40 protein-coding genes and 3 tRNA genes are annotated in these 45,602 nt (G+C 38.9%); 16 read left to right on the forward strand and 27 right to left on the reverse strand.

Annotated elements, in window-relative coordinates; all coding sequences use genetic code 11:
* Positions 1 to 2: 2 nt before the first annotated feature.
* Both WNY98_RS19050 and WNY98_RS19055 read right to left on the reverse strand, forming a co-directional pair.
* Positions 3 to 75: transfer RNA gene (locus tag WNY98_RS19050), tRNA-Thr, on the reverse strand.
* A gap of 71 nt (positions 76 to 146) precedes the next feature.
* A tRNA-Phe gene (locus WNY98_RS19055) sits at positions 147 to 222 on the reverse strand.
* A 341-nt stretch (positions 223 to 563) separates the two neighbouring features.
* On the opposite strand from WNY98_RS19055, the gene WNY98_RS19060 reads away from it, so the two are divergent.
* On the forward strand, positions 564 to 3,341 hold the full coding sequence (locus tag WNY98_RS19060; protein ID WP_342878667.1) for an ATP-binding protein: 2,778 nt from the start codon (positions 564 to 566) through the stop codon (positions 3,339 to 3,341).
* A gap of 53 nt (positions 3,342 to 3,394) precedes the next feature.
* Here WNY98_RS19060 and WNY98_RS19065 read toward each other — a convergent pair whose 3' ends face one another.
* Positions 3,395 to 3,667 carry an oxidative damage protection protein gene (locus WNY98_RS19065; RefSeq protein WP_024600750.1) on the reverse strand — a complete coding sequence of 91 codons (273 nt, stop codon included), beginning with the start codon at positions 3,665 to 3,667 and terminating at the stop codon, positions 3,395 to 3,397.
* Between the two features lie 35 nt (positions 3,668 to 3,702).
* Entirely contained in the window at positions 3,703 to 4,764 is a 1,062-nt protein-coding gene (gene mutY / locus WNY98_RS19070; protein WP_121954077.1) for an A/G-specific adenine glycosylase, read from the reverse strand.
* A gap of 161 nt (positions 4,765 to 4,925) precedes the next feature.
* Between mutY and trmB the strand changes: the two genes are divergently transcribed.
* The 4 genes from trmB (at position 4,926) to arcA (ending at position 9,706) form a co-directional block, all read left to right on the forward strand.
* On the forward strand, positions 4,926 to 5,651 hold the full coding sequence (trmB, locus tag WNY98_RS19075) for a tRNA (guanosine(46)-N7)-methyltransferase TrmB (RefSeq protein ID WP_024600752.1): 726 nt from the start codon (positions 4,926 to 4,928) through the stop codon (positions 5,649 to 5,651).
* A 66-nt stretch (positions 5,652 to 5,717) separates the two neighbouring features.
* A complete protein-coding gene (locus tag WNY98_RS19080) occupies positions 5,718 to 6,743 on the forward strand; it encodes a methyltransferase (RefSeq protein ID WP_170072955.1) in 1,026 nt (341 codons plus the stop codon).
* A 151-nt stretch (positions 6,744 to 6,894) separates the two neighbouring features.
* Positions 6,895 to 8,499 (forward strand): ATP-binding protein, encoded by a 1,605-nt coding sequence (locus tag WNY98_RS19085; protein ID WP_024600754.1) that lies wholly within the window; start codon positions 6,895 to 6,897, stop codon positions 8,497 to 8,499.
* A 490-nt stretch (positions 8,500 to 8,989) separates the two neighbouring features.
* On the forward strand, positions 8,990 to 9,706 hold the full coding sequence (arcA, locus tag WNY98_RS19090; RefSeq protein ID WP_002962549.1) for a two-component system response regulator ArcA: 717 nt from the start codon (positions 8,990 to 8,992) through the stop codon (positions 9,704 to 9,706).
* 16 nt (positions 9,707 to 9,722) lie between these two features.
* Here arcA and arcB read toward each other — a convergent pair whose 3' ends face one another.
* The gene (gene arcB, locus WNY98_RS19095; RefSeq protein ID WP_342878668.1) at positions 9,723 to 12,041 is read right to left on the reverse strand and encodes an aerobic respiration two-component sensor histidine kinase ArcB; all 2,319 of its coding nucleotides are present in this window, start codon (positions 12,039 to 12,041) and stop codon (positions 9,723 to 9,725) included.
* 231 nt (positions 12,042 to 12,272) lie between these two features.
* On the opposite strand from arcB, the gene folE2 reads away from it, so the two are divergent.
* The 4 genes from folE2 to ampE all read left to right on the forward strand — a co-directional run bounded on the left by folE2 (position 12,273) and on the right by ampE (position 15,680).
* Positions 12,273 to 13,193: a GTP cyclohydrolase FolE2 gene (gene folE2, locus WNY98_RS19100; protein ID WP_076925249.1), complete on the forward strand. Its 921-nt coding sequence runs from the start codon at positions 12,273 to 12,275 to the stop codon at positions 13,191 to 13,193.
* 115 nt (positions 13,194 to 13,308) lie between these two features.
* Entirely contained in the window at positions 13,309 to 13,905 is a 597-nt protein-coding gene (locus tag WNY98_RS19105; protein WP_342878669.1) for a DUF2726 domain-containing protein, read from the forward strand.
* A 122-nt stretch (positions 13,906 to 14,027) separates the two neighbouring features.
* Entirely contained in the window at positions 14,028 to 14,735 is a 708-nt protein-coding gene (gene mtnN, locus WNY98_RS19110) for a 5'-methylthioadenosine/S-adenosylhomocysteine nucleosidase (protein ID WP_342878670.1), read from the forward strand.
* A complete protein-coding gene (gene ampE / locus WNY98_RS19115; protein WP_342878671.1) occupies positions 14,736 to 15,680 on the forward strand; it encodes a regulatory signaling modulator protein AmpE in 945 nt (314 codons plus the stop codon).
* A 94-nt stretch (positions 15,681 to 15,774) separates the two neighbouring features.
* Here the strand turns inward: ampE and tyrS are convergent, their stop codons facing one another.
* Positions 15,775 to 16,974, reverse strand: coding sequence for a tyrosine--tRNA ligase (gene tyrS / locus WNY98_RS19120; protein WP_076925247.1), 1,200 nt, complete (start codon positions 16,972 to 16,974; stop codon positions 15,775 to 15,777).
* A gap of 310 nt (positions 16,975 to 17,284) precedes the next feature.
* Here tyrS and WNY98_RS19125 point away from each other — a divergent pair, with 310 nt between their 5' ends.
* Positions 17,285 to 18,598 (forward strand): peptidoglycan DD-metalloendopeptidase family protein, encoded by a 1,314-nt coding sequence (locus tag WNY98_RS19125; RefSeq protein ID WP_024600761.1) that lies wholly within the window; start codon positions 17,285 to 17,287, stop codon positions 18,596 to 18,598.
* Between the two features lie 74 nt (positions 18,599 to 18,672).
* Here the strand turns inward: WNY98_RS19125 and WNY98_RS19130 are convergent, their stop codons facing one another.
* From WNY98_RS19130 to WNY98_RS19150, 5 genes are all read right to left on the reverse strand, one after another.
* Positions 18,673 to 18,849, reverse strand: a complete 177-nt coding sequence (locus tag WNY98_RS19130) for a hypothetical protein (RefSeq protein ID WP_197186276.1) — start codon at positions 18,847 to 18,849, stop codon at positions 18,673 to 18,675.
* A 13-nt stretch (positions 18,850 to 18,862) separates the two neighbouring features.
* On the reverse strand, positions 18,863 to 19,834 hold the full coding sequence (locus WNY98_RS19135) for an aldo/keto reductase (RefSeq protein WP_170072949.1): 972 nt from the start codon (positions 19,832 to 19,834) through the stop codon (positions 18,863 to 18,865).
* A 135-nt stretch (positions 19,835 to 19,969) separates the two neighbouring features.
* Positions 19,970 to 21,100 (reverse strand): sodium ion-translocating decarboxylase subunit beta, encoded by a 1,131-nt coding sequence (locus tag WNY98_RS19140; RefSeq protein ID WP_002961942.1) that lies wholly within the window; start codon positions 21,098 to 21,100, stop codon positions 19,970 to 19,972.
* A gap of 13 nt (positions 21,101 to 21,113) precedes the next feature.
* Positions 21,114 to 22,895, reverse strand: a complete 1,782-nt coding sequence (gene oadA, locus WNY98_RS19145) for a sodium-extruding oxaloacetate decarboxylase subunit alpha (RefSeq protein ID WP_342878672.1) — start codon at positions 22,893 to 22,895, stop codon at positions 21,114 to 21,116.
* An 11-nt stretch (positions 22,896 to 22,906) separates the two neighbouring features.
* A complete protein-coding gene (locus WNY98_RS19150; RefSeq protein WP_024600764.1) occupies positions 22,907 to 23,149 on the reverse strand; it encodes an OadG family transporter subunit in 243 nt (80 codons plus the stop codon).
* A 519-nt stretch (positions 23,150 to 23,668) separates the two neighbouring features.
* Here WNY98_RS19150 and WNY98_RS19155 point away from each other — a divergent pair.
* The 3 genes from WNY98_RS19155 to WNY98_RS19165 all read left to right on the forward strand — a co-directional run bounded on the left by WNY98_RS19155 (position 23,669) and on the right by WNY98_RS19165 (position 24,690).
* Complete coding sequence (locus WNY98_RS19155; protein ID WP_002961939.1) at positions 23,669 to 23,842, forward strand: DUF1328 family protein; 174 nt, start codon at positions 23,669 to 23,671, stop codon at positions 23,840 to 23,842.
* A gap of 56 nt (positions 23,843 to 23,898) precedes the next feature.
* Positions 23,899 to 24,090 (forward strand): hypothetical protein, encoded by a 192-nt coding sequence (locus WNY98_RS19160; RefSeq protein ID WP_007378921.1) that lies wholly within the window; start codon positions 23,899 to 23,901, stop codon positions 24,088 to 24,090.
* Between the two features lie 132 nt (positions 24,091 to 24,222).
* Complete coding sequence (locus WNY98_RS19165; RefSeq protein ID WP_342878673.1) at positions 24,223 to 24,690, forward strand: YcxB family protein; 468 nt, start codon at positions 24,223 to 24,225, stop codon at positions 24,688 to 24,690.
* Between the two features lie 49 nt (positions 24,691 to 24,739).
* Here WNY98_RS19165 and csrA read toward each other — a convergent pair whose 3' ends face one another.
* From csrA to WNY98_RS19205, 8 genes are all read right to left on the reverse strand, one after another.
* Complete coding sequence (gene csrA, locus WNY98_RS19170) at positions 24,740 to 24,931, reverse strand: carbon storage regulator CsrA (RefSeq protein WP_004587515.1); 192 nt, start codon at positions 24,929 to 24,931, stop codon at positions 24,740 to 24,742.
* Positions 24,932 to 25,022: 91 nt separating this feature from the next.
* Positions 25,023 to 26,240, reverse strand: coding sequence for an aspartate kinase (locus WNY98_RS19175; protein ID WP_342878674.1), 1,218 nt, complete (start codon positions 26,238 to 26,240; stop codon positions 25,023 to 25,025).
* Between the two features lie 6 nt (positions 26,241 to 26,246).
* Positions 26,247 to 28,847, reverse strand: coding sequence for an alanine--tRNA ligase (gene alaS / locus WNY98_RS19180; RefSeq protein ID WP_342878675.1), 2,601 nt, complete (start codon positions 28,845 to 28,847; stop codon positions 26,247 to 26,249).
* 19 nt (positions 28,848 to 28,866) lie between these two features.
* Complete coding sequence (locus WNY98_RS19185; protein ID WP_342878676.1) at positions 28,867 to 29,319, reverse strand: regulatory protein RecX; 453 nt, start codon at positions 29,317 to 29,319, stop codon at positions 28,867 to 28,869.
* Entirely contained in the window at positions 29,319 to 30,107 is a 789-nt protein-coding gene (locus WNY98_RS19190; protein WP_024612196.1) for a BPSS1780 family membrane protein, read from the reverse strand. Before WNY98_RS19190 ends, WNY98_RS19185 begins: the two co-directional genes overlap by 1 nt.
* A gap of 77 nt (positions 30,108 to 30,184) precedes the next feature.
* Positions 30,185 to 30,808: a GTP cyclohydrolase II gene (ribA, locus tag WNY98_RS19195; protein WP_342878677.1), complete on the reverse strand. Its 624-nt coding sequence runs from the start codon at positions 30,806 to 30,808 to the stop codon at positions 30,185 to 30,187.
* A gap of 552 nt (positions 30,809 to 31,360) precedes the next feature.
* On the reverse strand, positions 31,361 to 31,810 hold the full coding sequence (locus tag WNY98_RS19200; protein ID WP_342878678.1) for a low molecular weight protein-tyrosine-phosphatase: 450 nt from the start codon (positions 31,808 to 31,810) through the stop codon (positions 31,361 to 31,363).
* A gap of 34 nt (positions 31,811 to 31,844) precedes the next feature.
* Positions 31,845 to 32,351, reverse strand: coding sequence for a DUF3087 domain-containing protein (locus WNY98_RS19205; RefSeq protein WP_294119877.1), 507 nt, complete (start codon positions 32,349 to 32,351; stop codon positions 31,845 to 31,847).
* Positions 32,352 to 32,506: 155 nt separating this feature from the next.
* Here WNY98_RS19205 and WNY98_RS19210 point away from each other — a divergent pair, with 155 nt between their 5' ends.
* The 3 genes from WNY98_RS19210 to WNY98_RS19220 are packed head-to-tail and all read left to right on the forward strand — an operon-like array spanning position 32,507 to position 34,345.
* Positions 32,507 to 33,142 carry an energy transducer TonB gene (locus tag WNY98_RS19210; RefSeq protein WP_024592799.1) on the forward strand — a complete coding sequence of 212 codons (636 nt, stop codon included), beginning with the start codon at positions 32,507 to 32,509 and terminating at the stop codon, positions 33,140 to 33,142.
* 14 nt (positions 33,143 to 33,156) lie between these two features.
* The gene (locus WNY98_RS19215) at positions 33,157 to 33,735 is read left to right on the forward strand and encodes a sigma-70 family RNA polymerase sigma factor (RefSeq protein ID WP_342875778.1); all 579 of its coding nucleotides are present in this window, start codon (positions 33,157 to 33,159) and stop codon (positions 33,733 to 33,735) included.
* Complete coding sequence (locus WNY98_RS19220; RefSeq protein WP_342878679.1) at positions 33,722 to 34,345, forward strand: hypothetical protein; 624 nt, start codon at positions 33,722 to 33,724, stop codon at positions 34,343 to 34,345. The genes WNY98_RS19215 and WNY98_RS19220 overlap by 14 nt, the downstream gene beginning before the upstream one ends.
* Positions 34,346 to 34,400: 55 nt before the next feature.
* On the opposite strand, the gene drt4 is transcribed toward WNY98_RS19220, so the two are convergent.
* From drt4 to WNY98_RS19260, 8 genes are all read right to left on the reverse strand, one after another.
* Entirely contained in the window at positions 34,401 to 36,047 is a 1,647-nt protein-coding gene (gene drt4 / locus WNY98_RS19225) for an antiviral reverse transcriptase Drt4 (protein WP_342878680.1), read from the reverse strand.
* A 367-nt stretch (positions 36,048 to 36,414) separates the two neighbouring features.
* Positions 36,415 to 38,157, reverse strand: a complete 1,743-nt coding sequence (locus tag WNY98_RS19230; RefSeq protein WP_342878681.1) for a potassium/proton antiporter — start codon at positions 38,155 to 38,157, stop codon at positions 36,415 to 36,417.
* Positions 38,158 to 38,460: 303 nt separating this feature from the next.
* On the reverse strand, positions 38,461 to 39,168 hold the full coding sequence (locus tag WNY98_RS19235) for a hypothetical protein (RefSeq protein WP_342878682.1): 708 nt from the start codon (positions 39,166 to 39,168) through the stop codon (positions 38,461 to 38,463).
* A 203-nt stretch (positions 39,169 to 39,371) separates the two neighbouring features.
* Positions 39,372 to 40,238, reverse strand: coding sequence for a hypothetical protein (locus tag WNY98_RS19240; RefSeq protein ID WP_342878683.1), 867 nt, complete (start codon positions 40,236 to 40,238; stop codon positions 39,372 to 39,374).
* 103 nt (positions 40,239 to 40,341) lie between these two features.
* Positions 40,342 to 41,718, reverse strand: coding sequence for a Na+/H+ antiporter NhaC family protein (locus WNY98_RS19245; RefSeq protein ID WP_076925111.1), 1,377 nt, complete (start codon positions 41,716 to 41,718; stop codon positions 40,342 to 40,344).
* A gap of 191 nt (positions 41,719 to 41,909) precedes the next feature.
* A complete protein-coding gene (gene pbp4b / locus WNY98_RS19250; RefSeq protein WP_342878684.1) occupies positions 41,910 to 43,568 on the reverse strand; it encodes a penicillin binding protein PBP4B in 1,659 nt (552 codons plus the stop codon).
* A gap of 9 nt (positions 43,569 to 43,577) precedes the next feature.
* Positions 43,578 to 44,753, reverse strand: coding sequence for a DUF1343 domain-containing protein (locus WNY98_RS19255; protein WP_342878685.1), 1,176 nt, complete (start codon positions 44,751 to 44,753; stop codon positions 43,578 to 43,580).
* Positions 44,754 to 45,525: 772 nt separating this feature from the next.
* Positions 45,526 to 45,602 (reverse strand) — tRNA-Arg (locus WNY98_RS19260).

Consider the following 45,602-nt stretch of genomic DNA (forward strand, 5'->3'; position numbering starts at 1 on the left):
GGTGCCGACTAACCGAGTCGAACGGTTGACCTACTGATTACAAGTCAGTTGCTCTACCAGCTGAGCTAAGTCGGCACGCAAAACTGTGTGCTAAGGCACGCGTAATAATGTTTAAATTTTTGATTAAACACCACTACTTTAATAAATGGTGCCTCGACGCGGAATCGAACCACGGACACGAGGATTTTCAATCCTCTGCTCTACCGACTGAGCTATCGAGGCACTTAAACAGTGCTAATTAAAAATCTTAAAGGATTTTTAATGCAATTCCCACTCATCTCTACCGACTGAGCTATCTGGGCGTGCGGCGTATTAAACGAGTTTTGCCCTTACAAGTCAACTTTTTTTTTATTCTTTATAACTGTTTGAACGGTTTTCAGACAACTCAGTACATTTTTTATTAATAACGTTCATTTTTACCACAAATCGGACTATAACTATAAATATATATAATTAAATCAGACTAAAACCGTAGTGAATTATTTTTTGTAAATGTTACGATTAGCTTAGATACGTACGATAGGGACTTATCGTAGTAAAAACACATCAATTGGAAAAAATCAATGCAGAGTAAATTCTCATCGCCAGTAAAAGGCTTACTGCCACTTTTTTTAATCATTAATATTGCTGTAACAGCGCTCGCTATTGTTGCCCACTCATTTTATACACAAACTGAAGTTAAGACAGCCCAACCAGCATCATCTGTTAATATTGTAACGCTTGCCGATAGATTAGACTTACCAATGGTTGATGCATTAACTATGTATGGTCAAGGTAAAGTAAAACAGTTACTTGATTTAACCTCCTTATTGGACGGTGACTTTGAATATACTCTATATCGCTTCAATCCAGCATCTGCCACTCAGTTGGTATATAGCAGCAGTAAACCAGCCATCGCTTCTGTTAAAACTGAAAAGCACTTAAAAGAAGAAGGTATCCTGCATCACCTACTATTGTTAAACGATCAGCCCATTGGCGAGCTTATTATTAAGAAAAACATACCAGCCACGCCTTTAAGCGCTCAAGATTCTCAAGTTATCGCTTATATTATTGCGATAGCGAGTGTTGCTGCATTATTTATACTTACTTTAATGTTTAATATGTACATTAATACGCGCTTACGTAAAAGTACTGACACTCTTACTCAAGAGTTACAGGCAATCACTGAAGATGCTAATTACAATAGTAATGTTGACGAGCAACTTGATATTGGTTTAGGTGTAGTAGCAAAAAACATCAACTTATTGCTACAAAAAGTACAAACTGCAATGAGCGAGAATGACGCAGCCCAAAAAGAGCTTTATAAATTACAAAATGGTCTAGAGGCCGAAGTACAAAATCGTACTTTAGCGCTTGAGCAAGCGACACTAAAAGCAGAGCGAGCAAGCGAGACTAAAACAACGTTTTTAGCAACCATGAGTCATGAGATTAGAACGCCAATGAATGGTGTTATAGGTACTATTGATTTACTTCGCCAAACCGAACTTGATGGCGCTCAGCATCGCTTAAGTACGATTATTCGTGAATCAGCGTTCTCATTATTGAGTATTTTGGATGATATTTTAGATTTTTCTAAAATTGAGGCTGGAAAGCTAAATATTGACCCGATCCCCTTTTCAGTAACCGATACTATTGAAGAAGTTGCTCGTGTGCTTTCATCTGTTGCTAAAAAACGTGAGCTTGATTTAGAGCTAGCAATAGCGCCAGATATTCCTATAAATCTTACCGGCGATAGCGTACGTGTACGTCAGGTTCTTTATAACCTATGTAGCAACGCAATTAAATTTACGAGCACTGATGAAAAAACCCAAGGGCATGTAAAAATATCAGTAGAGGTGGTACATAATACGACTGATCACTTTACCTTACGCTTTTGCGTAACTGATAACGGTAAAGGCATGTCGCAGGCACAACTACGCGAAATATTTAATCCGTTTATTCAAGCCGAAAATTCGATTACCCGAGAATATGGAGGGACAGGTTTAGGTCTTTCTATTTGTAAAAGCTTAACTGAGCTTATGCTAGGTACTATTCATGTAACTAGCCATACAGGAATTGGCAGTGAGTTTACTGTTGAACTGCCGTTTAGCACATCGGGTAGAATTAAGTACGCACACAAAGGTGCATTAAATGGCAAGCAAATTGTTGTAGTTAGTAATCACCTAGAACGTGAAAAAACAATGTACCGTTATTTATCGTTTATGGGCGCTAAAATAGTTTATGCACACACAGAAGAAGAAATTGAAGAGCATCAACATTCGCAAGATATTATTTGGGTGGCTGATGGCATAGACAATATGGATAAAACAAACGCGCTGCTAAGACGCTTATTTTATTCATTAGAGGATTATAACCAACAAGTTGTTGTACTAAGCAAGCTTGATGAAGCGGCTATAAATCATAATAATATTTTTTATATTAATGCCTCTCCTCTATGTAAGTCTAACTTTATGCTGTCTATTTTAGTAGCTGCAGGTTTGCATACACCTAAACAAATTAAAAAAACCAAAACACTTAATAATTATTTAAATGTTGAGCAGGCTCGTCAATCAAACAAATTGGTTTTACTTGTTGAAGATAACCTTCTAAACCAACAAGTGCTAACCGATCAATTACACATACTAGGTTTTGGCGTTGAGATAGCAAACAACGGTGAAGAAGGCTTAGATATGTGGAGAAAAGGTGATTACTCACTTATTTTAACCGACTTACACATGCCTAAAATGTCGGGTTACGATATGGTCGAAAAAATCCGTAACGAAGCAGAGTTATTAGAATCAATTGATGCGCAGCCTTACATTATTGCTGTAACAGCAAACGCACTTAAAGGCGAAAAAGAGCGTTGTTTAGCCGTAGGTATAAACGACTTCATTACCAAACCTATAGAGCTAAACGCGTTAGAGGACACTTTAAAACGCTGGAGCGATAAGCAAAGCCAAAACCCAAATGTAGTTATCCATCAAACCATGGCGCTACCTATTGATATGGAAGCAGTTGCTAAATATGTAAATGGTGACGAAGCTAAACAGTTACGCTTTTTCAAAATGTATTTAGAACAAAGCCAAGGGCTAATTAAGGGGATTAATTCAGGCGTTATGGTTAACGATTTAGATGAGATTATTGAAGGGTGTCATCAATTAAAATCGATATCCAAAACAATTGGTGCCCAAACGGTGGCAGAACTTTCAAGTGCATTTGAAGATAAATGTAAAAAAGGTGAACTCACTACCGATGAATTAATAGACTTAAGAGATAAGTTAGAAATTGAATACTCTAAGGCAGCTCAATTTTTAAAAGAACAAATTAAAATTTCTGAGCAAGAAGATGAGTTAAGTGATTAAATAATTGTACACAAAAAAAGGGCTATTTAGCCCTTTTTTTTATGTTTAAAATATTATTTTTCAGGCGGTCGATAACCTTCAATTTCCACATCTTTATTTTCAAACAAAAAGCCAACCATTTGCTCTTCTAAAAATGTGCGGTGCTCTGGGTCCATCATATTTAAATGCTTTTCGTTAATAAGCATTGTTTGCTTATGCTGCCACTGACCCCACGCTTCTTTAGAGATGTTATTAAAAATCTTTTCACCAATTTCACCAGGGTATAACTGAAAGCCAAGCCCTTCGGCTTCTTTTTGTAACTTTTGACAAAATACTGTACGTGCCATGATTGATTCTCTCTAACGCTAAATATGGGACTATTCTATACTATTGCTGTAATTTGTTTAACCAACTTTTTAGTTGGCGCTGCTAGGCCAACCTCTATTGATTGATCAAGCGGATACCACACTAATTGTTTGTCATTTACTACATCAGGAATTTTCTTAACATTGAGTACATGCGGATTAATCTTCAGCTCAAAATGTGAAAACACATGAATAAATGCTTCAAGCTCTACTAAGTCGGCTTCTAATCCTTGCTGAGCTAAAAACGTTTGAAGCTCCTCGTACTCATTAAATTCAAAAAAGCCAAACAGTCCTCCCCAAATACCGCTGTTAGGGCGTTTTTCCATAAGCACTTTATCGCCGCACTGAACAATTAACTGATGACAACTCTTCTTTGGCACTGCTTTTTTAGGTTTAGAATGTGGAAACTCTTTTACTTTACCTGCATTAAAGGCACCACAACCTGAATTTAATGGGCAAGCCTCGCAATCAAAGCGACTGCGTGAGCAAACACTCGCTCCTAAATCCATCATAGCTTGATTAAATTCGGTGACATTATTTTTAGGTGTTAATTGCTCTGATAAATGCCAAAGCTGGTTTTCGACTTTTTTAACACCGTACCAACCTTCTATCATAAAGTAGCGCGCTAAGACTCGCTTAACATTCCCATCTAAAATTGGATGATGCTGCCCAAGCGACAATGATAAAACAGCCCCGGCAGTAGAGCGCCCTATTCCCGGTAAATCCATTACTTCATCAAGCGTTTGCGGAAATTCGCCTTGGTACTTGTCACGTACTATTTTAGCTGTTTTATGTAAGTTACGCGCACGAGCGTAATACCCTAAGCCGGTCCAGTGATGCAGTACTAAATCTTCATCAGCATCAGCTAAAGCAATAATATCTGGAAAGCTTTGCATAAATTTTTCAAAATATGGGATAACAGTAATAACTTGAGTTTGCTGGAGCATCACCTCAGACACCCACACTTTATAAGGTGTTTTACCCAACTGCCATGGAAGTGTTTTACGCCCATGAAGGTGATACCAATCAACGACTTGATTAGAAAACGAATTAGACTGTTCTTTATTTAAATCCAACATATTGTACTTTTACTGACGCTCAATGGCGGCTCAGTCTATTGTAGTTAATAAAAAGATCAAGCTATAGGGCTTGTAAAACCAGCTAATACTTGTGATTGCGGGCTCGGTCAGGGATAATATGCAACCATTTTTAAACACATTGTTTTTGTCAGGCCAATAATATGAGTGAATCAAGCAACACTAACCTTGAGCAAGCTAAGCAAGAAGGTAAATACATCCGCACCATTCGCAGTTTTGTAAAACGCGAAGGTCGATTAACCAAAGGCCAAGCCGCTGCAATCGAAAAATGCTGGCCAACAATGGGCCTAGAGCATAAAAACGGTATGCTTGATTTAAGCGAAGTTTTTGGCAATAACAACGATGTAGTAGTAGAAATTGGTTTTGGTATGGGTAAATCGCTTGTCGAAATGGCAACAAATGCCCCTCACCTAAACTTTATTGGTATTGAAGTACACCGCCCAGGCGTTGGTGCTTGTTTAATGGATGCCGATGAAGCAGGCATTACTAACTTACGTGTTTTTGAACACGATGCAGTTGAAGTACTTGCAGATTGTATACCTAATGAAAGCTTAACAACTCTACAATTGTTTTTCCCTGATCCTTGGCATAAAAAGCGCCATCACAAACGCCGTATTGTACAAACTGAGTTTGTTGAAAAACTAAGAGCCCAACTTAAAATGGGTGGCGTTTTTCATATGGCAACAGATTGGGAAAACTATGCAGAGCATATGCTTGAAGTAATGAATGTAGCTCCTGGTTTTAAAAACCAATCAGAAACTAACGATTATGTTCCACGTCCAGATTTGCGCCCGCTTACTAAGTTTGAGCAGCGCGGACATCGCCTAGGTCATGGCGTGTGGGATTTAATGTTTGAACGTACTGAGTAATTTGTAACTTTAAGCACTCACTTTTATTTTTGATAAAACTAAACATACTGTAAGGCAAAGCCATTTATGAGCGTACTAACCAACCCAAGCTTACTGTTACTTCGTAATAGCGAGGCATTAACGGGCAAATCTATCTTGGTGGTCAACTTTGTTCAAGATGGCTTTTTAACAGAGCTTAAAAAGCTTAACCCGCAAAGCAAGGTAACTGCATTTAGCTACAACCATGCTAACGGTGAGTTTGCTAAAAACAGCAAAGACGTTGAAATCCACGTAAATCACACAATACCTGGTAACGGCTATGATTTAGTTATTCTTTACTATCCTAAATCAAAACCAGAGTTATTAATGGCGCTTGATAATATTCGAGCTGCTATTACTGATGATGCCGAGCTATTAGTGGTAGGTGAAAATAAAAGTGGTGTTAAATCAATTGAAAAGCAATTAGCTGGCAAAGCAGAGTTTAGTAACAAAATAGATTCGGCTAAGCACTGCGTTCTTTACTCATTTGCTGAGATTACCCAGCACCCTAATTTTGATATTACGACCTACCATAAAAAGTTTGTTGTTAATGTTGCTGACACCGAGTTTACAGCTATTAGTGTCCCTGGGGTGTTTAATCACGGTAGTTTAGATATGGGAACGAAAGTTCTACTCGAAAACGCACCGACAATTAAGCAAGGTAGGGTTCTCGACTTCGGTTGTGGCGCAGGTTTAATAGCAACCTTTTTAGGGCTGCATAACCCAGCACTTGAGTTTGTGTGTAGTGATGTAAGTGCACTGGCAACTTACGCAACACAGCAAACCCTAAAGCTTAACAGCATCAAAGGCGAAGCGATATTAAGTGACGGCCTTAAAAGCATTACCGGTAAGTTTGATTTAATTATTAGCAATCCACCTTTTCATACGGGTATTGCAACCGACTACACAGTAGCAGAGACATTTTTAGCAAATGCAAAACAGCATTTAACTAAAGCAGGAAAGCTGAATATTGTAGCTAACAGCTTTCTAAAGTACCCGCCTATTTTAGAAACGCAATTTGAAAGCTACCAAACTGTATTTAAAAATAACAAGTTTGCCGTATATAGCAGCTAATATTATTTTTTAAAACGCTTGAGTCCAACTGTACTCAAGCTAACCTTCGTATAAATATAAGAATTAATTTAGCTTTTTTCCTTCATTTTCTCCTGTCTTTGCTAAACTAAAATTCTAAATAATTAAAATTAACTCAGGCGATAATGAAATAATGCCTAAAAAAGTTCATCAAAGTAGCATTCGTAAAGCGCTCATTAACTTAATTATGCTTATTACAGCTATTTGCTTGTCGCTATCTATTTCGATCTCTACGTATTTAAGCGTAAAAGAGCAAAAGCAATTAATCATTAATAAACTCGTCATACTTTCTGAAATTGTAGCTTTTGATGCTGGTAAATCAGTAGCTGAAGATGATAGAAAAACAGAAGAAAAACGCCTCAAGTCATTTGAAAACATCCCTCTTGTCAAAAACATACATATTTATTCAATAGAAAAAGCATCAAAAAAACCTGTTTTTTTTATTAGTTTCAATGCAAAAAAAACGCCTCCAGTACCGCTAAGAATAGACAGTGTTGATGAACTAAAAACACCACGAATTACGAGCGATAATATTGAACTAACCCGCCCTATTTACGATAACGAACAGTTGGTCGGTTATGTATACATGCGAGGAAGTCTGGAAAGTTTAGAAACTTATATTGAAAGGAAAATATTAATAGATGTGCTATTAACGCTATTAATTTTGGTAGTTGTTTACTTTATTGCTATAAAAGTTCAAAGACGTATAGCTAAGCCAATAGAACAGCTAAGCATGCTATTGCAGGATGTATCTAAAAATCATAACTATGATGCACGCGCGCCAGGAACCGATGTAAAAGAAATAACCGCCCTTTCAAATAGTTTAAATATCATGCTTGCACGTACCAAAAAGCAGCTTGAGCGCCACGAAAAAGATAAACAAGAAATAAAACAGCTCAACCAAAGTCTTGAAGAAAAAGTAAGTCAACGAACTATTGCTCTCAGAGAGGCAAATCAAGAGCTATTATCAACCCTTGAGCGAATGCACCAGTATCAAACACAAATTGTTGAAAACGAAAAAATGGCGTCTTTAGGGCAAATGGTGGCAGGTGTTGCCCATGAAGTGAATACACCAATAGGGCTTGGTATTACAGGTTCTACATTACTACGAGATAAGCTAGCAGATATACAACAAAGCTTTAATGATAAAAAACTAACCTCTAACCACTTAAAACGATTTATAGATGAAGGTATTGAAAACTTAGACTTAATTTATCGTAACTTAAATCGTGCCGCTGACCTTATTTCTAATTTTAAAAAAGTCGCCGTTATTCAAGACGACGGTGTTAATACCTACATTAATGTGCATAAATTAATTAGCGATGTTTTAATATCAATTCAATCTGAGTTACTGCCTAAAAAGCCTGTCGTTATCATTAACTGCCCGATCGATTTGGCCATTCATAGTAAGTCCGAACCTCTACAGCAGGTGTTTCAGCAGTTACTTATGAACTCTGTAATCCATGGATTTATAGGTAAAGAAAATAATGAAATTCGCTTTGATGTAGAACTGGTAGGGAAAAAATTAACAATCGTTTATTCTGACAATGGTCAAGGCGTTGATAAAAATATTAAAAATAGAATTTTTGACCCTTTTGTAACTTCAAAGCGAGGACAAGGCGCAAGCGGCCTAGGGATGCACTTAGTATACAACTTAGTAACACAGGCTCTCGGCGGAAGAGTTATGTTTGATCTTGAAGAAAAACACGGTGCTCGCTTTATAATTACTATTCCTTAAATAAAGATCACTAAAAAGTACATATATTTAAAATTTATCCTTGAATTCGCATTTAATGACCTCATTAATGAGGCATGTGATAAGCGTGTAATACTATTTAATTACATTAAATAAATATTACTAAGCGATTTATGAACTTTTTTATCTTTGCTGTATCACATACATTGATGAAAGGTTAGAAAGTGATATAGTTTTGCTTTGAATTAGTCTGATTATTTTAAGTACCTTGTTTGATTGAATGATGTATCAATTATTAAAGGAAAATGGCTTCGACTTTATGATTCAAATAGCTACATCCACGTATATATCAATTAAACAGTAGTTTTTGCACTGCCCTTTTTAGTAGACTTTGGACACCCTACTGTTTTATTTTTATCCAATTTGTTTTTTCCTTGTTAACAAATGGGTATAATCCTATAATCTCTAGTAATCGGTTATAAATTCGTCACCGGTTTTTTATAAATAAAATATTCCAAAAGGTTAATTAATAATGCAAACGCCAGTCATTCTAATCGTAGAAGATGAAGACGTAACTCGACTGAACCTAGTTAGTTTATTTGAAGCTGAAGGGTACAAAGTTATTGAAGCCATTGATGGCGATGATATGCATGACAAGCTTACAAATAACGATGACGTTAATCTTGTAGTTATGGATATCAACCTTCCTGGTAAAAACGGTCTTATTTTAGCCCGTGAATTACGCCAAAAGCGTAAAGTGGGCCTTATATTCCTAACAGGTCGTGACAATGATGTTGACCGTATTTTAGGTCTTGAAATTGGCGCAGATGACTACGTTACTAAGCCATTCAACCCACGTGAATTAACTATTAGAGCTCGCAACCTTATTACTCGTACTGCTTTAGGCGGTGAAGAGTCAGCACTAGAAACAAATGGTGTTATTACATTTAACGGCTGGGAACTTGATGAAAATAGCCGTTGTCTTACTTCTCCAAATGGCGACGCTAAGCGTTTACCAAAAGGTGAGTACAGAGCACTTCGTTTAATGCTTGATTCTCCAGGTCGTATCTTTAGCCGTGAGCAATTAATTAAACACATGACAGGACGTGAGCTTCGTGCAAATGACCGTACTGTTGATGTTACTATTCGTCGAATTCGTAAGCATTTTGAAAGTGATAACTCAACGTCAGAGTTAATCAGCACCATCCATGGTGAAGGTTACCGTTTCATTGGTAAAATTGACGCTTAATGAGAGCTAATTAGTTTCACTCTAATTGCTGTAAAAATAAATGAAGGGCTTTTTGTCCTTCATTTATTTTATCTGCTAGAACATCTAACCACTTCTTTAATACTTCATCAGATTCATCTATTGCACCATGCTCCATTACTTTGGCATGAAGCTGCACATCATTAAGACCTACTGAGCCAGCCGCACCTTTAAGTTTATGTGCCACTGATTCATATTCTTCTCTATCACTGGCAGTTAATGAAGTAAGTAATTCTTGCTGATATTGTGGACTTAGCTTTTCGAATAACTGACTACTGCGCCTAAATACGACCAAACCCATTGAATTTACAAAGTCTTCTATTGTTTCAATATCTAATAGGTGTGCATCAATACCTTCAAGTGCTTCTTCACTCACTTTAAGTTGTGGTTCTGAGCATTCACTTTGCTTAATGCCAAATAAGTCAGCCAGCATTTTATCAAGCTTAACTGTGTTAATTGGTTTAGCCAGTGCGCCTTGTATTGATATACCCTCAAGCTCTTTTTCAGCACTACGTACATTAGCTGTTAAAGCAACTATTGGTAATTTATCAAAATGGCTATCTGAACGTATTTGCTTAGCAACCACGTCACCGTTTATATCTGGTAGCTGCATATCAAGTAGAACTAAGTCGAGATCATCTTCGGTTTCAACAAACGAAAGTGCATCCTCACCGGTTTCAGCCCATAAAACTTCATGGCCGCGTTGCTCTAATAAGTTTGTAGCAATTTCGGCGTTAAGAGGCACATCTTCCACTAGTAAAATATACAAGCCTCGGCCAACATAACTTTGCTCTGTAGGTGCAATACATAAACTAAGCGGTATTTGCACTGTAAAACAACTTCCCTCACCTTCAGTACTATTGACTGTGATTATCCCTTTCATTGCACTTACAAGTGCCTTGGTTACAGCTAAACCAATACCTGAGCCTATCGCGTTAGTCCCTTTTAAATCCGGTGCTTTGTAATACATATCAAATATATGGGCAAGCTGCTCGGGTGGAATACCTTGACCAGTATCCGATACCTTAATAACTAACCATGGGCCTTCTACACGATTTTCTCGGCTACATTCGAGTGTTACTTTTCCTTGTTGAGTAAACTTAACTGCGTTGTTAATTAAGTTCCAAACAACTTGGCGTAGTCGAGTTGGATCGAGCTGCGCGTAAATATCCAGCATACCATTGCGTTTAATATCAAACTCAAGCTCTTTTTGCTCCGCTATTAAGCCTGCAAAATTAACTACATCGTTTATAAAGTCTGACACATTAATAGAATTGGTTGCTATATCGAGCTGATCTCTATCTATTTTATCTAAGTCTATAATATCGTTAAAAATATTACCGAGTGTTTCAGCACTCGAAAAAATAGTATTGCCCCAACTACGCTGTTGCTTATTAAGCTCTGTATCTAATAACATACGCGTTAAACCAACAATACCATTCAATGGTGTACGTAGTTCATGGCTCAGCGTAGCAATAAACTTACCTTTGTCTTTATAGGCAGTTTCAAGTGCTTGAGCTGCTTCTTTACGGCTAGTGATATCACGACCAAAACCCAATAAACCAATGTAGTCACCGTCATCATTTATAAAAGGTAATTTACGCAGCTCAAACCAACGTGTTTCACCGTCCACTTCATAGCCTACATCTATAGTTAGTGCTTTATGGCTCTGCTCTACCTCTTTGTCGGTTGCCAAAACTTCAGCTAAAAAATGACTCGGAAATATTTGCTCAACCGTTTTACCAATCAGTTCGCTGCTTGATTTACCCATTACTTCTTCAAACATTTTATTACAGCCGGCAAATACACCGTTGTTATCGCGGTAATAAAATAAATCGGGAGATGAATCAACGATTGAGCGTTGCAACATGCTTTGTTGAGCAAGTTCTTGTTGAGTTTTTTTACGTTCAGCAATTTCTCGGCGCAACTCTTCGATAGCACGGTGCTTGGCATGAAACGCCATTTTACGTTCGTCAATTTCAATATTTAGACGACTAATATTATCTTTTAATGTTTGATTTAAAAGCTTTTCTTGTTTGGTTGCGCTATCTAAATAAGCATACGATGCATCTAATTGGCGAATTGAATTAAGCAATACACTTATAATTAAAGGGGAAACCACAGCAGTAAAAAACACCACAGCCAAAATATCAACAAGATGCAATTCACCAATCGCGACATAATAAAACATGCTCGATAAAATAAGAGATACAGTTAAAAATAAGGTGTAACAAATAGCTGCGGTTTTAAATTCACCAAATCGCGTTATTGAGCTGGAAAGTACCCGAGCCCATGGGCTCAAAGAATAATCGGTCATACGTAATTTTATCTCTTAGCTGTGTGCTTAAATATAAAGAAGGCAATGCGCATGTATAAACATACCATTTACCCAGATTTTAGCATTTTTCTTCTCCCTATATTCATGTTGTGCGATAAAAACAGAATTTTTCATGTTTGATTTTGCTTCTCTCCTCAACTCATCATTTCAGCAATAAATTATTTAGTGTAAAATGCCCCGCTTTATTATCTCCAAATACGAGTAGCGCACATGCAAACCAATATGCCAGATATAGCAGACACAGCACCCGCTTTACAAACAGGTAAATTAGACTGGGTTGGCATGGGCGAAATCGAACTGCCATTTATTTTTGAATCGCGAGACTTATCACCGGTAACAGTAAACGCTAAAGCCCGTGCATTTGTTAATTTGCATAAAGAAGATGCCAAAGGCATTCATATGTCACGCCTATTTTTGGCACTTGACCTGCTTTCAACCGAGCAGCAAGTTAATCCGCAAACAATAGCGCAAGCACTCGATACCTTTATAACTAGCCACGAAGGGCTAAGCGATAAAGCACAAATTGAATTTAAATTTGAATTACCGCTACGCCGTAAATCACTATTAAGTGGTAAAGCGGGCTGGAAAAGCTACCCAGTTGTACTTACCAGTACAATTGAAAATAACATTATTAGCTACGAGCTAACCGTAGATGTTACCTATTCTTCAACGTGCCCATGCTCTGCGGCACTTGCGCGCCAGCTTATACAAAATGCGTTTAACGAAAAGTTTAACCAAGAAACCTTAAGCCAAAAAGATGTCCACGAGTGGCTAGGCACTACACAAGGTATTGTAGCGACACCTCACTCGCAGCGCTCTATTGCAAACGTAAAAGTAAAGCTTGATAGCAATATTCAAGAGTTTGACGTTGTGACGCTAATTAATACCCTTGAAGCTGAACTTAAAACGCCTGTACAAGCGGCAGTAAAACGCGAAGACGAGCAAGAATTTGCCCGTTTAAATGGCCAAAACCTTATGTTTTGTGAAGATGCCGCACGTAAAATAAAAGCATTGCTGGAGGATGGTAATTACAGCGACTACTGGCTGCAAATAAACCATTATGAATCACTACATGCACACGATGCTGTAGCTATTGCGGTTAAAGGCATTGAAAGTGGCTACAAAGCTTAATTGCTGCGTAGTTTCACTTTTAAAAACAAACGGTATTTATTTTATAACCCATACTTTTTAGGCACGTAAATTGCTTTATTTGAGCAGTGTCAATTTGTTGTTATGGAGTTACCGTATGGAATTCGCTTTATTATTAATCTTAGTGTTAGTTGTCGGGGCCTCTGTTGTTGCGTCAAAATTTAATGACGATGGCGGAAACCCGTATCCTTTTACCCGCAAGCAAACTGTTTTCACTCAGGTTGAAGGCGCTTTTTTAAATCTTCTAGAACGAGCTGTTGGCGATCAATATAAAGTTGTTAGTCGCGTTAAGTTAATTGACGTTATTGACTGTAAGCAAGGTCTTTCTGTTAAATCTAAACGTGCTGCTTTAGTTAAAGCTAAAAATAAGCAACTCGACTTTGTATTAATCGACAAAGAAAAACTTACTATTGTTGCGGCTGTTGACCTAGTTAACAATGCCAATAAAGATGGCCACAAAGCTCAACGCGACTGGTTTGTAAACGGTGCATTAGAGTCTGCGGGTATTCCACATATTCGTATGAAAGTTAAATCGGGCTACCGTCCTTCTGAAGTACGCGATGCAATTATGTTTAAACTTGGTAAGCCTGCAGCAACACAAACGCAGCGCCCTGTTCGTAATCGCTCACATAAGCCAGCGGTACTTTCACCTTCTCAAGCTAAAGCACAAACAACTGCTTTAGCTGAAATTTAAAAACCAAATTAAATACTCTCCTAAAAAGTATTTAAAGCGAGCTCAAAAACAAGCTCGCTTTTTTGTTTTTTATTGCTAACTTCACGTATAATCAAGTGATTCAAACTCAGGAATTAAACATTATGAATGTTGGTATTATTGGCGCAATGGAGCCAGAAGTTAAAATTTTACGTGAAGCGATGCAAAACCCAAAAATTTTAACTAAAGCAGGTTTCACTTTTTATACTGGTGAATTGGCTGGTAACACAGTAACACTTGTTCAATCTGGTATTGGTAAAGTAGCATCAACGATTGCAACCACCTTACTGATTGATAACTTCAAACCTGATTGCGTAATTAACACAGGCTCTGCCGGTGGATTCGATCCATCACTAAGTGTTGGCGACGTAGTAATTTCGTCAGAAGTACGTCACCACGATGTAGATGTTACTGCTTTTGGCTACGAAATTGGCCAAGTACCTCAAATGCCAGCAGGCTTTGCAGCTCACCCAAAATTAGTAGAAGCAGCACAACAAACAATCGAACAAATCAGTGATGTTAAAACACTTGTTGGCTTAATTTGTACTGGCGACACCTTCATGTGTGATCCGGTACGTATTGATAAAGCACGCAGTGATTTTCCTACAATGCTTGCCGTTGAAATGGAAGGCGCTTCAATTGCACAAACGTGTTTTACGCTTAACACGCCATTTGTTGTTATTCGCTCAATGTCTGATATTGCAGGTAAAGAGTCACCACAATCATTTGAAGAATACCTAGAAACAGCATCAATCAACTCATCTAAAATGGTTGTCGCACTTTTAGAAAAGCTAACTGCAGTGTCTCTTTAAATGCTTAGCAATATTGTTCAAAACCACTTGGACTTTATTGCCTTCATACTAGCGCTCCTTGCTGAGCGCTTTATTCCTCTTGTTAGCTGGTATCATCCTAATACAGCGTTAAGCGCGGTTTTTAGTGCTATTGGCAAGCGTATATACAAACGCAAAGAACCTAAAAGCTATCAATATTTAGCAGCTATACTCGCAAGCACGCTCATTTTAAGTGTTATTCTCATTATAGTCGTGTTATTGCTTGAGTTTGCTTTTTACCCTGAATTACTCGCAGGTCTTATTTTATACTTATGCTTAGAAAGTAAGAGTATTGATAAAAAAGCGCTCCGTATTGCAAAGCTAACTAAACAAAATCAAAAATCGACGGCACGCGAATTACTAAAACCACTGCTTGCCCGTGAAGTTAATAGGCTTTCATCTCCTGGTATTATCAAAGCATTAATTGAGAGTTTAATACTGCGCACTGCTCGATACTATTTCGTAGTTATATTTATATTTTTAGCCTTTGGCCCTATTGCTGCTCTCGCCTATCGATTACTTACTTTAATACAACAAGCCTGGCGTAGTGATATACCCCCAAATAGCTACTTTTTAAAACCGCTTAAAATTCTCTTGTTTATTATTGAGTATATTCCAATGCGCTTGCTGGCTTTAACTATTGCAGCAAGTAGAGCGAGCAAACAAAGCATGCACTACATAAAGCATTACGGCAGGCACTTTTATCAAACTAATACTGGTTGGCTACTCAGTACATGTTCTGCATCACTTGGAGTACAACTAGGCGGGCCTGCGGTTTATTTGGGTACTCGCTTTAATAAAATGCGTATTGGTGCTGATAGATTACCTACCCCCGAGGATGTGCCTGTAATAATTAATAGGTTAAATCAGGCCCGTGTATTTTGGTTGTTAGTAATTGTAAGTATTGAAATATTAAAAGTGATTTAGTGACTATTTAGTGGCTACCTCGTAACTATTTACAGACCCAAAATACAAGCACAAAAAAACCAGCCTAGGCTGGTTTTTTAGTTTCATACTGTATTTAAGCTACAGTGATGTTTGCAAACTTACGTTTACCTACTTGGTAAATAGCCGTTGTACCTTTTGCTACTTCAAGTTTGGTATCAGTGATTTTATCTTCACCGTTAAGTTTAACTGCACCTTGCTTAATCATGCGCATTGCTTCTGACGTACTAACTACTAAATTTGCTTCTTTAAGCAAGTTAGCAATTAAAATAGTATCTTCTGCAATAGTGATTGTCAGCTCAGGGATTTCATCTGGTAACGCTTTTTTCTGAAAACGCTGAATAAAATCATCATGTGCACCTTGTGCATCAGCTTCACTATGAAAACGAGCAATTAACTCTTTAGCTAGTTCTATTTTAATATCGCGCGGGTTAGTACCTTGCTCAACACGCTCTTTTTGAGCTGCAATTTCTTCAATAGAAAGCGCGCTTAATAAATCGTAATAACGCCACATTAGCACATCACTAATTGACATTATTTTACCAAACATATCGTTTGGCGCATCAGTAATACCAATGTAATTACCAAGTGACTTAGACATTTTTTGAACGCCGTCAGTACCTTCAAGTAATGGCATCATTAATACTGTTTGCGGCCTTTGGCCTTCAACTTTCTGTAGCTCACGACCCATTAGTAAGTTAAAGCGCTGATCAGTACCACCTAGTTCCACATCAGACTCTAGTGCAACCGAATCCCAACCTTGTACCAGAGGGTATAAAAACTCATGAATTGCAATTGGTTGACCGCTGCCATAACGCTTTTTAAAGTCATCACGTTCAAGCATGCGCGCTACGGTTTGGTTTGCAGCAAGTTTTATCATACCTGCAGCGCCTAACTTTTCCATCCAAGTAGAGTTAAATGCAACAGTGGTTTTAGCAGGGTCGAGAATTTTGAATACTTGTTCTTTATATGTTTCAGCATTGGCTAATACGTCTTCGCGAGTAAGTGGTTTACGCGTTACGTTTTTACCTGTTGGGTCGCCAATCATGCCAGTAAAGTCACCAATTAAGAAAATAACCTCATGACCTAGATCCTGAAAGGTTTTCATTTTATTAATTAGTACAGTGTGCCCTAAATGTAAATCAGGTGCTGTAGGATCAAAGCCTGCTTTTATTTTTAGCTTTTTGCCCGACTTTAGTTTTTCAACTAGTTCGTCTTCAATTAATATTTCTTCTGCACCGCGTTTTATCTCTGCTAGAGCGGTTTGTAAATCCACTTTGTATTACTCCAAAATTCTGCCTACGAAGGGGCGACTAGTTACTTGTAATCACGGTTTTTATTAAGGTTTAAACCGAACATATATATGTAGCTAACATAACAAATTTCTATCTAATTAAAATAACTTTTTAAGTTATTAGGGCAACTAAACTAAATGAATTGAGTCTTAGTTAGATAGGACGTTAAAAAAGGCTTTCTACCCCTGATTTTAGCGTAGTTTAAATCTACAAAACACTAGTATTCGCACATTATTAAGTATATCCTGCAATATTACGTATTTATTATCTTGACAGCAGAAAAGGCACGTTATGGTTCACGTGGTTCACACGCTCCCCAAAAAACACAAATTGCTTATTCTAGGTTTGGTTTCTGCTATTGTTGGCTTAGCCTTTCTTCCTTCTGAAAAAGCCACTGCATCCAAAGACAATAGTGCAAATGCACTAGAAATTGGTAAGCGCTATGAGTTACAAGTTAAAGTTGATGACAACGAAAAATTAACTGAGCTAAATTCAGAGCAAGCAGCAGAAAAGTTACCAGAATACGACTTTGTCGATCATAAAGTTAAAAATGGCGACAATTTAGCAATTATCTTTAAGCGTGCTGGTTTTTCAGCTCAAACGCTTCATAAACTAATTAACACTAATGCAGAGACTCGCAAGCTAACTAAAATTCATCCAGGTGAAGTACTCAGTTTTGCTACTGCTGAAGATGGCTCTTTGGCTCAACTGCGTTATGTAATTTCAAAAACAGATACTTTATTTGTTACCTTAAACGACGAAGGTAATTACGATACAGCTATCGATAGTAAAGAAATTGAAACGCTAACTAAAACCGCTGGCGGCGAAATATCTAATAACTTTTGGACTTCAGCAATTGCGGCAGGTTTAAGCGAGCGCCAAATAATGAACTTTGCTGACATATTTGGTTGGGATGTTGATTTTGCAAATGATATTCGTAAAGGCGATTTATTTGGCTTAATTTACGAGTCTCATTATGTTGATGGCGAGTTTATTGGTACCGGTAAAATTATTGCCGCTGAATTTGTAAACCAAGGTCAGCGCTTTGCAGCGATTCGCCATACCGACGGCAATTTTTATACGCCTGAAGGGCGTAGCATGAAAAAAGCCTTTTTACGTGCACCTGTAAGCTTTAAGTATATTAGTTCTAGCTTTAATCCTAAGCGACTTCATCCTGTTACTGGGCAAGTTAGAGCGCACCGTGGTATCGACTTTGCAGCACGCACTGGCACACCAGTAGTCGCATCAGGTAACGGTAAGGTAGTTAAAGCGGGTTACAGCAAGTACAACGGTAACTACGTATTTATCAGCCATGGCACACAATATGTAACTAAGTACTTACACCTAAATAAGAAACTGGTTAAAACAGGCCAAAAAGTTAAACAGGGCCAACAAATTGGTACTGTAGGTTCTACTGGTCGTGTTACTGGCGCGCATTTACACTATGAGTTTTTAGTAAATGGCGTTCATCGTAATCCTAAAACCGTTAAACTTCCTAAGTCAGAGCCATTACCTCGCTCAGAACTGGCTAAGTTTAAACCGATTGCAGATAACTTTATTGCCCAACTTGAGCGCAATCGCGAGCTACAGTTAGCACTAAAATAAAGCTTATTAATAAACATTAAAAAAGCCTTTGCAGGTTAAATCTGCAAAGGCTTTTTTGTATACGCTATAAACCATCAATTCATTAATACATAAATGAGCTGAATAACTAAAGATACCATCACTAGCGGCCAAATATATTTACTGTATTTGGTTGCGCCAGCAAGCCCTATTTTACTTTGATATTTTTCAAGCAGTGGAATGAGTATCGCCAGCGCGACAAACAATCCAATTAAAATAACGAATATATTCATATTAGCGCCCTACTTATGGTAGCTCATGCCCTTTAGCGCTTACATAAAGTGCATACCAATGCTCACGAGTTAGCTCTACGTTTACAGCATCACAAGAGGCTTTAATACGCTTAGCATTAGTTGTTCCAATAATAGGCTGAATAGATGCGGGGTGGCGAAGTAACCAGGCAATTACAATCGCCTCAGCAGAAGTATCATAAAGTGCAGCCAGTTTATTAACTAAAAGACTCGTGTTTATATCGGCCTGCGATGCGTTTGATAAATCACTACCACTGTATAAACCTTGGCATAAACTGCCCCAGCTTTGAATTTGAATTTCAAAATGGCGACAGTACTCAATACTACCTGGTGTAAAATTAAGATCTTTACCGTCACTGTTACCGGCATATACACCTTCATCAACAAACTGATGCTTTTGCAAACTAGCCTCAATTTGATTAGCCACAATAGGCATATCAAGTGCGTGCTGTAAAAAATTCATTTGGTGCTGCTGCATATTAGATACTGCAAAATTGCGCACTTTACCGCTTTCTTTTAAGCAACTAAATATACGAGCAATTTCGTTAACTTCCATGAGAGGATCAGGACGATGTAGCATAAGTACGTCTAAATACTCTGTATTTAATCGCTTCAAGGATGCTTCAACTGATTGCTCAATCCACTTAGCCGAAAAATCATAGCGCTTTGGTCCTAAGTCATCTTCAAAACGAATCCCACACTTAGATTGAATATACATGTGCTCTCTAAGCTCTGGTCGCTCACTTAATGCTTTACCAAAAACCTGCTCAGCTTTACCAAAAGTATAAATATCAGCATGGTCAAAAAAGTTAATGCCACCTTCAATAGCATTATCTATACATTCATGAGTTTGCTTAACATGTGCATCAGTAATTGCGTCTTTATTCCAACCGCCGCCCAGACCCATGCATCCGAATACAAGTTTACTAACATGAGGTAAGTGCTTTGCTAAAGGTGTGTGAAGCATGATAACTATCCTTAAAATTTTGAAGAGCTGTTACTGTAAACAAAAAGCGCTGAACAAGAAACCATTTAGCGGCGAAGAAATTAAGAACAAAAAAAAGCGCAGTAAACTGCGCTAATCGGTTGGATTAAAATTAATTTAACCAACAAGTGCTAATAAAATACCCGCAGCAACTGCACTACCAAGAACGCCCGCAACATTTGGTCCCATTGCATGCATAAGTAAAAAGTTATGAGGATTACTTTCAAGACCTACTTTGTTTACTACTCGTGCCGCCATTGGCACAGCCGATACACCTGCCGCCCCTATTAATGGGTTTATAGGTGTTTTAGATATGCGATTAAGTCCTTTTGCCATAAATACGCCAGATGCCGTACCAATTGCAAACGCGAGTGCGCCAAGTACTAAAATACCAATCGTCTCAACAGTTAAAAACTTATCTGCAGCAAGCTTTGAGCCTACAGCTAAGCCTAAAAATATAGTTGTAACATTGATGATTTCGTTTTGAGCACTGTTACTTAATCTATCAACAACACCTGACTCTCGCATTAAGTTACCTAAACAAAACATACCTACCAGCGGTATAGCAGCCGGTAAAAACATAGCCGTTAAGCTAAGCACCATAAGAGGGAAAATAATCTTTTCCTTTTTAGATACTTTACGAAGCTCTGGCATTTTTATTTTACGTTCTTCTGGAGTTGTTAACGCACGCATAATTGGCGGCTGAATAATTGGCACAAGTGCCATGTATGAGTATGCGGCTACCGCTATTGCACCAAGTAAATCAGGTGCCAGTTTTGACGCTAAAAATATTGCAGTAGGTCCATCTGCTCCACCTATAATCGCAATAGCCGATGCATCCTGTAAAGTAAACTCAAAGCCTGGCACATAGTTTAATAATATCGCACCAAACAGAGTCGCAAAAATACCAAACTGTGCAGCCGCACCTAATAGCAACATACGTGGATTAGCAATAAGCGCACTAAAATCGGTTAGCGCCCCTACTCCCATAAATATCAATAACGGAAAAATCCCCGTATCAATACCCACATAATAAACGTAGTACAAAAGCCCACCTGGGTCTGACAAACCTGCCACTGGTACATTTGTTAAAATCGCACCAAAACCAATAGGTAGTAATAATAGTGGTTCAAAGCCTTTAGCTATCGCTAAAAACAGTAATAAACACCCTACCGCAATCATTATTAACGATGGGATTGTAAAGTTAGCAATGCCTGTCGCATTCCAGAGGTTTAAAATACCTTCCATCCTCTATTTACTCCTAAGCTAATGCAATCATAGCGTCGCCGGTAGTTACAGCATCGCCTTCACTAACTAACACTTCAGCAATTGTTCCGGTATGCGTAGCGCGTATTTCAGTTTCCATTTTCATGGCTTCCATAATAATCACTACATCGCCTTCGTTAACAACTTGCCCAGCTTTTACTTTAATCTTAAAAATATTACCGGCTAGAGGTGCGTTAAGCGTTTCGCCTGATGCTACCGAAGCCGACTGGGGAATGTGCTCAGAGTCTTTTAAGGTTACTTCTTTAAGTTCACCACCTTGCGCCACTACTACGTCGTAAACTTTACCATCTACTTTTACGCTGTACTGCTCAGCTTTTACGCCGTTATTGTTTGAAGTTGATTTAGAAGGTGCTTTACTGCTTTTATCTTCAACACAAGGTACTGGCTCGAATGCATCTGGGTTGTTGCGGTTTTTAATAAACTTCAAACCAACTTGTGGAAACAATGCATAAGTTAGTACATCATCAATTTGATCATCAGCAAGTGTTAAACCTTGCTCTTGCGCTTCTTTTAATAATTCAGCTTCAAGCGTTGCAAGCTCTGGTGCAATGTTATCTGCAGGGCGACAAATAATAACCTCAGCTCCATCAAGCACACGCTCTTGTAGCTCTTTATTCATTGGTGCTGGTGTTAAGCCATATTCACCTTTTAATACGCCAGCAGTTTCTTTAGTGATTGTTTTATAACGCTCACCAGTTAGCACGTTAAGTACTGCTTGAGTACCTACAATTTGCGACGTGGGTGTTACTAAAGGTAAAAAGCCAAGATCTTCACGTACGCGTGGGATCTCAAGTAAAACTTCATTAAGCTTATCTGCCGCGCCTTGCTCTTTAAGTTGGTTTTCCATGTTTGTAAGCATGCCACCAGGTACTTGAGCTAGTAAAATACGACCATCAACCCCTTTTAAGCTACCTTCAAATGCCGCATATTTTTTACGTACATCTCTAAAGTAAGCAGCAATTTCTTCTAGGTGATTTAAATCAAGGTCAGTATCGCGCTCGGTACCTTCAACTATCGATACAATAGTTTCAGTAGCAGTGTGTCCGTAAGTCATACTCATAGATGAAATAGCGGTATCAAGCATGTCAATGCCTGCATCAATCGCTTTTTGATAAGTAGCAGTACTTAAACCCGTTGTAGCATGGCACTGCATAGCAATAGGAACCGATACCGTTTCTTTAAGTGCTTTAATTAGTTTTTCAGCATCGTATGGCTTTAATAAACCCGCCATATCTTTAATACAAATTGAGTGACAACCTAAATCTTCTAATTGCTTAGCAAGAGTTAGCCACATTTCAAGCGTATGAACAGGGCTAACTGTATACGAAATAGTACCTTGAGCGTGTGCGCCTACTTTTATAGCCGCTTTAATCGCTGTTTCAAGGTTGCGTACATCGTTCATTGCATCGAATATACGAAATACGTCAACGCCATTTTTATGCGCGCGTTCTACAAATTTTTCAACTACGTCATCAGCGTAATGGCGGTAACCCAATAGGTTTTGACCGCGTAATAGCATTTGTTGTTTAGTATTGGGCATCGCTTTTTTAAGCGCACGAATACGCTCCCAAGGATCTTCGCCTAAATAACGAATACATGAATCAAATGTAGCACCACCCCACGATTCAATAGACCAATAACCTGCATCATCTAGCTTGCTAGCAATAGGTAGCATATCGTCTAAGCGCATACGTGTTGCGAGCAATGATTGGTGCGCATCGCGTAATACCAATTCTGTTAATTTTAATTTAGCCATGTGTGTGCCCCTTATTTGTTATTTGATTTGTACTGAGCAATGGCAGCACTAATAGCAGCGATGTGCTCATTAGGCACACCTTGAGATTTAAAAGACGGTGATTTAACTGGTGATGCCTCTGGTTCGCTAAAGCGCGTCACCAAATTAGACATAAGCGTTACTGCACCAATTAATATCGACAGAAATACAAACACCCCAACCATACCAGTTAGCATTAAGCTACCAGCCGTTGTGAGTAGAGCACCTATATCCATTTTTCTCCCCCTTGAAACCCATATCGAAAATAAAAAATCGATTTAATTAAATATTTATTCACTGGATGATAACAAAACTAGTCGCTTTGTCTACATCTTGTAAATTGGTAAAACCAATTAAACTATAAACAACATAACACTCAGCTTATTTACATGCCATAACCCAGCAACCATGCGCCCTACAATACACGTGGGAAATAACGACTATAGCTAATAGTTATATAGAAGTTGTTAATTAACTATTCAACTTAATAAAAATACACACCAAACTTTATAATAAGTACAAAAACATGCACTAATTGTTAATTGGTCTTACCAAAAAATTTATTCTCAGTGGATTTTTGCCAGCAATTTGTAACAGTGTGAATAACTTACATAACAAAGCGTAAAAGTTACTAACTAACAAATAACTAAAAACACAACCAAAAAACATAAGCAATTGATATTAATAAAAAATAAACTTTGGCATGTAACTGGCATTAGTTATTATGAGCAAATTTGATAACCAAGGAGAAAACAATGTTACGCTGGACAATTACATTTTTAGTTATTGCTTTAATCGCTGCAGTGTTAGGTTTTGGTGGCATCGCAGGTGCCGCAGCTGGTATAGCAAAAATTATATTTTTTATCTTTTTAGTACTTTTAGTGATTTCATTAGTTTCAGGTGCACTACGTGGTAAATCGCCCAGGTAGATAAAGCATTCAACTAACACACTAAAATTTAATTAAAACTTACAAGGAATTACATTATGAATTCAACAACTGTAAAAGCAGCACTAATCGGTCTATTCGCAAGTTTTTTCATCATGGGTTGTGAAGACAACCATGCAGAAGACGCAGGCGAACGTATTGACGAAGCAGTAACTGACGTGCAAAACAAAGTAGAAGATGCATGTGAAAATGTTAAAGAAGGCGTAAACGCTGAAGAAACTAACTGTTAATTCTTCTTGTATCGCTAAAAAACGGCCTTAGGGCCGTTTTTTTGTGTCTGTAATAAAATCACTGACTATAAAGCTGCTCATTTAGCGGTTAGCTTGTTAAAATAAAAAAAACGATATTTAAAGCAAGGCAATATGGCATTTACAACAACCTACACGCTAGATAAACCCTACTTTTATGAGTGCTTTGATGAGTCACTCCCGTACAGTAAACGCGCCAAACCTAAGTACTTTTTACTTGTACTACTGGTTGCGCTTGGTTTATTTGGCATTTATGTTTTAAACGATCATTACTTAGGATCGTTTATGATCATGCTAGGTGTACTAGAGTGCGTCGCTTTTTACTATCGCAGACCTTGGTGGGTAACCAGACAAATGCTCAGCAGAGCATCAGGCTCTGAGGTAATACTTACCTTTGATGAAGAAGGTATTAAATCGGCTAATCATTACAAAAGCTTTCAGCTAACTTGGCAAGACATAAGCGAAGTAATAGATACGCAGCAAGGTATTATTATTAAAAATAAAAGCGGAATGCAGTATATTTCAAAACAGATATTAACCCCAGAAACACTCGCTTTTATAAACAAAAAAGCCACTCAGTGAGTGGCTTTTGACTAGTTGAGTTAATTACTCAACTACGTATACGTGTTGATTAAGCATTGCCCGGATTAGGGTTCGACTTTTCAGCTTGTATGCGCATGTAAATCTCTTCACGATGCACTGATACGTCTTTTGGTGCATTAACACCGATTCGAACTTGATTTCCTTTAACACCTAGAACAGTAACTGTTACTTCGTCACCAATCATTAGGGTTTCACCTACTCTACGAGTTAGTATTAGCATTCTCTTGCTCCCATGTTCCAATAAAAATTATAAGATTCCGCTTAAACATACTAATGAAAATTAGACTGAAAAGTAAGTAAAAACTCTCAATCTATCCATTTTCTGTTAAAAATGCTTTGTGTAATGCACGAACAGCCAACTCTAGGTACTTTTCATCTATTAAAACTGAAATTTTAATCTCTGAAGTCGAGACTAAAACCACATTAATATTTTCCTGCGCTAATGCATCAAAAAATAAACTTGCTACACCAGAATGCGATTTCATACCCATTCCAACAGCAGACACTTTAGCGACTGTTGGTAATCCGCTTATATTTTGAGCACTGAGTTGAGCTTGATCTTCGCTCAATAATTCAAGTGCTTGCAGATAATCATTCGAGTGCACAGTAAAAGCATAGTCTATTTTTTCAAAGATATGATTAACTTGATTAATCATATCTATTTCGATGCCATTATCAGCAAAAAGTTTCAATATTTTTGAAAGATATTGTGTACCGCTTGGCACACCATCGACTTTAATTAAACATTCGTCACGATTAAACGCAATCCCCGATACCACCTTGCTTGGCATATCGTTCTCCTCAAAACTTATTAATGTGCCTTCATCAGGATTAAAGCTCGAAAGCACCCTAAGTGGCACATTATGCTTGCCTGCAGCTTCTACCGAGCGAATATGCAAAACTTTTGCCCCTAAACTCGCCATCTCTAACATTTCAGCAAAGGTTACTTGGCTCATTCGCCGTGCATTAGGTTCAACACGAGGATCTGTAGTATATACGCCGTCAACGTCTGTATAGATCTGACATTCATCGGCTTTTATTGCAGCAGCTATTTCTACAGCCGATGTATCGGTACCACCGCGCCCAAGCGTAGTAATATTGCCCTCAACATCGCGCCCCTGAAACCCAGCAATAATAGCAATACGGTTATGCTCAAGTTCATGCTTTAAACGCGTAGCAGCCACCTCAGCAATACGAGCTTTACCAAACATATTGTCGGTTAGAATATTGACTTGATCGGCTAACAAGCTCACAGCAGAGTGGCCACGCTTTATTATAGCCATAGCAAGTAGTGATACAGAAACCTGCTCTCCAGTGCTAATAAGTACGTCTAGTTCACGGCTACTCGGGCGAGTATCGATTTGTTTGGCGAGGTTAATTAAGCGGTTGGTTTCTCCCGACATAGCCGAGAGCACCACAACCACTTGATGCCCTTGTTGTCTGGTTTTAACAACAAGGTCGGCGACCGCTTCTATTCGCTCTATTGAGCCTACCGAAGTGCCACCGAATTTTTGAACAATAAGCGCCACTTAGGCTTAAGTACGCTCAGTTAACCAAGCTGTTACGCTATCTAGTGCAGCAGCTAGGTTTTGTGGCTCACTACCACCGGCTTGTGCCATATCTGGACGACCGCCACCTTTACCACCTACTTGGCCTGCCATGTGGTTAACTAACTCACCGGCTTTTACTTTGCCTGTTAAGTCTTTAGTTACACCAGCAATTAGGCTTACTTTGTCGCCACTGGCAACACCCAGTGCAATAACACCTGAGCCAATCTTGTTTTTAAGGTCATCGACCATACCGCGAAGCGCTTTAGATTCAGTCCCTTCAACGTTTGCAACTAACAGCTTAACGCCATTAATTTCTACTATTGAGTCAAGTAAAGACGCGCCCGCTGCACTTGCCAACTTATCGTTAAGTTGCGCAATTTGCTTTTCAAGACCCTTAGACTTTTCAAGCAATGCAGTTACTTTTTCAAGTACCGATGCGCTATCGCCTTTAACTAAAGCAGCTACATCATGTAATTGTTGCTCTTGCTCGCTAACATAAGCAACTGCATCTGCGCCTGTTACGGCTTCAATACGGCGAACGCCAGCAGCAATACCGCTTTCAGATACTATTTTGAATAAACCAATATCACCAGCGCGCTCAACGTGAGTACCACCACAAAGCTCAATAGAGTAGTCACCAATAGTAACTACACGTACTTCGTCATCGTACTTTTCGCCAAACAACGCCATAGCACCTTTCGCTTTAGCATCATCAATAGCCATAAGCTCAGTATTAAGTGCAAAGTTACGACGAATTTCGTCATTAACTACACGCTCAATTTCACGTAGCTCATCTTTAGTAACCGCTTCAAAGTGTGAAAAGTCAAAACGTAAACGATCAGATTGAACAAGTGAGCCTTTTTGACCTACATGATCGCCCAATAATTGGCGTAATGCTTCGTGCAAAATATGCGTAGCTGTGTGGTTTTTCTTAATGCTATCGCGGCGCGTATCATCAATAGTTGCGTCAACCTTATCGTTAACACCAATACGACCTTGTACAGTACCGTGGTGAGCAAAAGCATTACCAAGCTTAGTTGTATTAGTAACATTAAATTCGCCACCAGCAACCGTAATAGTACCCGTATCACCCGTTTGACCACCTGATTCAGCGTAAAACGGTGTGCGGTCTAGTACTACAATACCTTGTTGACCATCTTCTAATAACTGTACAGCTTCGCCACCGGCAAAAATTTCAACCACTGTCGCACTGTGGTGCGTACTGTCGTAACCTTTAAAGTCAGTGTGTTTATCTGATTTTAATTGGTCATTGTAATCAGCGCCAAATTTACCTGCTTGCTGCGCTGTTTTACGTTGTACAGCCATACACTCTTCAAAGCCTTGATGATCAATCGTCATCTGGCGCTCACGCGCAACATCGGCCGTTAAATCAGCTGGAAAACCGTACGTATCGTAAAGCTTAAATACTAAGTCGCCCGGTATAATATCGCCTTTAAGGTCACTTAAGCTTTCTTCTAAAATAGCTAAGCCACGTTCTAGTGTTTTACCAAACTGCTCTTCTTCGATGCGTAATACTTTTTCGATAATTTCTTGTTGCTTAGCAAGCTCTGGGTACGCTTGACCCATTTGCTCAATTAGCGCAGCAACTAATTTATAGAAAAACGAACCTTGCGCACCCAACTTATTACCGTGGCGCACAGCACGACGAATAATACGACGCAATACATAACCGCGACCTTCGTTAGATGGCATAACACCGTCTGAGATTAAAAATGCACACGAACGAATATGATCCGCCACTACACGTAGTGACTTGTCGTCCATGTCTTGTGCATTAGTAACACTTGCAGCAGCGGCAATTAAGCCTTGAAATAAATCGATTTCGTAGTTTGAGTGCACACCCTGCAAAATAGCAGAAATACGCTCAAGGCCCATTCCCGTATCAACAGATTGCTTAGGTAGTGGCAGCATAGTGCCGTCGCTTTGACGGTTATACTGCATAAATACAAGGTTCCAAATTTCAATGAAACGGTCGCCATCTTCCTCTGGTGAACCTGGAGGTCCGCCCCAAATATGTTCACCATGGTCATAAAATATTTCAGAACAAGGACCACACGGACCAGTATCACCCATAGACCAAAAGTTATCTGAAGTCGCAATACGAATAATGCGGTCTTCAGGTAAGCCAATTTCGTTAGCCCAGTAACCAAACGCTTCTTCATCATCGTGATAAATAGTTACTAAAAGTTTTTCTTTAGGTAGGCTTACTACCTCAGTTAAAAACTCCCATGCAAACTTAATCGCGTCTTGCTTAAAGTAATCACCAAAGCTGAAGTTACCCAACATTTCAAAAAATGTATGGTGGCGAGCAGTGTAGCCTACGTTTTCTAAATCGTTATGCTTACCGCCAGCACGTACACAGCGCTGCGAGCTTGTCGCCCGTGTATAAGGACGGCTTTCTGCGCCTAAAAATACATCTTTAAATTGCACCATGCCGGCGTTATTAAATAACAACGTGGCATCGTTACCCGGAATAAGCGAGCTAGAAGGTACTATTTGATGTTGTTTACTGGCAAAAAAGTCTAAAAACTGTTGCCTAATTTGTGCGGTAGTCATGTGCTGCATTTGAAAGTCTCACCTGTATTTACTGTGCTTGCATTGCAAAATTAATTTCATCGTAGCTAAAACCCCGATACATTAAGTAGCGCACGCGCTTAGCTTTATCTTTGTAATCGAGATCTGCCTGTGTATTTGAATATTTTTTATTGTACGCATCCTGCGCAAGCTCAAACCAATCTACTTCAAGCTCTTCAACTACCATTTCAAGTAGCGAACGATCAATCCCTTTGCCCATAGCTTCGCTTTGTATTCGCTTAAGCCCGTGACATTTAAATATGTGTTTTCTTACAAAGCCTTCACAGTATCGTTGCTCGTTAATAAAATTGTGTTTTTCGCACCAATCAAGCAGCGTTTCAATAAACTCTTCTGTGGCTTCTTTTTGCTGTAGCTTAAGCGTTAACTCACGACGCGAATATTCTTGGCGCCCTAGTAACCAAAGTACATAGTTTTTTAGTTTTTGCTTTAATTTATCATCCATTAAGCGTCAAAACGTCCGCTTTCTTCACTGCTAAGAGGCTTAACATTACTATCGTCACTTGGTGGCACAACAGGCATAAAAATGGCTTGATAAGATACAAAAAAGCTAATGTAGCAAATCGGCATTAAAATCAACAGTGGTAAGAACGATAAGAACATCGAAAGCGACATAAATATTGCGCAAATAACGCAGTAAACGCTCAGTGGTAAAATATTATAATAAAACACCATAAATGAGTCTTTAAGCGCATTTAATATACGTTTCTCTTTATTAAAATAAACAAGAGGAACCGCATAAGCAAACGCCGTAAAGTAAATCGACATTGCCATTAAAAATAAAATTACGTTAGCACCCGAAATACTCTCAACCATTTGCTCAAGAGCTACATTAGGGTCAACATTTGGTTGAGTCATAATAGCCACTGCATCGGCAAATAAGCCATTAGCGAGTAACGCCATTAAAATACCCGCACCCATTTGATACAGAGCTAAACGTAACAGCCCTAATCTATTTCCCTTTGCCGTAAACGGCTTAAGAATATCGGCAAGCATAATTTTTCCGCCTTGCTGCTTTGTAAGCACCGCCTGGTAAAACCCAGCGGTTAAAAATGGCGTAGCAAGAGCTGCAACCACTTGTAGCAGCGGTAAAAATAACGACAGTAGTCCTACAATGCCAATAAACAGGTGCATAAAAATAAAGGTTGCTGGCTGAGTTTTAAAAATAAGCCACCCTGCTTTAAACCACTTTAGTCCGGCATCGGCTTTAAAAACGCGTAATTGTGTAGACATACTAACTCTTAATTTATAACGAAACACGCCAAGTATAACTTGGCGCTGGGTGGGATCACAGGGTTGGAGTATTAATATTAAGGTTTTTTAATCTTTTTAATATCTAACATGTGCGCACCATGCTTAATTTTAGTTTCTAAATACGCTTTATTACCCGCAACACCCGCTTTAATGTGCGCATGTGTGCCCACAACTGAGTCAACCGTAATACCGGCATCTCTTAGTGCATTAAGTTTTTTAGGATTGTTGGTCATTAGTTTGACGTGGTTTAAATTTAGCGCATTAAGCATTAATACCGCATCCGAAAAATCGCGCAAATCATCAGCAAAGCCTAAATGATTATTAGCCTCGTAAGTATTCATCCCTTGCGATTGCAAAACATAAGCATCAATTTTGTTATACAAACCAATGCCACGACCTTCTTGGCGCAAATACAATAAAACACCGCCTTTCTCGTGCATCATTTCAATACATTCATTTAGCTGCTCGCCGCAATCACAACGCGATGAGTAAAACACATCACCTGTTAAACACTCTGAATGCATACGAATAAGTGGAACATCCTGTTCTGTATCGGCGTTGTTAAACACCATAGCAACATGTTCTTTGCCATCTTTTAAATCAGTAAACGAGATTATTTCTGCAGGAATATCACTATTTTTGCCAACATTAAGCTGGACTCTTGCTCTTACTTGCGCCACGACAAATCCAAATATTTAAGTAACTACGACACGACAATAAAGTGATAATATCACAAAATAGGATGAGTACACCGTAGTACAACACTGTTTATGCCAAATATATGGCGACGGCGACCCTTATTTTCAATGATTATTAGCAATAAATTAATCCGTGACATTTATTCAAAAACGTTAACGTTATAATTTGAATACATCTCAACTTTAAAATTAACCACCACTCAAAGCGTTTCATTAAAAAGGCGAAATCATGACATATAATTGTTCTATACAAATAATTTCTAGAAACGTTATAGAGTAATTGAACTCGTTACGTTGCTTAGATATTTATGCTGGTTGGTATTAAATATTAACTAGGGCGTGTTGATCTTTGGTGGTTGAATTTACAGCAGCATGTTTGATTTTTAGGCAAGAAATAACCTACTTAATCTGGTTATTCGCCATAAATAGGCGATAACGCGGAGCAGTTATCGAGCCCACTAGGTTACAAACCTCGCGCCGCGATTTAACCGACCGAAGATTGAACAAATTTCAATCCACAAAGTTCAACACGCCCTAAAGTTTAGATAGTATTTTATCACTCGCCGCTTCAATTAAGTCGAGTACATTTTCAAAGCCGTCATCCCCGCCGTAATAAGGATCAGGAATTGCACTAACGCTCTGTTCGCCAAACTCTAAAAACAACGCTAATTTGTACTGTAGATGCTCAGGGCATTGGGCTTTTAAATCAGCTAAATTTTGCGTATCGGCCGCTAAAATTAAATCAAACTCAGTAAAGTCGCTTGTACGTACTTTACGTGAATAAATACCCTTAAAGCTGTAACCGCGCTTCTCCCCTGCTGCCATTGAGCGACTATCAGGCGTTTTACCTTCGTGGTAACCAATAGTCCCCGCCGAATCAACTTTAACGTTAACACCTAGCTTTTTAGCTCGGGCTTTTAATACCGCCTCTGCGGTTGGCGAGCGACAAATATTACCTAAACACACTATGAGTACTTTTTTCATTAAGGCTCCTCTAACTAATTTAAAAACCTATGTTTTAAAACTGTTTTAAAATACTTGCGTCGTAATCTTCAACATTAAGCGTTACGTTATGTTGCGCAGCAACAGATTCAAGCTCAGCTTGTTTAATGGCTAAATCGTCCATAGTGATTAGGTTATCGTCTAGCTGCCACAATAACCGAGAGCCCGCGTAGCTATAATGAATTGCTAATAACGCATCGGCATTGCCTTCACGGCCAGCGGCTTTTAACTTAGCCATTTTACGGGTTATTTTATTAAGTGCTTTTTTAAGCTCCCACACATAAACAACTTCTGTCATAAACGTATGTGTACGGTATTTATTAAGTAACCACGCAAGCCCAAGGCTTGTAATAGCAACACCTATTAAGTTCCAATGAAAGTGGCTGCCACTTTCATCAGGAAATAAAGCAATCAACGTTTGCGATATAGCCAAGCTGCCTACAGCCAAACCAATACCACATCCAGCAATAACACGGTTTAAATGTTTACGGTAACGCGCTTTATTTATTTCAATGAGTTGCATAACAGCCTAAAAAGTTAAGTTTTAATATTTGCGAATGGCTATTGTAACTAAACCCCACATTTTTTATAAAATTATTTCACCCCTTTTTGATTTGCCACCCGTTATAGCTTTGAAAACACCCTAATTGTAGTGGTCAATAAAATTTGGAGCGGCTTATGCACACACTTGAAGTACCTAACAACCCAGTATTTATTAAAACATCTACTGCCGTTATTGGCGGCGCCGCAATGACCTTTGCAGCTTTTGCGTTTATGCAATATTTAATAAGTGGCGAGCAACGCGCACCGGTTAAACCAGGGGACGATATTATAGTAGAGATTTTTCAAGCACCTGAGGATTCAAAAGTCAGGCACATACAAAAAATACAGCCACCACCGCCGATGCCTAAAGTACCGCAAAAAGCACCACCGCTTGATACATCAGCGGATCCTGTGCTGGCAATTAGCGACTTTACGCCAGTTACGATTGACGATTTTGGTGGCGACATTAACAACACCATTAATCGCCCAACAGGGGATGCAACACCTATAGTGCGCATAAACCCTAAATACCCAACTACAGCAGCGCGCGATGGCATTGAAGGTTGGGTGCAACTAAGCTTTAGCATTTCGCCAACGGGTGAAGTAATCGACCCAGTCGTTATTAACGCCGAGCCAAAACGTACATTTGATCGCGAAGCAATAAGAGCTATTAAACGCTGGAAATATCGCCCCAAAGTAATTGAAGGTGTGGCACAATTACAAACAGGTCAAACTGTACAACTCGATTTTAAATTAGATAACTCTATTTAACGGACTAAACGCCTATGCTACTAAGTATTAAGTCATGGTTATTTGAAACGCCAAGCAAGGACTGCATGGCAAGTTACGCAAAAAGTGGCGACAATCGTTACTTAGAGCAGCTTATTGCCCTCTACAGTAACGACTTATACCACTACCTTGTTACGCAATCTAATACGCATTTAGCATACGACGTAAGCCAACAAACATGGCTAAAAGTAATCGAAAAACGCCACCTTTACCAAGCACAAACCACACCCAAAGCGTGGTTATTTAAACTTGCCCGCAACACACTCATTGACGAATACCGCAGGCAACAGCACTTTGTAGAGCTTGACGAAAACACGCATTTAGCAGCACAAAATGATAAAAACGAAAGAGACTTAACTATAGGCAGCTCAAACATAAGTTACGACGCGTTCGACGCCGCCCTAAAACAACTTAGCTTTGTACAGCGCGAAGCCATAACCTTGCAACAAGAAGGCTTTTCGCTCGCCGACATAGAACTTATAACGCAAAGCAGCCTTGAGACCATTAAAACAAGGCTGCGCTACGCCAAGCAAAACCTTAAGCGTTTATTAGGAGCAAACAATGAACAAGCCTGATGAGCCGTTTGATCAAAAGCTCACACAACACTACAAAGAGCGAAAAGAGCGCACAACACTTACAAGCACTCAGCAAAAAGCGTTACTTAAAAAGGCCACGCACACAAAGCCTAAAAAGTTCGGCTTTACGCTACAGCTAACCAGCCTTGCCTGCGCACTAGGTGTGTTTGCTTTTATTGTGTTTGATAATAACAACGTAATAAATACAGAGCCTAAAACCGTACTTAACAGCGTATTTAACACTATAGACATTCACGACTATTCATTTATTAAAACACATGAAATAAATCAAGCTGGTAGCTACGCAAGCACCTTTACAGAGCAAAAGCACGCACTCGATAGCCAATTAGCTAACGATTTACGCCGCCACCAACAACGCCACATAGAATACGGCACACTCGTAAAGGTAGATAAAGACTGGTACATAGCCAGCTGTAATGACGAGGTGCTAGTGCAAATTAAGCGTTCGCTGTTGAGTGACTTAAAAGGTAAACACGCGGTAGAAAGTAATATAAATACCGGTGATATGCTCGCTATGGCACATAACGGCAAAGGGCAAATTATTGCGCTAAAACATGCGGGTAATGGGGTTAGGCAGTGTGGGGCTTAGGTAGTAATTCAATTTTACGACCTAATAGAATTAGGTCGTAACTGTTTATTAGAAACTAAAAAGCAGGTGAGTCCTCATTAGGTTTTTCATTAACCGGTATCCCCTTAATTTCTGAAAATACTTTTTTGAATGCGTTAGTTCCCATTTCACTATGAATTTCATCACATTTTTTTTCAGCTTCAGTAAGCGTATTTTGAGGTATAAAATTAGCCTTGTATTTTTTCAAGCACTCAAATACTTTGTCATCATACGGATTATCAATTAGGCCCTTTAGATATAGTTGGTAAAGTAATAACCAATAGTTATCTTTTTCGTAGTTATCACCATCATCAATTATAGTTTGTGCGAACTCGACGATCATTTCATTAAAGTCATGCATTTCTAATAACAAAGTAATTGCAACACAATCACCACTCGCAATGACCTTTTCAGCCGTTTCTGTTTTTGGGATGACGTTATTAATTAACATCGTGTGAAGCGGCCAAGACATACCATCAGATCGGAACTTATCAGCATTTTCTCTTATTATTACATTTAATTGTTTCTCGAAAATCCCTGCATTTATCTCTGCTTTGCCTAATAATTTGTCAAATAACGGGAGTAAAACTGGGTAGTGCCACGATAGGTTCAGAAGAGCTTCCAATAAACTTACATTAGCACCTTCATCTAAGTAATTAATGATTAATGATATTGCATACTTTAATACACTTCCATCAGGCGTACTTTTATTTATCCCAATAGCTTTATTTAAAAACGTAAGCGCTTCGTCAGCAGATAGTTGGGGCTCGCTTTCGCCTGCATTACCTAAGCGACTTGGTAGTGCACTTCTCAAATCTAACACCCATTCATCTTCAAAAGCCGCAGGTAACTCTATTATCGATGTTTTCTTTAAGTTCAGTGTCAGCTTATATAGAGCAAGAGAGTTAGATAAATCTTGGATGAAGTTTTGAGCGTCTTCGCTAGTCAAGCAGTAGCAAGTATAATCATCTATATATCGATGAAACTCATAATTTTTACTTATTAAGGCTTCGTCAATTTTACCTAAGATTAACTCGCTCACAATACTAGAGGCTGCCGAACCTATTGATATTCCCTGAGTTTCATTACGCTTAGTTTTTCGCTGGTAGGTGTCTAAACGGTTAAACCAAGCACGTTTATTACCTTGCTGATCTTTAGCCTCTTTAATTCCAACAGCAGCCCATGCAATCGCATGAGAATAAATACTATTAAAACAATTCGCTATATCAGTGTGAACTCTAAATCGTTTTGCAAAAGAAGAAGTATGCGAGCGACTAATTTTTACGAATGAATCTTCATAATTCATTACAACCAATCGCTTTTCACTGTGATGAAACTCAGGCTTAATTATACTATTTTCATTTTCGGTAACACATTTCAGATACTCCCAATTATCGTGTATGCACTTGGCTAGTGATGAGTAAGCTCTGGGATGAACAAGTCCCAATACTCTAGGCACGTTATTATATCTTGTAGCCTTATATTCAACTAAGTCATAACCAGATCTTCCTTTAGTCTCTTCAAGCTTAGAAATAGCCTCTGCCACCTCTGGTGTAAATTGCCTTGTATCTAGACTCGGTGGTAACTCACCTATATTTGCTCGTTGATTTGGAAAATAGTTATATCTAGTTAGAGCTTCATATAAAGCTCTTTTATCATCTGTATCACCAAAAATCTGGCTCATAAACATTCCTTTGCGTATTTCATATAGTTAGTTTACCTGAAACCACCTAAAGCAGAAAAACCTTAGCCTAAAAGTAGTCAATTGATGTTCGGAAAAATCGCATGATTATCAGTGTGCCAGCACGGCCTGGGATATAATTTTTAGAGGCTGCCGCTAGCGCAAAAATATTGAATACTGTTCCTATGCTGAACCTAACTTTTTTGGCTAGCGACCGACGCGCCAGCAAGCTAGGCGCCTACAACAAACACTACATATATAACTTTAGGTGCGCTCATTGCATTGGCGATCCGTTGGGTTTCGTGTCACTCAACCCAACCTACGTACGCTATAAACGTACAGCCTACACCTTGTAAATTACTGTAAATAGTTACTTCTTTAAAAGCCGCTTTTCTGGATTGTTTAAATACTTTAAGCCAATGGTAACTATGCGTGTATGTACCATTGTTATAACGCGTATTTGCACATTGCCAATAACAACAATATCGCCTTTACTGACTTCTCCTGAAAGCTTTTGATTAATCACTTCTTCCAAGCTTATATCTTCTGGCGCGTCTATTTGCATGTGGTAAGAGTAAAATATATCGCCTACCAGCGTTACACCTTTCACTTTAAGTTCGTTGTGGGCTAAGTGGCTGTCTTGATGGTTTGTTTTATCTGTTGCTGTAAAAACTAAATCAACAAAAGGTCTGTTATCTGGTTTTAAAACAACAAATAAATGATCGTTTGGTTTTAACTTAGTTGAGCCTCGTGGCGGTATGATTGACGGACCCCGTGTGATCATAGCAACAACCACACTCTCAGGAAGTGCAGCATGTGACAAGCTACGCCCAGAAACCCGAGAAACGTCACTTAAAGTGTATTCTACAATTTCTATATCAATATCGTTTAGTGCTGTGATTTCGAGCGTTGCAGCAGCCAAATCAGGTGGCGGCTCTACTAAATTTAGTTTTTTAGCCATCCACGGCATTGTTGAGCCCTGTAACGTGGCTGAAATTAACACCACGAAAAAAACAACATTAAAAATAAGCTCTGCCCCTGAAAGACCAAATAGTAATGGGAATATAGCTAAAATAATGGGCACTGAGCCTCTAAGGCCAACCCAAGATACAAACAAGGTTTCGCGATTGTTAAAACCAAACAGTTTTAAAATAGGCGCTACCGCTAATGGGCGAGCAACAAAAATAAGTGCCAGTGCAATAAGCAACCCTTCTAACCATACGTCAACCAACGACGACGGGTTAATAAGGAGTCCTAATACAACAAACATGGTTATTTGCCCAAGCCATGCTAAGCCGTCATGAAACAGAAAAATACCGCGTTTATATACAAATTTGCTGTTACCTAAAATAACACCCGTTATAAATACAGCTAAAAATCCACTACCACCAAGCGTTGCAGAAAGGCCAAAAGAAAGCAGTCCAAATGCGGTTACCATCACTAAATACAAACCCGATGCATTTAGTTTAATTCGATTAATAAACCAAACCGATACCTTACCAATTAAAAGACCACAAATAGCGCCAACACCCATTTGTTGAGCAAATAACTGTAGTAAATCCAGCCCTATTGGCATGTCGTTAACGAGCATTTCGAGCAATCCAACCGTTAGAAAAATAGCCATTGGATCGTTCGAGGCACTTTCTATTTCAAGGGTAGATTTAAGCTTTTTATTTAAGTGAATACCCGCACTTCGTAAAAGCGCAAACACTGCGGCAGCATCTGTAGAGCCAACAATAGCGCCTAGTAAAACACCTTGTAATATGGGCAGGTCTAAAATATAAGTGGCCACAAGGCCTGTAATTACGGCGGTAAATAACACCCCAACGGTTGCTAAAGCAGACGCGGGTTTCCACACTTGTTTAATTGAACTGGTAGGCGTTTGTAAGCCGCCATCAAATAGAATAATGGCAAGCGCTAGAGTACCCAGAGCATGTGCGGCCTCTGCGTTGTCGAATGAAATACCTGCAATACCGTCTTCACCTGCGAGCATACCTACAAGTAAAAATAGCACCAGCACCGGTAAGCCAACGCGTGCAGATAACTTGCTCGAGATCACTCCTAGTAAAATTAATATGGCACTAACGAGAATGATATTATCAATTGCAAACATAGTGTGGATTTACAGCCTTATATGAGTTGAAAAGTAAGAATTTATAGCTATTAAAAAGCTTAAAGCTCATGCTATACAATAACCTAAAAAATATAAATACGGGTAATTAAGTCTATATTTAAGTGGTTTAGATAATAGAGAGAGTGTTATTGAACTTAATATTACTTAGCTTAGCTCCATTCAACTTAATTTTATTTGTTTTTAAAAACAAAAAACCTGCAATTAAGCAGGCTTTTCAATAATCGTAAGTTACAGGTATAACGTATTTACACTTTCTTTTAAAACGCTGCTTACAGTCTAATCTTATGAAAGTCCATGCTCGATATCCCTAAAGGTCCATTGACCATTAGGATCTGCTATATCAATTAACTCACACGCTTTTTTATTCCAAGCGGCTAGCCATGTAATATAATTTGTTAGTTGGTGATAAGCTCGGTCTGGCGCATCAGAGCGAATTCTAGACATTGAAAAACCTGAATACGTAGCACCACTTCCTACCCAACTAACAATTGATGAAACAGCTCCACCGCCTGGAACTACAAAACCAACAGTCGTTGTTACTAGCCCTAATATAGTCGCTGTTTTTTCAACAGCATTACCTGTCTTCATTATGTCGCCGCTTATAACAGGATGTAGCAAAGCCAACAAGTTAACTGCTTGTGGCTGATTAGAAGCAACTGCAACATCATTTGACGTTTTTGAAGTATTTGTAGGTGCACCTCTTCCTCGCATTGCAGGAAGTAAGCTATTAAAGGATTTTTGGCTACTATTACTTGTTGAAAAAGTAACTGATTGTGTACTTAAGCCACCTGCTTTAACTCTTTTTTCATCGCGTGGTGTTACAGTTGATTTATAAGTTCGTTGTAATCGACGATAAACAGCTGCACTACATTGCGTCATTTGTATTGCTAAAGCAGCTTGATCTTTAAAGGCTTTACCAATTGCACGTTCAGAAAGTTGCGTTAGCTGTGTTTTTTTCTTTAGCGCATGTTGTCCGACAATAATATCCATAAAAATGTCCTTATTTATTATTTAATTGTCGAAATCATATCATTTAAAGTTAGGTAGAGAAATCCTAAGAAGTTAATTTCTGTAATGATTTTAGGTATAAGAAAAATTACTTTTTGAGTATTTAACTTGAGTTTCTTTAACTGAGAAATACCTTATATTTAAACAATCACTATCTGTAAAAATAAGCCCTTCACTAGGCTAACTTAGTGAATTATGTGCGGCTTAACATTACTAATATCACTGTTAATCGTAATCTCTACATTATCAGGTTTTATAGCAACATCGCTTAGACCTGTACTAGTAAAATACTCTTCGAAGCTCTGCCGATACTCAAGATAAACCTGCTTATATGCAGTAATAAATAAACTCAGCTTTTTAGCTACAACCGGATACGTTACAGCAAGTTCTCGTAGCTTTTCAGGCTCAGAAAAAGCAAATTCGGCGAAAATATTAAAGTCATTCTCAATATTAGTTTTACCGTAGGTAGATAGAAAGCCATTTTTATAATCAGGCCCTATATTCCTATCTTGCGTTAACGCCTCATAGTTTGAGGAAGCAGGACTCCAACTTTCAGGCAACAGACCTTGCCATGCAAGATTAACAAAAGGGGAGCGTAAATAAATTAAAGAACTAAGCTCGTGATGAACTCCCCGTAACGAATTTCCATAATTGAAGTTAGTACCGTTCTTATCTGAGATATTTGCTAGTATTATAAAATTTCTTGAATATGTTCCCCCCGCTTCAGCCCCCTCCATAAGCATAGGTCCTGAAATATAAATAGCATCAATCACTTTGGAAACAAAGCCTTCAGGATAAACCTCCAGCGCAGTTTCGATACCATCAAGTGACTCTGAAGAATCTTCTAAAGAAGTACTTTCCATTTCAAGCGAAGGTCGTTTGCCTTCACTTCCTAAAAATTGTTCAGGAAAAAATAAACGAGTTTCGCCAGCCTTAATATCGAGCTGATATGTTTTTGCTAGTCTATTAGCTTGTTCTATTTCACTTTCTAGGTAAGAGCATGCGTTCAGAAATAATAAAAAACTAAAAAAGACAAAAGCTTTATTTTTCATTTAAACAATCCTTGTTTTATGCTCTAAAAAAGCCTGCATAGTTGCAGGCTTTTAGGTAATTATTATTGCTCGTTTATTAAAGCATTACTTCTATAGTACGCTCTTACAAAACAATTATGCTTGTTACTAAGTACGCTAAAAACGTAAGGCCACCACCAAATAAGGCATACGGTAGCTGCGTTTTAACGTGGGTGAGTAAGTCACACCCCGATGCAATAGCCGATACAGCGCTGGTGTCGGATATAGGCGAGCAATGATCGCCAAATATACCACCACCCAAAATAGCACCAACAACAAGCGACGGCGGTAAACCTAGCGCTTGAATAAGTGGCACACCAATTGGGATTAATATAGCAAAAGTACCCCACGATGTACCTGTAGTAAACGACATTACCGCGCCAGTTAAAAACAGCACCGGTACGATTAAGTAAATAGGTAAGTAGTCGCCAACAAGTGATGCTACAAATACGCCAGTACCCAGCTCTTTTAAGCTTGCGCCAAGTGTAAGCGAAAGCAATACAATGGCGACCAATGGCATTAATTCGCCCATGCCTTTAAAACCGGTATCAACTAACTGATGATGGGTAAATTTACGTGAGCCAATCATTAAAAAGTAAGCCACAACAATGGCTAAAACCGTTGCGTACAATACTGATTTAGAACCGCTACCCTCGGCAAGTACACCATTACCGGTGTAATACATAAAGCCAACCATGCTGGTAATAAGCGTAATAAGCGGGATTAACATGTAACGCGCTTTAGAGGCTTTTATTTCATCTTTTACGTCGGTTGTTTGAAGCTCTAGTTTTTCTTCGGCTTCTTTCATTGGGCCGTGCACTTTATCGAACGCGATTGTGTAAAAAACAATGGCAAGGGTAATTATGGCGTAAAAGTTATACCCTACGCTGCCCCACAATACCGATACAGCCGACTCACCTAGCTCGTAGTTACCTAACAAACCAAGTACAAATGCACCCCAGCCGTTAAGTAGTATTAAAATACACACTGGCGCACTGGTGCTGTCAATAATGTACGCTAAACGCGCTCGGCTCATTTTAAATTTGTCGAACAAGCCACGCGATAAAATACCTGAGGTAAGTACGCTCAAGTTAGATTCTATAAACACCGCAATACCGGTAAACATGGTTAAAAAGCCCACTTGGCGCTTACTTTTTGCAATGCCTTTGTTCATTAGCATATTAACAGTTGCTGCAACGCCGCCAGATTCGCGAATGTAGGCAAGCAATGCACCAATTAAAATACTAAATATTAGTATGCGTGTATTACCTGGCGAGCTGGCAACCGAAATAATACGTTCAATGGTATTTAAAAAAGTATCAAACACGCTATTACCTTCGCCCTGAAAGGCGAGTAAAAACTCAGAAGAAGCAACGGCAACAAGTAGTGCCATAATCACTTCTTTTCGCCAAAACACGATAGCAATCGCAATTAGCGGCGGTAAAATAGAATACCAATGCATAAAAAGTTAACCTTAGTTATTAGCGAGTAAACCTCGCTTTGTACGCGTTTTAACGCTTATTTGTTAAGCCTAACAACATAAACCGGCTTAGTTTTATAGACCGCTTAGCTTAATGGATTGGCTTACTCAAGTCACCTGTAAATAAATCACTTAAGGTGGCACAGTTAGTACGTTTTAACCTATACGATAGCTTATTGATTTAGTAACGCTTCGTAAATAAGCGAGACCACCGATCCGTACTGCGCGGTTTCAAATTGTTTGCCTGTAAATTCGTAACGTTTTTGCGAGCCTTTAATTGCGCTATGGCGAGCATTAGTAAGTAAAACAATAGCCAAGTCGTAAGCGGGGTCTATTACGGTTACTGTGCCTGTCCAACCGGTGTGGCCATAAGCCTGCGCGCTTGCATAAGGACCAAAGTGCCAACGCCTTGCTTGGTTATTACCGGCAAGCCTAAAGCCAAGCCCGTAGGTTTCATCGCTTGATTGCGGCGTTAAAAATTGCGCTAAAGCGCTTGCACTAAATAATTGTTGGTCGCCGTAGCCACCATTATTTAATAATAGCTGGCAAAGCACGGCTAAGTCGTGGGCGTTACTAAATAGCCCCGCATGCCCTGCTACGCCATCAAGTGAATAATAAGCGCGCTCGTCATGCACTTGGCCTTGTAAAACATTGGTGCGAACATTATCAAACTTAATACGCCCGTCTCGTGTGTTGCCGCTAAGCTCAGTGGCTGCAAATTGCTGCGGCTTAAAGCCTTTTTTAAGTGGATTAAATAACGTGTTAGTTAATTTTAGTGGCGCATACACTTGCTGCTCTAGGTATTCGTCAAGAGGCTGCCCTGTAACGCGCTCAATTAGTACGCCTAAAATCATGTAATCAATATCTGAGTAAACATGCTGCCCAGATAATTTACTGCTAAAAGGCACGCTGGTAAGTAATAGCTGCTTAGTGGTTTTACTGTTTTGCGAATAAAACGCATCGCCGTAACTGCCATCTTTGCGATGGAAGTCAAATACTGGCGGGTATCCGGCGCTGTGAGTGAGTAACTCTTTTACTGTACGTTGTACTCGACCTTCGCCTTTATACTCGCTTAGGTAGCTTTGCACGGGTTTATTAATATTTAATAGCCCTTCGCTTACTAGTTTCATAAGTGCAAAGTTGGTGGCAAATATTTTGGTGTTTGAGGCCAAATCAAACAAGCTATTAGTTTGCATTGGTTCTGGGCGAAGTAGCATTAAGTCACTTTGCTGATATTGTTTTGCATCGCCATAGGCGGTTAACTTTATTAGCTCGCCATTTTTAACAACAGCCAATACAGCCCCAGGAAAACCTGCTTTTACATCGCGTCCAATTAATGTGTCTACTTCAGTAAAATCTATATGCTTTTTTGGTTCATCACTTAAAGTAGGAAATGCAAAACGCAGTGTTAAGCTTGCGCCAGCAGGGAGAATATTTTCAACTTTAAAGGTATTAACACCATTGTGAGTATTTTTTGCCAAACTGTAATTGTATAGAGTGTTGGCGCTAAGTTGGTTAACGTCGAGCTTTTGATTATTAATGTAAATATCGGCGCTTTGTGCGTTATGGTTTTGTATTAATAATTGCCCGCGCCCTTTGTAAGCTTTAAACGTTCCTCGGTTATTTACATAAAACCGGCTACTTGGATTTACCTCAGGAAACGTTACAACCACTTGTGCATTAGGCAGCTCTACAAGTTGGCTCTTTGTAAGTGGTAGCACCGAGCTAATAGGCTCAGGTGGTGTACTACAACCCACAATAATAAAGCTTAACGCCGCTATAAATGCTTTTTTTATATAACTACACCTTTGATTTTTTAAAGCGATAAACATGCTTAGCCCTTATTTATATAACAAGTAAGGCGCTCTTTGCGCTTTAAATTGCACAAGCCCCGCCTGCCAGCTTTGTTTTATTTGCGCTTCTGATTGCCCTGCTTCAATAGCTAAGCGCAATTTATTAGTACCCGCTAGTTTATCCATAAACTCAGCGCGCTCAAAAAACGAGATGTTGTTTTTACTAAGCTCCGTGTACGCATTTATTAAGTAAGTTAAATTTAAACCTGTAATATTTGCTTGTCTTAAATCGAGCCCTTGCACGGTTTGGTTTTTAAATTTAGGGTTTAAAGCAGCGCCTTTAATTGCGCGCGGTGTAAAACTAAAATCGCCCAATGTAATTGGCGAGTAACCAATTACCTGAAACGCAAAGTCGGTGCCTCTACCAATACTGATAGGCGTTGCTTCAAAAAAGCAAAGCGACGGATAAAGTGCAATGGCCTGATCGTTAGGTAAATTAGGGCTGGGTTTTACAGGCAAACTATAAGCACTTTTGCGAGTGTAATGATCAACAGGGATCACGGTTAATTTTAAATCGGGCGCTTTATTGATCCAGCCCTCGCCCTTGATCATTTTGGCAAGTTCGCCAACGGTCATACCGTGTAAAACAGGTATTGGATGCATGCCTACAAACGATTTAAATTCTTGCTCTAATATTGGTCCATCAACGTAGGTAATATTTGGGTTGGGTCTGTCGAGTACTAAAAATTCTATCCTCTGCTCTGCAGCAGCTTCCATCATGTAGTGCATAGAGCTTATGTAAGTATAAAAGCGCACTCCCACATCTTGAATGTCAAAAATAATGACATCAACATCGGCTAAAGCAGCTTGGCTTGGTTTTTTATTTTTACCGTAAATAGAAATAAGCGGAATACCCGTTTTGCTATCAACGGCATTTTTTACATGTGCGCCTGCATCGTGATCGCCGCGAAAGCCATGCTCAGGTGCAAAAATTTTAGTTATATTAATATTTTTAGTCAGCAGCGCATCTACTAAGTGAGTTTGCCCTATAGTTGATGTTTGATTTACTACTAGCCCTACACGTTTATTTTTTAACTGCGGTAAATATTTAGCATATTGCTGCGCACCTACTACAAGTGAGTTATTGGCTTCGTTGGCTTGCACGCTTGGAATAAAAATAGCGCTAAAAATAAAAAATAACGTAATAAATAGGGTTTTAAACATACTGCAATATCCTTTTAAACAAGGCGTTTAAAATAACATAGGTAATATTAAAGAGCAGCTTTAGAAAAGGTTAAGTGGGCTTAGATATAGTGATTAGAAGCTGGCGCTTCTCACGCGAGCAAGCTCAGCGTCTACAACAAATGAATAAACTCGGGTGTGGATTTAAGGATGAAGGCTGGTTTTACTTTAAAATACCACCTCTCATTTTAAGCTTAAAGACCGTATTTAACCTTCTTAGAGCTAAACGCTTCTAGTTATTTAATTTATTGGCCAATGAACCACTTAAAGATCTATTACACGAAGAGGAGCGAAAGAGAAGTAAATGAGAAGACATAAGCCCGGGTTTATTAGTTTAGCTTAGCTTTATTACTATCTCTAAAAGCGCAGCGCCTCTTAACCTCTTTGTGAATAAATTACTTATTTTTGGCGTTGCCAACGAATAAAATCTTATAAATTATATTTTTAAGGGGGGAATAGAAACTGGTGCTTCTCACGCTAGCAAGCTCTGCGGCTACACAGGATAAAATGAGAGATGGTATCTACTGGGTAGTAATCTACATTTCACTTTATTTCGGGCACAAAAAAACCGACTTAATGTCGGTTTGTTTATGAAAGTGGTGGGCGCAGGACGTATCTTGTAAGAGTGAACCTCCGACTGCTTGGTTCTCAATTCGGCTAAACCTACACTTCACTTTACTTCACTTTATTTCACTCTATTTCACTTTATTTCGGGCACAAAAAAACCGACTTAATGTCGGCTTATTTATGAAAGTGGTGGGCGCAGGAGGATTCGAACCTCCGACCGCTCGGTTCGTAGCCGAGTACTCTATCCAGCTGAGCTATGCACCC

The sequence above is a fragment of the Pseudoalteromonas sp. AS71 genome, assembly GCF_038900275.1.
Classification (GTDB): Bacteria; Pseudomonadota; Gammaproteobacteria; order Enterobacterales; family Alteromonadaceae; genus Pseudoalteromonas.

Bases quoted from the DNA above. Each gene is read 5' to 3' on its own strand.
- WNY98_RS19150 (WP_024600764.1), bottom strand. From the start codon at position 23,149: ATGGATATAGGTGCTCTACTCACAACGGCTGGTAGCTTAATGCTAACT.
- WNY98_RS19255 (WP_342878685.1), bottom strand. From the start codon at position 44,753: ATGTTTAAAACCCTATTTATTACGTTATTTTTTATTTTTAGCGCTATT.
- WNY98_RS19125 (WP_024600761.1), top strand. From the start codon at position 17,285: ATGGTTCACGTGGTTCACACGCTCCCCAAAAAACACAAATTGCTTATT.
- trmB (WP_024600752.1), top strand. From the start codon at position 4,926: ATGAGTGAATCAAGCAACACTAACCTTGAGCAAGCTAAGCAAGAAGGT.
- WNY98_RS19165 (WP_342878673.1), top strand. From the start codon at position 24,223: ATGGCATTTACAACAACCTACACGCTAGATAAACCCTACTTTTATGAG.
- WNY98_RS19230 (WP_342878681.1), bottom strand. From the start codon at position 38,157: ATGTTTGCAATTGATAATATCATTCTCGTTAGTGCCATATTAATTTTA.
- csrA (WP_004587515.1), bottom strand. From the start codon at position 24,931: ATGCTAATACTAACTCGTAGAGTAGGTGAAACCCTAATGATTGGTGAC.
- WNY98_RS19185 (WP_342878676.1), bottom strand. From the start codon at position 29,319: ATGGATGATAAATTAAAGCAAAAACTAAAAAACTATGTACTTTGGTTA.
- alaS (WP_342878675.1), bottom strand. From the start codon at position 28,847: ATGCAGCACATGACTACCGCACAAATTAGGCAACAGTTTTTAGACTTT.
- WNY98_RS19200 (WP_342878678.1), bottom strand. From the start codon at position 31,810: ATGAAAAAAGTACTCATAGTGTGTTTAGGTAATATTTGTCGCTCGCCA.
- WNY98_RS19235 (WP_342878682.1), bottom strand. From the start codon at position 39,168: ATGGATATTATTGTCGGACAACATGCGCTAAAGAAAAAAACACAGCTA.
- WNY98_RS19135 (WP_170072949.1), bottom strand. From the start codon at position 19,834: ATGCTTCACACACCTTTAGCAAAGCACTTACCTCATGTTAGTAAACTT.
- WNY98_RS19155 (WP_002961939.1), top strand. From the start codon at position 23,669: ATGTTACGCTGGACAATTACATTTTTAGTTATTGCTTTAATCGCTGCA.
- WNY98_RS19060 (WP_342878667.1), top strand. From the start codon at position 564: ATGCAGAGTAAATTCTCATCGCCAGTAAAAGGCTTACTGCCACTTTTT.
- drt4 (WP_342878680.1), bottom strand. From the start codon at position 36,047: ATGAGCCAGATTTTTGGTGATACAGATGATAAAAGAGCTTTATATGAA.
- WNY98_RS19065 (WP_024600750.1), bottom strand. From the start codon at position 3,667: ATGGCACGTACAGTATTTTGTCAAAAGTTACAAAAAGAAGCCGAAGGG.
- WNY98_RS19105 (WP_342878669.1), top strand. From the start codon at position 13,309: ATGGAATTCGCTTTATTATTAATCTTAGTGTTAGTTGTCGGGGCCTCT.
- WNY98_RS19210 (WP_024592799.1), top strand. From the start codon at position 32,507: ATGCACACACTTGAAGTACCTAACAACCCAGTATTTATTAAAACATCT.
- WNY98_RS19080 (WP_170072955.1), top strand. From the start codon at position 5,718: ATGAGCGTACTAACCAACCCAAGCTTACTGTTACTTCGTAATAGCGAG.
- WNY98_RS19220 (WP_342878679.1), top strand. From the start codon at position 33,722: ATGAACAAGCCTGATGAGCCGTTTGATCAAAAGCTCACACAACACTAC.
- arcA (WP_002962549.1), top strand. From the start codon at position 8,990: ATGCAAACGCCAGTCATTCTAATCGTAGAAGATGAAGACGTAACTCGA.
- pbp4b (WP_342878684.1), bottom strand. From the start codon at position 43,568: ATGTTTATCGCTTTAAAAAATCAAAGGTGTAGTTATATAAAAAAAGCA.
- WNY98_RS19160 (WP_007378921.1), top strand. From the start codon at position 23,899: ATGAATTCAACAACTGTAAAAGCAGCACTAATCGGTCTATTCGCAAGT.
- WNY98_RS19215 (WP_342875778.1), top strand. From the start codon at position 33,157: ATGCTACTAAGTATTAAGTCATGGTTATTTGAAACGCCAAGCAAGGAC.
- oadA (WP_342878672.1), bottom strand. From the start codon at position 22,895: ATGGCTAAATTAAAATTAACAGAATTGGTATTACGCGATGCGCACCAA.
- folE2 (WP_076925249.1), top strand. From the start codon at position 12,273: ATGCAAACCAATATGCCAGATATAGCAGACACAGCACCCGCTTTACAA.
- WNY98_RS19240 (WP_342878683.1), bottom strand. From the start codon at position 40,238: ATGAAAAATAAAGCTTTTGTCTTTTTTAGTTTTTTATTATTTCTGAAC.
- WNY98_RS19130 (WP_197186276.1), bottom strand. From the start codon at position 18,849: ATGAATATATTCGTTATTTTAATTGGATTGTTTGTCGCGCTGGCGATA.
- mutY (WP_121954077.1), bottom strand. From the start codon at position 4,764: ATGTTGGATTTAAATAAAGAACAGTCTAATTCGTTTTCTAATCAAGTC.
- arcB (WP_342878668.1), bottom strand. From the start codon at position 12,041: ATGACCGATTATTCTTTGAGCCCATGGGCTCGGGTACTTTCCAGCTCA.
- WNY98_RS19190 (WP_024612196.1), bottom strand. From the start codon at position 30,107: ATGTCTACACAATTACGCGTTTTTAAAGCCGATGCCGGACTAAAGTGG.
- ampE (WP_342878671.1), top strand. From the start codon at position 14,736: ATGCTTAGCAATATTGTTCAAAACCACTTGGACTTTATTGCCTTCATA.
- WNY98_RS19085 (WP_024600754.1), top strand. From the start codon at position 6,895: ATGCCTAAAAAAGTTCATCAAAGTAGCATTCGTAAAGCGCTCATTAAC.
- WNY98_RS19205 (WP_294119877.1), bottom strand. From the start codon at position 32,351: ATGCAACTCATTGAAATAAATAAAGCGCGTTACCGTAAACATTTAAAC.
- mtnN (WP_342878670.1), top strand. From the start codon at position 14,028: ATGAATGTTGGTATTATTGGCGCAATGGAGCCAGAAGTTAAAATTTTA.
- WNY98_RS19140 (WP_002961942.1), bottom strand. From the start codon at position 21,100: ATGGAAGGTATTTTAAACCTCTGGAATGCGACAGGCATTGCTAACTTT.
- WNY98_RS19245 (WP_076925111.1), bottom strand. From the start codon at position 41,718: ATGCATTGGTATTCTATTTTACCGCCGCTAATTGCGATTGCTATCGTG.